Genomic DNA, 57232 nt, shown 5'->3' with positions numbered 1-57232 from the left:
ACATCGCCGCGCACGCGCGTACGCTGGAGCTGGCGCGCGCGTGGCTCGACGCGTGAGCAGACGGCCGCGGCGCGCCGAGGTAGAACCAGTCATCGTGAACAGGGAGAGAAACGTGGCCGCCGCGAAGTCCACCCGGAACGATGTACAGGGCGCCCTGGAGCTCGCGGTGTTCGCCGGGGGCCGCGTGACGCGGCACCCGCTGCCGGCCGAGGGCCGGGTGTCGCTCGGGCGGTCGCCGGAGAACGACGTCCCGATCGACGACAGCTCCGTCTCGCGCCGGCACGCGATCCTCCACCTCGGCCCGCCCATCGCGATCGAGGACCTCGGGAGCGCGAACGGGACCCGCCTCCGCCGCGAGCGCAGCGTCGGGCCGACGACCAAGCTCCTCGAGCTCCAGCCCGAGGAGGGCAAGACGATGGAGCTCTCGGTCGGGGACGCGGTGAACCTCGGCTCGACGCTGATCGTGATCCTGCCGCGCGAGGGCGCCGCGAGCGCGGCGCCGGGCCAGGGGCAGGGCCAGCCCATCGTGCTCGACCCGGCCATGGAGCGGCTCTACGCGCTGGCCGAGCGCGTGGCCGGCGCGCCGATCACCGTGCTCTTGCTCGGCGAGACGGGCGCCGGCAAGGAGGTGCTGGCCGAGCACATCCACCGGCGCTCGCCGCGCGCGCAGGGGCCCTTCGTGCGGCTCAACTGCGCGGCGCTCTCGGAGTCGCTGCTCGAGAGCGAGCTGTTCGGCCACGAGCGGGGCGCGTTCACGAGCGCGGTCCAGGCGAAGCCGGGCCTCCTGGAGACGGCCGAGAAGGGCACGGTGATGCTCGACGAGGTGGGCGAGCTGCCGCCCAGCATCCAGGTGAAGCTCCTGCGCGTGCTCGAGGAGCGGAAGGTGATGCGCGTCGGGGGGCTGAGCCCGCGGCCCATCGACGTGCGCTTCATCTCGGCGACGAACCGCGATCTGGCGGCCGAGGTGAAGCGGGGCGCTTTCCGGGAGGATCTGTTCTTCCGGCTGAACGGCATCGCGCTGACGATCCCGCCGCTCCGGGCGCGGATCGCCGAGATCGCGCCGCTCGCTCGGGCGCTCGCCGATCGGACCGCGGGCGCGCTCGGGCGCCCGGCGCCGGCGTTCGCCCCCGAGACGCTCGCCGCGCTGGAGGCGCACCGCTGGCCCGGCAACATCCGCGAGCTGCGCAACGTCATCGAGCGCGCGGTCGTGCTCTCCGGCGGGGACACGCTGCTCCCGGAGCACCTCCTGCTCGACGCCGCCGCCGCGCTGCCGCCCTCCGAGGCGCGCCCCGCGGCGGCGCCCGTCGAGGCGCGCCCCGCGGCGGCGCCCGTCGAGGCCGCCGCGGCCTCCCTGGCCGACGTCGCGGGCGGCTTGCGGAGCGAGCTCGACGCGATCGAGCGGCGGCGGATCGTCGACGCGCTGGAGCAGTGCGCGGGGAACCAGACGCAGGCCGCCGCGCTCCTCGGCATGCCCCGCCGCACCTTCGTGGCCCGGCTGAGCGCCTACGGCATCCCGCGGCCGCGCAAGGGCAAGCGCTGACGCGCGCCAGAGACGCAAAGCCTCACTTCGTGCCGAGGAGCTTCAGCAGCTCTGCCCGCTCGGAGTCGGTCGGCTCGCGATTGCAGTCCTTGCCGGCGTTCTGCAGGGCCGCGAGCTGGTGGTCGAGATCCTTGGCGTCCACGCTCTGGCAGCCCTCCTCGAAATCGGAGCACTCGGCGACGGACAGCGCGGTCCCCGACACGTAACGGCAATCCGGATCCTCGGGCCGGTATTTGAGGAATGGTGTGGCCTCGGTGAGGAGACACGCCGAGTCCGAGGACGCATTCGCCTTCTTGCAACGCGCGGACGCGACGCGAGCCACCCTGCGCAGCTCCTCCAAGGGATAGCGGCGGCTCCGGGGACCGGCAGGGCCCGCCGCGGCGGTGTCGCCGGCCGGGGCCGCCGGCTGAGCGACGGCCACCCCCGGGGCACCACCCCCCAGGCTCTCCGGCGTCGACGGCGAGGGCGGCGGAGAGGAAGCGCACCCACAGGCGAGAAGCGCAGCAACTGTGATGAGATGAATTCCCCCAACCTTCATAGGCGACACATATCACACCTCGTCTCGCACTTTCAATGCAGAGCTCACCCGCCGAGCGCCGATCCGCGCGTCAAGCATAAACAGAAATTTGCAGTACGAACACCCTGTCGGACGACGAGGTGAGGTCCACACTCGGGACGGCTGTCGAGGACGCGTCGCGCGCAGCGCCGCGCGGCGCTCGCGCAAGCGCCGCTCGCGCAGGTCCTGCTCAAGTCGAGCGAGGGTGACCCGACCTGCTGCGCCGGGGCGCGAGAGCTCCTCGGATCCGGCCCGAATCCTCGTTTCCTCGCGGTGGCACGACGCCTGCTGAAGGCCAATCGCCGCGCGCAGCGCCGCTATCTCGGCAGGAGAGCGCGCAGGCACACCTCGAAGGGAGCTCTCTCATGATGCGTGCACTGTTCGCTTCGTTGTCCTTCTCGTTGCTCGCTGGTTGCGCCGTCGCGCCCGCTGGAGAGTCGGCCGCGGAGGAGCTCGCCCCGCCGGACGCGGTCGAGCAGGCGGCGGCCAGCGACGCTGTCGCCTTCTCCGGCTAACATTCCGAGCTTCCACACACGAGACGAGGAGTTCATCAAGCCATGAGCATTGAATCAACCACGGGCGAGCTGGGTGTCACGCGGGGAGACCTCCTGCCCAAGGGGACGGATGACCCGAGCCGAGCGCAGATCCCCATCGACTCGAAGCTCCGCTTCATCGAGACGAGCACCGGGACCCCGCTCGTCCATGTGGCCGTGTCGGGCTTGACGCCCCCCAGCGGATTCACGGCGAAGACCGAGTACTGGTCGAGGCTGACCCCCTTCAAGTCGAGGGCGATCACCCTGGTCTCGTTCGGGTTCACGAACCGCCCGGGAGCGCCGGATTACCCCAAGGAGTTCCGGGACTGGCTCGTCGGGGGCAGCGTCCTCTCGACGGGCCAGGAGGCGTCGGGGCAGCAGTGGACTCAGGGCGTCTACCAGCCGACCTCCCCGGCCAGCGCGCTCTACTGGGCCGTCGATCCGGACGGGCCGCTCGGTCGCCGGATCGGCCTCCTCGTGGAGCTCGGCAGCGCCGGCGAGCTGCGCAACGCGATCTGGTACAAGATGGATCGGCCCCAGAACGGCCTCATCTTCCAGAGCACCCCGAGCAAGCTGAACTTCACGCAGGTGTTCGTGGGGGATACGCCGTCGATCGATCCGCACCACATCGACCCTCAGAGCGCCTGGTACTACTACCATGGCTTGATGAGGCCCGCGTGAGCGGCCAGCGCGCTTGACGCCTCGCCCGGCGGCGCCGCCCCAGGCGCGCCCGGGCAGGCCTCCAGCGCTGGGCAGCGGAGCGCCGCGAGCCGCTCACCCCGGCGCGGGGCGCGCCAGCCGGAACCCGATCCCCCCGAAGCGATCCCCGGGCTTGCCCGCGAAGCGCCCCGCCGCCCGGCAGAGGTTCGGCGACGTCGACCACGCGCCGCCCCGCGCCGCGCGGAAATCCGCGTCGCCGTCGTCGGCCGGATCGAGCAGCACGACCCCCGCTTCGGTCCGCGTCCCCTCGCGCTTCCACGCGTTGATGCACCAGTCGCGCACGTTGCCCGCCGCGCCCCGCAGGCCATAAGGGCTCTCGTCCTGCGGGAAGTCGTCGACGGGCCGCCGGCCGGCGACGCCCTCGTGGCTGCCCAGCATGCAACCCCAGGTCGGCTCCAGGAAATCACCCCAGGGCATGCACCGGCCGTCGACGCCCCGCGCCGCCTTCTCCCATTCGAGCTCGTTCAGGAGGCGCCACGGCGCGCCCGTCCCGGCGGCGTACCACGCCGCATACCGCATCGCCGCCCGCCAGTGGACGAACGCGACGGGCATCCTCGGCTCCTCCTGGACGTCGGTCTGGATGCACCCGAGCCGGAAGCGGCCGTCGTCTCCCCGCTCGAACCGGAGCGAGTCCGGGCTCGATCCCGAGGCGGCGCGGCCGAGCGAGAGGCGCGGGCAGCACTCGAGGGCCTCGGCTTCCCGCCCGCTCGCGACGAGCGCGTTGAGGAAGGCGAGGTACTCGGCGTTGGTGACCGGGTGCCTCCGGACGATGAAGCCGTCACACCAGAGCCGCGTCCGCGGGAGGCTGTCTCCCGCGTCCGGATCGCCGCCGGCGAGGAACCAGCCGGCCGGCACGTAGAGGTCGTCCTCGCCGAGCTCGCCGAGGCGAAGCAGGCGCACCGGGTGGGCCCCCTCCCCGCCTGGCCGGACGCCGTCCCAGCGCCGCCCGCGCTCGATGAGCACGGGATACGACGCGTCGTGGCACCCCGGCGCGCGCAGCGTGAGGAGGTAGCTGCCGCGCGGGAGCGCCACCTCGAGCAGCGGCGTGGGGCCGAGCTCGCGCGCGAGCTCGGGCACGAGCCTCCGGTCGCGCTCGACGTAGCGGTGGAGGGAGACCTGCGCCCCCGCGGGCATGGTCGCCAGCGTGAGCGCCCCGTCGCCGGCGAGCAGCACCGCGTGGCGCCCGCGGTCGTGCTGCCGGAGGAGCGCCTCGGCGCGCGCCGCGCCCCGCGGATCCCGCGCCTCCTCGGCCTGGGTGAGCTCCTCGGCGTAGTGGTCGGCCAGCGCCTCGTGCGCCTCGCGGAGATCCGGCGCCTCGTTCAGCGCCGAGCGGAGGACCTGCATCCACTCGACCTGGCCGAGCGACGCCTCCCGCTCCAGGCGCTCCGCCTCGTCCTCGAGCCGCCACCCGCGCGCCTTCTGCTCGGCCGGATCGAACGAGCTCAGGCCGTCGAGGATCGCCCGCGCCTCGTCGCGCAGCGCCCGGGCGCGCGCCCGCGTCGCCTCGATCTCCGGCCGGATCGCGCGGGCATGGTCCACGATCGCGAGCGCGCGCTCGCGCCGCCGCGCGCCGTCGAGCCAGCTCCGGACGTCGGCGGCGAGCGCGCCCGCGTCCGGGGTGCGAGCCTCCGGGGCGAGCGCCATCGCGCGGGCGCAGATCGCCGCGAGCTCCGCGGGCACCTCGTGAGGGGCGCTCGCCTCGACCGGACTGAGCCGGCCGGTGAGGAGCGCGCCCCAGACCGCCGCGGGCTGGCCGCCGTAAGGGTGATGCCCGGCGAGGATCTCGTAGAGCACGACGCCGAGCGCGTAGACGTCGCTCGCCGCGCCGAGGCGATCGCCCTCGCCTCGCGCCTGCTCCGGGGCCATGTAGAGCAGCGTGCCCAGCACCTCGCCGGGCTGCGTGAGCGGGGCCGCCTCGATCACGTCCGCCGCGCCCGCGGCCCCGGGCGACCCGCGCAGCGACGCGGAGGGCCGCGCGAGGCCCCAGTCCATCACCAGGACCTCGCCGAACTCGCCGATCATCACGTTGGCGGGCTTGAGGTCGCGGTGCATCACGCCGCGGCTGTGCGCGTACGCCACGGCCTCGCAGACGCGGAGGAACGTGTCGACCGCCCGCCGCAGCGCGACGGGCGAGAGGCTCCCGCCGCCGGCCGCGTACGCCTCGGCGATCACCTCGCCGAGCGTGCGCCCGCGGACCTCCTTCATCGTGAACCACAGCCGCCCGTCCGCGAGCTCGCCGCACTCGTGCACCGGCACGATCCCCGGGTGCTGGAGCGCCGCGGTCAGGCGCGCCTCGGCGAGGAAGCGGGCGCGATCCGGCGTCGCGTCGCGCGTCTCGGACGACTGGATCTTCATCGCGAGCACGCGCCCCAGGATGCGATCGCGCACGCGGCGCACCTCGCCCATGCCCCCGCGCCCGATGCAGCCGAGATCCTCGTAGCGCTCCTCCGCGGACAGGCGCTCGGGGGCCGTGACGGAGATGGGCGGCGGCTCGGGCGCCGTGGCGCCCGGGGTCTCGCGCAGCCTGAACGTGACGTCCGACGCCGCGCCGGCCGGCGGCGCGCTCCCCGCCTCGGTCGGGGCGGACGCGCCGCACGCGGGCTGCGTCAGCGCCATCCGCTCGCGCTCGCTGAGGCTCATGCGTCGTCCACTCCGCGGATCGCGCCGGGGAGCTCCCCAGGGCCGAGGTCCGCGCCGACTCTATCGTCCGGGCGCGCTGGGCTCAACCCGACAGGGGCTGAAAGACCCGATTTTCGCCCCCGTTGAGTCCATCCTCTCGCAAGCGATCGCTCTTCGCAAGACTGGTTCTTCGCGAACGTGGATCCACCTTGTCCGCCCCGCCGCGCCGACCCGGACCCGGGCGCGGCGGCACCCAGGAGGACTCCATGAGCGACGTCACCATCCTCTTCGGAAGACCCCATGTCCCTCAGCTCGCCGAGGATCGCTTCGAGATCGACGTGCTGGCCGCCGAGGAGCTCGGCATCGAGTCGTACGCGATCCCGCTCGATCCCGTCGTGAACGGCGAGCCGGAGCGCGCTTTGCGCCGGCTGCCGAGGCCCCGGCACCGGACGTGGATCTACCGGGGGTGGATGTTGAGCGAAGAAGAATACACGGGCCTGTACGAGGCCATGCAGGACCGCGACGAGGAGCTCGTCGTCGATCCGGAGAGCTTCGCCGAGGCGATGTACATGCCCAACTACGTCCCGCTGCTCGGCGACAAGACGGCGCCCACGCGGTGGACCGAGGGCGAAGACATCCGGGAAGCGTGGGAGGCGGCGCTGGAGCTCGGGCCGCCGCCGTGGGTGGTCAAGGACCACGTGAAATCGGTCAAGGAGCTCTGGCATCGTGCGTGTTTCGTGCCCGAGGGCGCCACGTACGACGACTTCGCCGAGGTGTGCGAGAAGATCCTGGAGCTCCGCGGGGACCGCTTCGAGCGGGGGTTCGTCGTGAGAAAGTACCTTAACCTGGCGACGCTGCCCGGCTGGGCGCCCGGCCAGCGCCGCGTGACCGACGAGCACCGCCTCGTGTTCTGGGAAGGGCGGCTGGCGGCGCACGCGCCGTATTACGACGTGGACTCGACGCTCGAGCATCCGGCGCAGTTCGCCTATCTCGGCCAGGTCATCGGCTCCCCGTTCTTCACGGCGGACGTGGCCCGGCTCGAGCGAGGTGGGTATACGGTGATCGAGATCAACGACGGCGGCTGTTCGGTCTTCCCCGAGCAGATGGATCCGCGCGACTTCTACGGGGCGGTGCTGGGCTGAGGCGCCGGGGGCGGCGGCACGACGAGCCGACGGACGGCTCGCTCAGGAAAGATAGAGCGCAACGACGCTCCCGAAGAACGCAAGCATGCAAATCGCGACCCGCAGCCTGTGCCAATCACCCCAGCGCTCGAGCTCCGCCGGCAGGTCCTTGGGGTCGATGGATGCCTGCGCGAAGGCGGCGTTGGCGCGCTTGAAATAGCCGAAATAGATCGCGACCAGCGAATTCGCCAGCACAGCGGCGACCGTCGACACCCACGCAGCCCGGCTGGCTGCCAGCCAGGCAAAGACGGCCGCGACCAATGCGGCGGCAGGAGTTATCGCCGTGATAGGCGCAAAGAAGCGAAACAGGCGCGGCGCGTACTGGGGATGCAGACGATAGAACTCCTCCGCCTTCAGGGTCTTCCAGTAGGGCACCAGCAAAGCGCCTTCAGCCCAGAGCGCTCCCGCCAGCAAGCCCAGCAGCACCACGCTCACGACCAGACAGATCTCGAACAGAAAGTTCATTCCAGTCTCGCAAGAACCATGTCATTCGCGAACATGAGCCACGCGCAGCGCGCCAGGGACCGCTGAGCAGCCACCGGGAGCGTGCCGGCAAGATAGCTGCCCCGGGGCAGCGGCATGAGGGTGAGGGAGAGACATGGTCGGCCTCGACGATGCCCGAGACGGCGAAGCGTGTCGAGGTTGACGGAGCCGGGCGCGACACGACCGGCGACGTCTCTGTCTTTGCCTGTTTGCGGGGTCGTGGGGCCACACATGCCCCAGGCAGGATCCGGCGCCGGGTCTTCGGCGCTCGCGCGCAGGACGGGCGCCGGCGGCCTAGCTGCGCAGCGCGGCCGTGGCCTGGGGCCGAAGCGCGGCGGGGCGCGGGCGCTTGACCATCTCGGCCTTCTTCGGCACGGACGGCCTCGCGTCGGCTCTCCAGGGCTGGAACCGCTCGTCCTTCCACATCACGAGGCCGCCCGACAGGGGCGCCTCGGGACCCGCATCGTCCTCGGACCGCAACCAGACGAGCGGCCGCGCCTCGAAAACGGGCTGCGTGCACGCGATGTCCTCGAACGCCGCGGACCAGGAGCCGGTGTTCCCGAAGAACACCCCGCCTTCCCAGCTCCCCTCCGGGTTGTGGGTGTGCCCGAAGATCACGGCCTTGGCGCCGTGCGCCCTGGCCACGGACCGCGCCGCCCGGTTCACGCCCTGCCAGACAGCGTCGAGCGTGGGCTTCGGCACGGCGCACTCGTACGCGACGAGGAGCGTCGGCGCGAGCAGCGCCGCCGCGGCGAGCCCCCCCGGCATCCAGCACAGGCACGCGAGCGCCGCGAGGATCCCGACCGCCGCGAGCCCGAGGCGATCCAGCCAGAGCTCGCGCGCCACGCGGCCGAGGCAGTCCTCGGCCGGCCGCGCGAACAGCCGCGCGTGCTTGACCACCGCCGGGAAAGGCGCGCCCGTCTCGCGGGCGGCCGCGGCGAGGTCCGCGCGCCGGAGCGCCCGGCGGCTCGGGTCGCGCCGGCGCACGAGCTCGATCATCGTGCGTAGCGCGCCCACGCCGAAGGCGAGCACGAGGGAGCGGCCAGAGAACAGGTAGTACCGCGTCCAGTGAGAGAGATAGCCGAAGCCGGAGAGCATGAATGACGAGTCGACGTGCGGGTTGAAGTACCCCATGCGCGACACGAGCAGGCGGCTCACGAGCGAGCCCATCGTCGGCTGGATCTCCCCCGGATTCCGGCCGAACGGCGCCATCGGGTAGCGATAACAGCAGTACGAGTCGTACTGATTGCCGTGCTCGACGATGACGCCGTCGTGCGTGCGGTGGAACCAGGCGCGGAAGGCCACCCGCGCCGCGAGCGCCGCGCGGAGCTCCTCGGTCGATCCCGCCGGAAGGCCGCCGTCCCGGGTAGCGAGCTCGTGCATGGCCGCGTCCACGACGCTCCGCTGCACCGCCTCGCGCACCTCGGGCAGCGTGAGCTGGATGTCGTGGTTGCCCGCCACGAAGACCGCGGTGTGCCCGTCCGCGACGATCCGGCCGACGGCCGCGACGAACACCGGGTGATCGCGCAGGATGGCCTCCATCGCCGGCACGGCGTGCTCGGCGGTGCGCGGCAGGTCGTGGACCACGCTCTCGTTGCCGATGACCCGAGGCGCATCCAGGTCGAAGATGTCGCCGTTCAGGACCAGCGTCAGCTCGTCGCGCTCCGCGCCGAGCCCCCCGGAGCCGCCCGCCCCCTTCCGGACCTCTCCCCGGAGCGCGTCGAGCATGGCCGCGATCTCCCCGTCCGGGGAGTACGGCGCCTGCCGATAGCGCATCCAGAGACCGTCGGTCGGCTCGAGCTCACATAGATGGATGTCTGAGATAGCCACCGTGTGATGCATCGGCGGGAAAACTGACATGAGCACGTCTCCACGCCAGCCACAGGACCGTCAAGACTTGGTGTCACCGGGCGTGGAGAGCGCCCTGCTGCAGTGCGCCCGGAGCGTGATCCAACGCGCAAACACGCTCAGCACACCTGTTCGCCACGGTGCATTCCCGTGAATGTCGCGCGCCTGCCACGAGCGGACTCGGAACGATCGAGCGCGAAGGGCATTGAGCTCTCGGCTCCTGGATTCTCACCAAGAGAGCAATCGACGAGCGGCCCCCCTCTGGTTGGGGCTCAGTCGCGCCGGAACACATGATGTTGTGGTCCTCCCGGACGCGGCGAAGCCCTGGCGAGCTCGACGAGCGGCCCCATCTTTCCTGGGCGGTCGCCGGCGCGATGTTCCGTCCGGGGGCGCGCGAGCTCTGGGGGCGCCGGCCTCTGGTACGATGCACACTGGCGGAGCGAGGTGGACGCAAACCATACTCGGTGGACGGACTGTCGAGCCCGTGTGGTGTTCCGCGGGGGAGCTCCGCGACAGAGAGGTGACCATGTCGACCCATTTCATCGACGGCAGCTGGGTGACCGGCGCGGGCGAGCCGTTCGCGAGCCGGAACCCCGTGACGCAGGCGGTCGTCTTCGAGGGGTGCGCCGCGAGCGAGGAGCAGGTCGACGCGGCCGTGACGGCGGCGCGCGGCGCGTTCGCTGCGTGGCGCGATCGCGGCCTGGAGGAGCGGGCGGCGCTGGTGAAGCGGTTCGCCGGTCTCCTGGGGGAGCACAAGGCCCGGCTCGCGGACGTGATCGGGCTGGAGACGGGCAAGCCGCGCTGGGAGGCGCTCACCGAGGTCCAGACGATGATCGGCAAGATCGACGTGTCGCTGATGGCCTGGCGCGAGCGGACGGGCGAGCGTCAGGCCGAGGCGGGCGACGCGACGGCCGTGGTGCGTCACCGGCCGCACGGCGTGGTCGCTGTGCTCGGGCCCTACAACTTCCCGGGCCACCTGCCGAACGGACACATCGTCCCCGCCCTGATCGCGGGCAACTGCGTGGTGTTCAAGCCCTCGGAGCTCACGCCGAAGGTCGCGGAGGAGACCGCGCGGCTCTGGGAGGAGGCGGGGATCCCGGCCGGGGTGCTCAACCTGGTCCAGGGGGGGAGGCGCACCGGCGTCGCGCTCGCCGGTCACCCGGGCATCGACGGCCTCTTCTTTACAGGCAGCTCCGGCACGGGCAACGCGCTGCACCGGCAGCTGGCGGGCCAGCCGGAGAAGATCCTCGCCCTGGAGATGGGCGGCAACAACCCGCTCATCGTGCAGGACGTCGCGAACACCGAGGCGGCGATCCACCATATCCTTCAGTCGTCCTTCATCTCGGCGGGCCAGCGGTGTACGTGCGCGCGGCGGCTGCTCGTGCCGGCGACGGCGGAGGGCGACGCGCTGTTGGCGCGCCTGGTCGACGCGGCGTCCCGGCTCAAGGTGGGCAGGTACGACGACGCGGAGCAGCCCTTCATGGGCGCGGTGATCTCGCTCGCGGCGGCGGATCGGCTGCTCGCGGCGCAGGCACGGCTGGTCGCGCTCGGCGGCGAGGTGCTGCTGGAGATGCGCCGGATCGAGGAGGGAACCGCGCTGCTCTCGCCCGGTATCCTCGATGTGTCGGCGATCAAGGAGCTCCCGGACGAGGAGCATTTCGGGCCGCTCGTGCAGGTGCAGCGCTACGGGAGCTTCGATGAGGCGCTCTCGCTGGCCAACCGCACGCGTTATGGGCTCGCGGCCGGGTTGATCTCGGATCGCAGGGAGCTCTATGAGCGGTTCTGGCGGGAATCGCGGGCGGGGATCGTCAACTGGAACAAACCGCTGACGGGGGCGTCGAGCGCCGCGCCGTTCGGGGGGGTCGGGAGCAGCGGGAACCACCGGCCGAGCGCGTATTACGCGGCGGACTACTGCGCGTATCCGGTCGCGGGGCTGGAGGCGGCGGCGGTGGCGCTGCCTGGGCAGCTGGCGCCGGGGATGCGGCTCAACAGCTAGAACCGGCCGCCGGGGAGAGGGGAGGGGGCGCGCGGGGGCGAGGGGGGCCCTTCCCGCGGACTCGCGCCTTGTGGTGGGCTATGGCCGGCTGCGCGGGAGAGGGAGATCTGGGGGGACTGGCTGCGGAGCGGGCCGGCGCTCGGATCCGCGGGGCCCTTCCCCCTCGCCCCCGCACGCCCCCTCCCCTCTCCCCGGCGGCTCCAGGGTGGAACCAGGCGGGTTGGAGAACGGGGTGACGGGGGTCAGGAGGCGGAGCTCTGCGGGCCTAGCTCTACCGGGAGGGCGGTGAGGCCGCGCATGCCGGGGCTCATGCGCCAGGTCAGCGGCCCAGGGGAGAGCTCGGCGTCGGGGAAACGGCGCAGGAACGTGGAGATGACGGCCTGGGCCTCGACGCGGGCGAGCGCGGAGCCGGCACAGTAATGGACGCCTACGCCGAGCGAGATGTGACGGATGTCCGTGCGGCGGAAGTCGAGCTTGTCGGGGTCGGGGAACTGCGCGGGATCGCGGTTCGCCGCGCCGAGCACCAGGAAGGCACGATCCCCCTTCGGGATCCGCACGCCGTCGAGCTCGATGTCGTCGAGCGCGACGCGGCTCATCCACTGCACCGGAGAGTCGTACCGGAGCAGCTCCTCCACCGCCGGGCCGATCAGCGACGGGGTAGCGCGCAGCGCTTCGCGCTCGGAACGGTGGAGGAGGAGCGCGAGCAGGCCATTGCCGATGAGGTTCTTCGTCGTCTCGTGGCCGCCGAAGAGGAGCATGCAACACGTCGAGAGCAGCTCCTGCTCGCCGAGGATCATGCCCTGCTCCTCCGCGAGGATGAGCTGGCTGAGCAGGTCGTTGCCGGGGCTCTGCCGCCGGGCCGCGATCACGCCGCGGAAATAGTCCTCCAGCTCGGCCACGGCGCTCAGCGCGCCCCCCGCGATCTCCAGCGTCGGCCGGCCCGCGCCAAGGAAGCCGCTGAGCGCGTTGGACCAGCCCTTCAGCCGGTGACGATCCTCGGCGGGTACACCGAGCACCTCGCCGATCACGAGCAGCGGCAAGAGGTCGCCGAGATCGCGGAGGACGTCCATCCGGCCCGTCGGGGCGACCGCGTCGAGCAGCTCGTTGACCAGCGTCTCCACCCGGGAGCGCAACCCCTCGACGAGCCGCGGCACGAACGCCTTGTTGATCAGCGAGCGGATGCGCGTGTGCTCCGGCGGATCGAGCAGCAAGGCCCACGACGCCAGGTTGCGGCGCAACGGCTCCAGCCGCTGCCGCACCTCCTCAGGCAGCTTCGTCACGAAGGCGCTGGAGCGCTTCGCCGACAGGCGCGGGTCACGAAAGCCCGCCGCGACCTGGTCGTAGCGGGTGATGAGCCAGCCGTTGTAAGCCGCGCTGAAGTACACGGGCGCTTCCTGGCGCAACCTGGCGTACACGGGGTACGGGTTCGCGAGGGTCTCCGGCGACTGGAGGCGAAACGGATCGAGATCAGCGTCCGCCGCTGGATTGGCCGCGGGCGGTGCGTCGGGCTTCGGTGCGTCGGGCGAGTTCATCGGGCCAGGGTACGACGGTCACGCCCGCTTGGGAACCGGCGCGACCCACGCCCCCGCAGGCCCGCCCCAGGCCGGCCTCCCCGCCAGCGCACGGGCGCGCGTCCGCCCTTGGCTACAGCGGCTTCCGCCCCCCTCTGCACAGCCGCAGCAGAGCGGCGGTCTCCCGCACAGGAGACGGGCCCAGATCGGCGTTTTCGGCGCGCAAGCGCACTCCGGTGCGCTGAGCACCGAAAACGCCGAGGTGGGCCCGTATCCGAAGCGGGTGACCGTCGCTCTAGGCCCAGAGCTTGATTCCGCCGAGCAGGCCAGCGACGTTGTCCACCACGACGGCGTTCTCGGGCAGCTTCGAGGCGTCGAGCAGGCGCGCGTTGCCGCCGCCGAGGTAGAGCTTGCGGTAATTGAAGATCGGCTCGAGCTGCTCGATCATCTTGCGCACGCGCTTGTTCCAGCGCTTCGGGCCGATGCGCTTGCACTCGGCGTCGAACACGCGGTCCTCGTACTTCAGGTCCCTCTTTCCGTACGGATGGTGCCCGAGCTCGAGGTTCGGCACGTAGCGGCCGTCGATGTACAGCGCGCAGCCGAGCCCCGTGCCGAAGGTGAGCACCATCTCGAGCCCCCTGCCCTCGATGACGGCGAGCCCCTGGATGCCCGCGTCGTTGGCGACGCGGACAGGCTTGCCGAGGCGGCGCTCGACGGCCTCGCCGAGCGGGTAGCCCTTCCACTTCTCGTTGTCGAGGTGCGGCGCCGTCTTGGTCACGTTCTCCATCACCACCCCGGGGAAGCCGATCGAGACGCGATCGAACTCCCCCTGCGCCCTGGCGATCTCCTCGATGAGGTCGAGGATGGGGTCCGGCGAGGCCGGCTGGGGCGTCGGCACGCGCACGGGATCCGTCATCGGAGTCCCCTGCTCGTCGAGGATGGTGGCCTTGATCCCCGTTCCGCCGATATCGATACAAAGCGTGCGCATTGGATCCCTCTGTCTCCCCCCGGAGCTCTTCCTCCGGGGCCGCCGCGGATGCGCCCACGCGCCCGCGTTCGCGGCGGACATAATCTAGAGCTCTGGCTGCGCGTCAACTGGCGCCGCGACGCCGCACGCCTGAGCGGGCGACCACGCCCCCTGCGCCCGCCCTCCCGCGCACACTCCGCCCGGCGCCGACCAGCGCGCACCCCGCCCCTCGGTGCCCGGCCGCCGCGCCGCCCGCCCCCGGGCGACGCTCAAGGCGAGCCGCAAGCGTCGCACGCGACGCTCGGCGGCGGCGCACCGTTTGCGAGCCCGTCGAGCCATTGCACGAAGCGCGATCCGCGCGACTCGAGGGTGTAAAATTCCGGCCGCCAGAGGATGCAGTGCGCGGAGCCGGCGGCAAGGAACGACCTGAAGTTCGGCGTCGACGCCTCGATCTCGGCGATCTCTGCCCTCATGGCGTCTGACCACGCCTGGGCGCCGCCGCCGCCCATCGCGTTGAAGAAGAAGACCTGGTCCTCATCATAGGCGGTGTTGTACTGCGACAGGCGCATGTCCGGGTAATGGGCGCCGATCTTCTCGTAGAGCACCGACAGCCGCGCGAGCTCGGCCGGATCGAGGCCAGGTATCCATGTGGGGTAAGCGCCCTCGGGCTTCCAGGAAGGAAGGCTATCCCTGAAGAACGTCTCCGTGATGATCCCTGCCCCGCTGTCGGCGAACTCGATGACCGACGCGCCCTTGTAGTGCTCTCGCAGGTGCGCGGACCAGAGGATGGCGCCATACGCGCCCGCGCTGCAGCCCGTCACGAAGATCTTCTCTGGCGCGGGGACGTTCTCGTAGATCCAGCCGAGCGCCGCGCGGACGTTGACGGCGCCCTTGTGCTGGATGGTGACGGCCTGGCTCCCCTCCCCATACGTGGCCACGTTGTCGCCCCAGTGCACGTCCCCGGTGCAATAGGGGATGTACACATGGTGCCACTCCTTGAAGGGGTTGTCCGGGTTCTCATGATCGTAGATCCCGGTCGTCAGGGCGTCCTCGCCGACCGTCTCCTGGAAGAGCGATCCCGCGAACGAGCACGTGGTCGCGTCCCAGCACGCGCCGCCGCCGCGGAACTCGACGATGAGGCGATTGACGGTGCCCGGACGGACGAAGTACTTGAACGGATCACCGCGCGAGCACGTCGTCTCGCCGCCCGGCTCGATGGAGCTCCAGCCGGACGGCAGGCTCAGGATCCCGCCCCGCGGCTCGCGGCTCGGATCTTCGTGCTCGGCGGACGTGCCGCCACAGCCGAGGACAGCGAGCGGGCAGAGCAGGAGTTGAACCGGAAGGGGCGGAACGATCGTGAATCGCATGGAGGGTAGAGAATACCACTCCATGACGCACGGGCATCACCCGCCGGTGACGGCCCGCTCGTGCCCTCGCGTCATGGCACAGGGGCGTGCTCTGCCCACAGCTGCGCGGCGGCCTCGCCGACCGCGCGGCGGATCGACCCCTCGTCGAGGCGGGCGCGGTCGCGCGGCGCGAGGGCGGCGCAGATGCCGAGCGCGACGAGGTAGAGGGCGCCGATGAGGCCGATCCAGCGCAGGCCGGACGCACCCAGGCGTGAGATGATCTCGATGGGCACGATCTGCGCGCGGATCTGGACGGCCCCGATCACGAGCACGGCGCGGTCGCCTTCCTGGAGCTCGATGTCGGCCGGGCCCGTCAACAGGCGCGCGAGCCCGTCGGCGCCGTGGAGGCGCGCCCGCGTCCGCCGCGGGACGTGCAGCACGTAGCGAGCGCCGATCACCTCCGCGATGACCGGAGCCGCTCTATCGAGCTCCCCCGACGGCACGCGCACGATGGACGCGGGCGTGTCTCCGATGTGCGCGCGCCCCTCCGCGAGCACGTGGCGGACGCCGAGCACGTCTTTGCCTCGGACGGCGACGAGCTCCAGCGCGCGCCGCGCAGAGGCGCTCGCCGCGGGCGGCCGCGACCTCCGGTCGCTGATGGGTTCGGCCGCCGATGCCTCATTAGGCCCTTTCGCCATACTCTCCAGCCCCCTTCGTCGGCCACCGGCAGGGCTCGACTCGACATGTCACCTGAAGACCCTGCCCCCGCGGCGCCGCCCCGCGCGCTTCCGCATCACGCCCCTTCCCTGGCTCTCTGGCATGGAGCGTTCCGTGGCCGAGCGCGCAGGGACGTGGCGGCCCGACGACCCGCGCCGGCCGGTGAGGCCCCGGAAGACGCGCCCTGCGACCGCGCGCCGAGGCGCGACGGGGGACGCCCTCCCCGGGGCAGCTCCGCCGCTCCAGAGGGGGCGCGCGACGCGGCGCGCCGTGCCCGGCGCTCCGCCCCTATTTCGTGGCGCCCTCCCGGCGCTGGTGTAGATCGCCGCCCGTGAGGAAGCGCCCCCTCGGCAAGACGACCCTTCAGGTCTCGGAGCTCGCCCTAGGCACCTGGGGACTCTCCGGCGACGGCTACGGTCCCGTCGCCGACATCGAGATCGATCGCGTCATCGATCGCGCGCTCGCGGTCGGCATCGACCTCTTCGACACCGCCGACGTCTACGGCCGCGGCGAGATGGAGCGCTGCCTCGGCAGGCGGCTCCAGGGCGCCGGCGCGACGTTCGTCGTCACCAAGATCGGCACCGTTCGCGACGGCGATCCCCCGACGAAGCGCTTCGACCCCGCCCACCTCCGCACCGCGTTCGAGCGGTCGCAGGAGCGCCTCGCCCGCGAGGTGGTCGACGTCGTCCTGCTCCACAACCCCACCGTGGCCGCGATGCAATCGAAGGAGGCCCTCGCCTTCCTGAAGGACCTCAAGCAGGCCGGGAAGATCCGCGCCTACGGCGTGAGCGCCGGCTCCGCGGACGTCGCCCGCTCCGCGCTGCGCGACGAGGTCGACGTCATCGAGATCGCCTACAACGCCTTTTTCCCCGGCGACCTCCACGACGTCGCCGGCGACGTCTCCGAGTCCGGCGCGGGCGTCCTCGCCCGATCGGTGCTCGCGCACGGGCTGCTCGCCGGCCAGTGGAGCTCCGAGCGCGAGTTCTACCTCGACGATCACCGCTACCAGCGGTGGACCCGCGACGAGCTCAAGACCCGCATCCGCCAGCTCGACGCGCTCAGGCCGCTGGTCTCGGGCGCCGTCACGTCGCTCCGCTCGGCGGCCCTGCGCTTCGTCCTCGCGAACCGCGTCGTCTCGTCCGCCGTGCTCGGTCCCCGCTCGGTCGCCCAGCTCGACCAGCTCGTCCGCGAGGCCGGCATGCCGCCCTACCTCCAGGACACGGCGCTCACGGAGCTCTCCGTGCGCCTCAGGCAGGCCGGGATCGAGGTGTGAGCACGATGGACCAGAACGACAGGGAGCTCGACGAGATCGTCCGCATCGCGCGCGCCGCGGCGGCGATCGTGATGGACGTGTACGCGACGCCGTTCGCCGTCGAGATGAAGGGCCCCGGCGACCCGGTGACCCGCGCCGACCGCGAGGCGAACACGCTCATCTGCAGCGCGCTCGAGGCCGCGTTCCCCGGCGAGGCGATCCTCGCCGAGGAGAGCGTCCCGACCGGCGACGAGCTCGCCTCGCGCCTGCGGAAGGAGCGGGTGTTCTTCGTCGACCCGCTCGACGGCACGCGGGAGTTCGCGGACAGGAACGGCGAGTTCGCCGTGATGATCGGGCTCGCGGTCCGCGGCCGCGCGGCGCTGGGCGTCGTGGTGATGCCCACGACGGGCGAGGCTTTGGCCGGCCGCGCCGGCGAGGGCGGCGCCGCCTTCCTCGAGGCGAGGGACGGCAGCCGCAGGCCGCTCCGGGTCTCGGCCGTGAGCGCTCCGGCCGACGCGACGCTCATCATCTCGCGCTCGCACCGGCCGAAGGAGCTCGAGCCCGTCCTCGCGCGGCTCGGCATCTCGAAGGTCGTCCCCTGCGGCTCGGTCGGCGTGAAGATCGCCCGGATCGCGACCGGCGAGGTCGACCTCTATGTGCACGGCGGGGGCGGCGCCAAGCTCTGGGACAGCTGCGCGCCCGAGGCCGTGCTCCTCGGGGCGGGCGGCAGCTTCACCGACCTCTCGGGCGCGCCCATCGACTACAACGGCCCCGGGCTCAAGCTCGGCCGCGGCATCATCGCCTCGAACGGCGCCCTCCAGGCCGCCGTCGTCGCCGCGGCGAGGTCGGAGCTCGGCTGAGGCGCGATGCGGGGGCAGGCCGAGATCGTCATCATCGGCGCGGGGATCATGGGCCTCGCGATCGCGTACAACCTCGCGCGGCACCACGGCGTCACCGACATCGTCGTCGTCGACCGGAGTTACCTCTGCGGCGGCGCCAGCGGGCGCAACGGCGGCGGGGTCCGGGCGCAGTTCTCGAGCGAGGGCAACATCCGGCTCATGCAGGAGAGCATCCGCATCTGCCGGGATTTCGCCCGCGAGATGAAGATCAACATCTGGTTCCGGCAGGGCGGCTACCTCTTCCTCGTGCGCAGCGAGGCGGGCCGCCGGACGCTCGAGAAGAGCGTCGCCGTGCAGAACGCGTGCGGCCTCGGGACGCGGATGCTCACCGCCAACGAGGCGCGCGCGATCGTGCCGCAGCTCTCGACCGACGGCGTCGTGGCGGCCAGCTACAACCCCGACGACGGCGTCGTGTTCCCGTGGCCGTTCGTCTGGGGCTACGCCGAGCGCGCGCAGAAGCTCGGCGTCGACATCGCCACCTTCACGAACGTCCTCGGCTTCCGCACGCAGGGCGCGCGGATCGAGGCCGTGGTCACCGATCGCGGCGAGATCCGGACGAACAAGGTCGTCAACGCGGCCGGCGCGTGGAGCCCCGAGATCGCGCGCATGCTCGGCGTGGAGCTGCCCAACCACCCGCACCGCCACGAGATCTGCTCGACCGAGCCGCTCAAGCCCTGGCTCGGCCCGCTCGTCGCGGATCTCTCGAACGGCCTCTATTTTTCCCAGTCGATGCGCGGCGAGATCGTGGGCGGCATCTCCAACGAGGACGTCCCCGACGGCCTCGACATGGGGTCGAGCCACAAGTTCCTCGCCCTGTACGCGCGGGCCCTCGTCACCGCGTGCCCCCTCCTCGGCAGCGTGAAGGTGCTGCGGCAGTGGGCCGGCTGTTACGACCTCACCCCGGATCAGAACCCGATCGTGGGCGGGGTCGACGAGGTCGAGCACTTCTACCAGGCCTCCGGGTTCATGGGGCACGGCTTCATGATCGCGCCCGTCATGGGCAAGCTCCTCGCGCAGCACATCGCCGAGGGCGCCTCCCTCCCCCTGTTCGACCGCTGGAACCTGCGGCGCTTCAGGGAGGGCCGGCTCCTCAGCGAGGCGATGATCATCGGCTGAGCGCCCGCCCCGGCGGCGGCGGCGGCGGTTCGACGCGGCGCACGCGCCGCACATGCCGCGCCCCGCGCTCCCCCGCCGCGTCGCGCTTCGCCTATACTCGCGCCCCTTCGCCATGGGTCACCTCGTCCTCGTCACCGGCTCCTCGAGCGGCATCGGCCTCGCGACCGCGGTCGCGTGCGCGGCCGCGGGCCACCGGGTCATCGCCACGATGCGCCGCCCCGAGAAGGCGGGCGCGCTCCTCGCCGCCGCCGGCGCGCGGGGCGTCACGCTCGAGATCGAGCAGCTCGACGTCGCCGCGGCGAGCGCGCCCGACAGGGTCCGGGAGATCCTCGAGAAGCACGGCCCCGCCTATGCCCTCGTCAACAACGCCGGCATCGCGGTCGGCGGCGCCTTCGAGGAGCAGGCGGACGGCGACGTCCGGGCGCAGTTCGAGACCAACGTCTTCGGGCTGATGGCCGTGACGCGCGCGGTGCTCCCCGCGATGCGCGGCGCGGGGCGCGGCCGCATCGTCAACGTCTCGAGCCTCTCCGGGCTCGTCGGCCTCCCCGGCGTGAGCGCCTACGCGGCGACGAAGCACGCCGTCGAGGGCTTCAGCGAGGCGCTGCGCTGGGAGGTCGCCCCGTTCGGCGTCCACGTCTGCCTCGTCGAGCCCGGCACCTTCAAGACCGAAATTTTCTATGAAAACCAGCGTCGCGGCGCCCACGTCTCGCTCGACGGCCCTTACGGCGCGATGACCAGGGCGATCGAGCAGATCGTCCTGAAGGACGCCGCCAAGGCGCCGCCGCCCGCCCCGGTCGCGGCCGCGATCCTCCGCCTCATCGACGACGCATCGCCGCCTTTCAGGACCCTCGTCGGCCGGGACGCACGCGCGCTCGTCGCGCTGCGCCGTGTCATCCCCGACCGGCTCTTCGCCACGGGGATCCGCCGGCTCGTCTCGGCGCCGCGCTCGCGTTGACACGTTCTCTGGCGGCGAATAGCGTCGGCTTCGCCGTTTCCATGGCGGAGCGGCGCCACGTCGTGGCCGAAGGGGGGCCGCGCCCCCTGCCGCGCGCTGTTTTTGTCCACTTTCGTCCCCTCAGGCTAACGAAGGCTAGCCGCTGACCGCCTCTCCTGAAGCGCGCCGTGCGACGGCGAGGTCAGGCCGGCAGCATCACCGAGGTCCCGGAGGAAACACCATGTCCCGCTCAGCACGCAGCATCCTGCCGCTCCTTCGCTCGCTCCTCCTGGGGGCCGCCACCGCGTCGTCGATGGCGCTCTCCGCAGGCGTCATCGTCGGATGCGGCGACGAGAACGACCCCGAGACGCACGTCAAGCGGCTCGACGACCCGGCCACGCTCACCGCCTCCGTCAACCGGCTCGTCCAGTTCTTCGAAGACGCGATGACGCGTGACAACAAGGACCGGAACGGCCCGACCGTGAAGCCGCTCCTCGACAAGATCATCGAGCCGATGACGCAGAAGTGCGTGGCCGGCGATCTCGACGAGCGCACGAACTCCAAGCTCATCAAGTTCATCTCCGACACGAGGGACCCGCGCGGCGAGGCCTGCCTCATCAAGGCGCTCAAGGACTACAAGCCCGAGTCCACCGAGGAGGACGTCCGCTGGGCCGTGCGCGGCCTCGGCGCGATGAAGTCGGAGAAGGCCGCCGAGCCGCTCATGGCCGTCTTCTCGAAGCTCCAGCACGGCAAGCCCAAGGGCTCGACGATCTCGCGCGACGTGCACGACGCGATGGTCGACATCAACAGCAAGTCCTGGGAAGACGGGCTCATCACGATGATCGGGCGCCCGATCAACGACCCGAAGGACGTCGGCACGATGCGGAACGAGCTGTTCTGGCAGATCACCGCCGCGGAGCTGCTCGGGTGGCAGCGCAGCGAGAAGGCGGTCGTGCCGCTGCTCAAGGTGGTGCTGTCGCCGTTCAAGGCCGACGCGGCCACGACGGCCATCCTGGCGCTCACGAAGATCGGCAAGCCCGCGATCCAGCCGACGATCGCGCTGCTCCAGGGCGATCAGAAGGAGCTCGTCGAGTACTCGAAGGTCGAGAACCTGAAGGGCGCCGGCGGCGACAAGGCGAACGCGGAGCAGAAGAAGGCCGCGGAGACCGCCCACGTCGCTGCGGCCGCGCTCGTCCTGGCGACGATCGGCCGGCAGGAGTCGTCGCAGCCGCTGCTCGCCGCGCTCGGGAAGGCCGAGGACGTGCCGCGCGCCATCATCGCGCGCGAGCTGACCAAGGTGCCGAGGACGCCGGAGACCCTCGCGGCCTTCCAGGCGGCCTACGAGAAGACGCCCGCGGGGCTCGAGATGCCGCCGGCCGGCATCAACGCGCGGGTGATGCTCGCCGAGGCGGCGAGCAACTTCTTCGACGCGAGCCTCGTGCCGTGGCTCGTGAAGACCGGCCTCGAGGCGCGCGGCGAGGAGGACGACGTCGCGCAGATCCGCGACGTCTCGCTGCAGACGGCGCTCAAGCTGATGAAGCCCGACCAGATCGCCGACGTCGACCGGCTCGCGGGCACCCGCACGAGCGGCGGCGGCACGGTCGGCAAGTCGATGGAGAAGGAGATCAAGATCGCGAAGGAGCTGCTCGGGGCCTGCGGCACCAAGCTCGAGTGTTACGTCGGCAAGCTCGGCGAGCCGGCGTCGCAGGCGAAGGAGACGCAGTTCCAGGGGATCAAGTCCGCCTACATGGCGGGCGTGCTCGGCACCCCCGAGGTCCGGCAGCAGATCATCGACGCGATGCCGAAGGTCTCGAACGCGGCCGTCCGCTTCGTCTCGGTCTCGGTCATCGACGCCCTCTCGCCGAAGGGCGACGCCGAGGTCGCGACCAAGCTGCAGAAGATCGTCGACGAGGGCGAGGCCTCGAAGGATCCCGAGAAGATCGCCGGCAACGCGCCCTTCAAGACGGTCATCTACCGCCTCACCGCCCGCGCGCAGTGACCGCCGCAGCGCAGTGCGCCCCGTCCGCGGTCGGGGCGCCTGGAGCGCCTGGAGCGCGCATGCGGGCACATCACCTGGATCCAGATTTTCCTTGATTGGCGCCGCCTGGGCGCGATGCTTGCGCGAGCTTCACGCGAAGCTCGCGCGAAGCTTGCGCGAGCTTCACTGACGCGCCTGGCTCCTGATTTTTCCTGGCGTCTCCGCCGTCTTGACGGTTTACTCCGGCCCTTGTCACGGGGTCTTTCCGGCTGAAGAACGAACCATGATCGTGCTCGAGGTAACCCAGGGTCTCGCTGCCGGGCGCACCTTCGAGCTCCAGGGCGAGCTGATCACGCTCGGGCGCTCGTCGGACAACCGCGTCGTCCTCGACGATCGCCACGTCTCCGGGGCGCACGCGCGCATCGTGAGCGGCGCCGACGGGGTGATCCTCGAGGATCTGCGCTCGACGAACGGCACGAGCGTGACGCGGCGAGGCGAGCGGCTGGAGCTCGGCGCGGGGCGCAGCGCGCTCGCCCTCCAGACGGGGGACGTCATCGAGCTCGGCTCCGGGGACGCGGTCACCCGGATGGTGGTGAAGATCCCGGAGGAGGCCGACGACGCGCGGGTCGTCTCGATCCGCCGCCTCGACGAGATCGAGCCTGCCGAGGCGAAGATCGAGCGCGACCCGAGCGCGCTGTCGGCGATGTACGCGGCGCAGAAGCGCATCGGCGCGGCGACCGATCTCGACGAGGTGCTCGCCGAGATCGCCGACGCGGTGCTCGCGCTCGTGCCGAGCTCGACCCACGTCACGGTGGTGCTGCGCGACGACGATCAGGAGCCGGGCGCGGCGCCGGCGGCGTTCGTGCCGGTGCTGACGCGGGTCCGGTCCGCGTCGGGCAAAGGGGGGCCGCCTGCAGGGCCGGTCCCGATCACGCGCAGCGTGTACCGGAAGGTGATCAAGGAGCGGGCGGCCGTTCTCGCCGCCGACGCGCCGATCGAGGTCGGGCAGTCCGAGTCGCTGATGGGCGCCTCGATCCGCAGCACGCTCGCCGTCCCGCTCTGGAAGGGCGAGGAGATCATCGGCGTGCTCCAGGCCGACAACCGGAGCGTGCCCGGGATGCTGAACGCCGGCGACCTGGAGACGCTCCTCGTGCTGGCCGCCAACGCCTCGCTCGCCGTGGCGAACGCCCGGCTCATCAAGCGGCTCGTGCTCGCCGAGGAGCGGCTCCAGAAGGAGAACAGCTTCCTCAAGGGGCGCGAGGAGCGCCGCCGGGGCGGCAGCGGGGGCGCGGTCGACATCATCGGCAACAGCGACGCGATGCGCAAGGTCATCGGGCAGCTCGACAAGGTCGTCGACACGCGCGTGACGGTGCTGATCGAGGGCGAGACGGGCACGGGCAAGGAGCTCATCGCCGCCGCCGTCCACTACCGCTCCCGCCGCCGCGACAAGCTGTTCGTCGCGCAGAACTGCGCGGCGCTGGCCGAGAGCCTCCTGGAGAGCGAGCTGTTCGGGCACAAGAAGGGGTCCTTCACGGGCGCCACCGAGGAGAAGAAGGGGCTGTTCGAGATCGCCGACGGGGGCACGCTCTTCCTCGACGAGATCACCGAGACGCCGCTGTCGCTGCAATCGAAGCTCCTCCGGGCGCTCCAGGAGGGCGAGATCCGGCCCGTGGGCGCGACGAGCCCGAAGCACGTCAACGTGCGCATCGTCGCCGCGACGAACCGGAACCTCGAGGACGAGGTGGCCAAGGGGCGGTTCCGCGAGGACCTCTACTACCGCCTCAAGGTCTTCCCGATCCGCCTGCCGCCGCTGCGAGAGCGGCGCGACGACATCTCGCTGCTCGCTACGCACTTCCTGGAGCGCTACGCGGACGAGATCGGCAAGCCGTGCGGCGGGTTCAGCCAGCAGGCGATGGAGCTCATGGTCGCGTACGACTGGCCGGGCAACGTCCGGGAGCTCCAGAACGAGGTGCAGCGGATCGTCATCCAGCTGGAGCCGGGGGCGTTCGGGACGCCGGAGCTGCTCTCGCCGAGGATCCGGCAGGTCGAGGGGCTCATCGCGCGGGCGGGGACGCCGAAAGGGTCGCTCAAGGAGATGATGGACGCGGTCGAGAAGTTCTTCCTCCTGGAAGCGCTGCGCGGGCACAACAACAACAAGACCAACGCGGCCAAGTCGCTCGGGATCACGCGCGAGGGGCTCCACAAGAAGCTCCGGCAATACGGGATCTGACGGGACACGGGACACGGGACAGAGAGGGCTTCCCGGGACGCGGGGGAGCCCTCGGGAGGGGGTGTCGCGCGCGGGGCCGACGGGGGGCCCTTCCCACGAACTCGCGCCTTGTGGTGGCTATGGCCGGCTGAACGGGGGAGGGAGAACCAAGGGCGAGTGGCTTCGATGCGGGCCGGCGCTCGGGTTCGTGGGGCCCTTCCCCCGCCGGCCCCGCGCGCGACACCCCCTCCCGAGGGCTCTTTCCGAGGGATGGGAAGAGCGGTTTCGAGGGGGCGCGCAGGCGGGCGGGGGCGGGGGGAGGATGCGGGGGATTTACTGGGGGTGTCTACGCGGCGTGGCGGGGACGCTGGGGTCTGGCCGCGGGGGCGGGAGGGCGGCTCCGCTTATCGCTTCGGATTGGCGCGCATCTGCTTCGAGATCTGCTTCCAGCGCCGCTTCTCCTCGATTTTCGCGCGCACGTCCTGCTGGCCGGCGAGGTAGCGGCGCTCCGCACCCAGCTTGAGGTAGGCGCCGAGACGCTCGGGATCGAGGTCGCCGTCCTTGATGGCACGGAGCACCGCGCAACCGGGCTCGCCGTCGTGCGCGCAGTCCCGGAAACGGCAGGCCGCGGCGTGGGCCTCGACGTCGTCGAAGCCGGCCGGGGCGCTGCCGCCCGCGGACCAGACGCCGAGCTCCCGTATGCCCGGCGTGTCGATGAGGAGGCCACCTCCAGGGATCAGGAACAGCTCCCGGTGAGCCGTCGTGTGGCGGCCACGCTCATCCGACGCCCGGATCGCGCCCTCGAGCTGGACCTCCGCGCCGAGCAGGCGATTGCTGAGCGCGGACTTCCCCACGCCGGACGAGCCGACGAGGGCGATGGTCTCCCCTGCCCCGATCTCGGCGCGAAGCGCGTCGAGGCCGGCACCGGAGAGCGCGCTGACGAGCGCGATCGGCGCGGCAGGGGCGACATCCCGCGCCGCGTCGATGTACCGCTCCGGATCCGGGCAGACATCGGCCTTGTTGAGCACGAGGACCGGGCGAGCGCCGCTGTCGAGGACGGCGTCGATGTAACGCTCGATGCGGCGCAGGTTGAAGTCGGCGTTCAGCGACGTGACGATGAACACCTTGTCGATGTTGGCCGCGAGCACCTGGGCCTCCACCGTGGGCCCCGCGGCCTTGCGGCGCAGGCACGTGCTCCGCGCGAACGTGTGCACGATGTACGAAGGCCCAGCGCCGTCGCCCGGCCTGAGGCCCACCCAGTCACCGACGGTGGGGAGCGCCGCGCGGTCGGCTGCCTCGTGCGCGAGGCGACCGCTGACCACCGCGATGCGCGGGCCATCCGCCGTCTGAACGTGGTGCCTGGACGCGGAGGCGAGGACGACGCGCGCAGGCTGCACGGCATCCTTGAGACAGGCGAGCTGGCTCGCGAAGAAGGGAGTCCATCCAAGCCCGACCAGATCGGGCTGCATTTCGTGCTGCGAAGACGGATCAACGAGAGAATCGAGGCGAGTTTGCATGACGGACGAGCGCTCCATGGCGTTCGGCCGCGCCCGAGCTTCGGCGCGCGGCGATCGACGGACAGGGCGCGGCGGCGCACAAGCGCGCACGCGCCGGCCATTCCACGCGCGGGGCCGCCGCGGAGCGGAGCTCGTCGATCGATCAGGACGTCACGCCAGAAGGCACACCCGGCCAGGGCAGATCCCTGGGAGGGGCACGCGCTCAGGGCACACACGCGCCCCTCAGGGCACGCGGGCGACGTCGCGGAGACGTGGAGACGAGCTCAGCCGGCCGCGGCGGAAACGACGGCGGCGGCGCAATGGGTGTGCGATGTGTTGGCACTCATGACCTGACCTCCGCGTTCGGCTCACGTCACCACGACGCGACAGCACCTAGAATCCTATGGCCCCGCGCCGACGTCAAGCGCTCTCGGCTCGGCCCGGCCGCATGGGCAGCGAGCACAGCGCGCGCGTACGGAGCGCGCGTCATGCAACGAGCGCGCGGAGCCCGCTCTGGGGTGCAACGAGCGCGCGGAGCCCGCTCTGGGGTGCAACGAGCGCGCGGCGAGGTGCGGCGCATGCGGCGAAGCGGGGACGAGCGTGCGCCGGACGGAGGCGCGCGGGACGACGTGGGGCGCCCTCGTTCCAGGTGAACGACAGTGGGTCGACAATTTCCGCTCGGCCGATGGTTGCCAATGGTTGCCGATAGTTGGAAGACCGACGAAGCCGGACGAAGCCGGACGAGACCACGCCTTGCCGGCGAGGCCGCCCCGCCCTCCGGCCCTGACGGCCGCGGAGGTTGCGAGGAGCGCCTCGCCGCACTAGGGTCCTCCGCTCCATGCCCACACACTTCGAGCTCGTCTCCGAATTCAAGCCGTGCGGTGACCAGCCTCGCGCGCTCCAGGAGATCTGCTCCGCTTTCGAGCAGGGCGAGGCCTTCCAGGTCCTCCTCGGCGTCACGGGCAGCGGCAAGACGTTCACCGCCGCCAAGGTGATCGAAAAGCTGCAAAAGCCGACCCTCATCATGGCGCCGAACAAGACGCTGGCGGCCCAGCTCTACGGCGAGATGCGGGAGCTCTTCCCCAACAACGCCGTCCACTACTTCGTCAGCTACTACGACTACTACCAGCCCGAAGCCTACGTCCCGACGAGCGACACCTTCATCGAGAAGGACGCGATCATCAACGACGCGATCGACCGCATGCGCCACGCGGCGACGCACGCGCTGCTCTCGCGGCCGGACGTGATCATCGTCGCCTCCGTGAGCTGCATCTACGGCATCGGCTCGGCCGAGAGCTACCACGGGCTCCTGATCAAGCTCGAGCGCGGCACCGAGATCCGCCGCGACGAGCTCCTGCGGCGGCTCGTCGACATCCAGTACACGCGGAACGACGTCGATTTCCACCGCGGGACGTTCCGCGTCCGCGGCGATGTCGTCGAGATTTTCCCGGCCTACGAGGAGGCGCTCGCGATCCGGGTCGAGTTCTTCGGCGACGAGATCGAGGCCATCAAGGAGGTCGACCCGGTCCGCGGCAAGGTGGTGGGCCAGCTCGAGCGCTACGCGGTCTTCCCCGGCTCCCACTACGTCACCGAGCAACAGCAGCTCAGGCTCGCGATCCAGGCGATCCGCGAGGAGCTGCGCGAGCGCATCGACTTCTACGACAGGGCCGTGCGCTTCCTCGAGAAGCAGCGTATCGAGCAGCGCACGATGTACGATCTCGAGATGCTGGAGCAGATGGGGTTCTGCAACGGCATCGAGAACTACTCGCGCCACCTCTCGGGCCGGAAGGCCGGCGAGCCCCCGCCGACGCTGATCGACTATTTCCCGAAGGACTTCCTGCTCATCATCGACGAGTCGCACCAGACCGTCCCGCAGGTCGGGGCGATGTACCGGGGCGACCGGGCGCGGAAAGAGACGCTCGTCGAGTACGGGTTCCGGCTCCCCAGCGCGCTCGACAACCGGCCGCTCAAGTTCGAGGAGTTCGAGCAACACTACGCGCAGGTCCTCTTCGTGAGCGCGACGCCCGGCGACTACGAGCTGCAGAAGTCGGCCGGCTCTGTCGTGGAGCAGATCATCCGGCCAACCGGGCTCATCGATCCGCAGATCCAGATCCGCCCGGTGTCCGGTCAGGTCGACGACCTGCTCGCGCGCATCCGGGAGCGGGTCGGCCGCGGCGATCGCGTGCTCGTCACCACGTTGACCAAGCGGATGGCCGAGGATCTGACCGAGTACTACACGGAGCTGGGCATCCGGGTCCGCTACCTCCACTCGGACGTCGACACGCTCCAGCGCGTGGAGATCCTCCGCGATCTCCGGCGCGGCGAGTTCGACGTGCTGGTCGGCATCAACCTGCTGCGCGAGGGGCTCGATCTGCCCGAGGTGTCGCTGGTCGCCATCCTCGACGCCGACAAGGAGGGCTTCCTCCGGAGCCCGCGCTCGCTCATCCAGACGATCGGCCGCGCCGCACGCAACGTGAACGGCGAGGTCGTGATGTACGCCGATCGCATCACCGAGGCGATGAAGCGCGCGATGGACGAGACGAACCGGCGGCGCGCGATCCAGGAGGCGTACAACAAGGAGCACGGCATCACGCCGGCCACGGTGAAGAAGGCGATCCTCGACCTGTCGCCCACCTCGGGCACGCGCGACTACTACGCCGTCCCGAAGGGCCCGGCGAAGCCCGCGGCCGATGCGGCGCGCGCCGCGGTGGACCTGGTCGACCAGATCGACGCGCTCCGGCAGGAGATGTTCGCTGCGGCGGAGAACCTCGAGTTCGAGAAGGCGGCGCGGCTGCGCGATCAGCTCCGGCAGCTCAAGGCACAGCAGGGGGACGGGGACGCCGGCGCGGCGCGCGAGGCGGCCGAGGAGAAGCCGGCGCGGGCGGGGCGGCCGGCGAGCCGGCGCGGGCCGGGCGGCAAGGGGGGCGGGCGGCCGGCGGCGGGCGGCAAAGGGGGCGGACGGGCGGCGGCGGGGCGAGGGGGCGGGCGCTACCGATAGCGACGGAGCCCGCGGGGGAGGAGGCTGCGCGCGCGGGGGGGCGGTGGGCCCTCCCACGAACTCGGGCCTTTTGGGGGGGCTGTTGCCGGCTGGACGGGGGAGGGAGGACCGCGCGGATGGGGCTGCGGGGCGGGCCGGCCCTCGGATTCGTGGGGCCCGCCCACCGCCCCCCCGCGCGCGCAGCCTCCTCCCCCGCGGGCTCTTTGTGGGGGGTGGGGGGGGTGGGGGGGATGGGGGGGATGGGGGGGATGGGGGGGATGGGGGGGATGGGAAGGCTGCAGGCGCGCAGGCGGGGCGGGCCATGCGGAGCAGGAGGGCGTGGAGCACGGAGGGGGAGCGGTGGTTTGGCAAACGCTCTTTCGGTGAAGCATCGTTTTGCTTCGTGCAGCGAGCTATCGGCGTCGACCCTGCCGCGCGGCGCTGTTAAGGGGGCTCCGGCATGGCAGTCTCGTCCGATCCGATACTCGTCACCGTCACCGGCAGGGACCACCCCGGCATCACCGCTCGGCTCACGGGCATCCTCAGCGATATCGGCGCCACGCTGCTCGACATCGAACAGGTGGTGGTGCACGGAAACCTGAACCTCGCGCTCCTCGCGCTCTTCCCCGAGACACGCAGCGGACTCAAGGAGCTGCTGTTCGCCGCGAAAGAGCTCGGCGTGACGCTCGACTTCAAGCCGCTCGACGGGGGCGCGCCACGGCGCGCGCCAGGGAGCCGGTACGTGGTGACAGCCATCGGCCGCGAGCTCGGCGCAAAACCGCTGCACGACGTGGCCTCCACACTCGCTGCCCACGGCGCGAACATCGAGAAGATCGCGCGGCTGTCGGTCGAACGCCTCTCGTCGGTGGAGATCCAGGTGCTGCTCCAGCGCGAAGAGGAGGCCGACACCCTCAAGCAGGCCCTCCTCGCCCTCGCGACGCAGAACAGCTTCGATCTCGCGCTGCAACGCGAGGGCCTCTTCCGCCGGAGCAAGCGGCTCGTCGTGATGGACATGGACTCGACACTCATCCGGATCGAGGTGATCGACGAGCTGGCGCGCGCGAAGGGCGTGGCGGAGGAGGTGGCGAAGATCACCGAGCGCGCAATGCAAGGGGAGATGGATTATGACGAGTCGCTCCGCCAGCGGCTCTCGCTGCTCCGCGGCCTCGACGTCGGCGTGCTGCGGAAGCTCGCCGCAGAGCTCCCCATCACCGAGGGCGCAGAGACGCTCATCCGGGTGCTGAAACGGCTCGGCTACCGGACGGCGGTGATCTCGGGCGGCTTCTCGATCGCAGCGGAGGCGCTGAAGGCACGGCTCGGGATCGACTACGCCTACTCGAACGCGCTCGAGGTCGCGAACGGACAGCTGACCGGCCGGGTCACAGGGCCGATCGTCAACGCGCAACGCAAGGCCGAGCTGCTCGAGACCATCGCCCAGGCAGAAGGCGTGTTGCTCGATCAGACCATCGCCGTGGGCGACGGCGCCAACGATCTCCTGATGCTGCAAAGGGCCGGCCTCGGCGTCGCGTTCCGCGCAAAGCCCAAGCTGCGAGAGGCCGCCGACACGTCCCTCTCCGCAAGCGGCCTCGACGCCATCCTCTTCCTGCTCGGCATCACCGAACGCGAGCTCCTCGAGGTGGCGTGAACAGCGCGACACGGCCCGTCCACTCAGCAGCGGAGTCCCACGGGACACAGCGCCCCGCTTGACAGCGGCGCGCTGACCGGGCCCCCGCGGCCGTCCAGCACGGCGCCTCGCCTGGCCAGGCGACGGTGTGGGAGGGGCTGCGCTGGGCTCGTCGCTCGCTCGCGGCGCTCGGCCCTGCGCGGCGTTCGGCTCGCCAGCGGGCCGTCGTGCTATCCACCGGGGCCATGCGGCGGAGCGGGTTCACACGGCAGGCACGCTCCGTCGCCTGGAGCGGAGGTGATGCGTGAAGCGTCCGACGATCACGGACATCGCGTGGCGGGCGGGGGTATCCAAAGGAGCGGTGTCGTATGCGCTGAACGGCAGGCCCGGCGTGTCGGAGCCGACGCGCGAGCGGATCCTGGCCATCGCGGCGGAGCTGGGCTGGCAGCCGAGCAACGCGGCGCGGGCGCTCTCCGACGGCCGCGCCGGCGCCGTCGGCCTGGTCATCGACCGGCCCGCGCACATGCTCGGCATCGAGCCGTTCTTCATGCAGCTCATCTCCGGCATCGAGGCGGAGCTGTCCGAGAAGGCCGAGGCGCTGCTGCTCAAGGTCACGGAGGATCGCGTGGCCGAGGTGGAGACCTACCGCCGCTGGTGGGCCGAGCGGCGGGTCGACGGGGTGATCCTCGTCGACCTCTGCGACGACGATCCGCGCGTGAAACTGATCGAGGAGCTGAAGCTCCCGGCGGTGGTGATCGGCGGCCCGGCGGGCAAGGGGCAGCTGCCCGCGGTGTGGAGCGACGACGCGAGCGCCATGCGGGCCGTCGTCGACTACCTGGCCGCGCTGGGCCACCGGTCGATCGCGCGGGTCGCCGGCCCGGCCGAGTTCGTGCACACCGCGGTCCGCACCAAGGCGTTCACCGCAGCCGCGCGCCAGCGGCGCCTGGATCGGGTGCAGACGGTCCACGCCGACTACACGGGCGAGGCAGGCGGCCAGGCCACACGGCGGCTCCTGGCCGAGGCCTCGCCGCCCACAGCCATCGTCTTCGACAACGACGTGATGGCCGTGGCCGCGCTCGCGGTCGCCCACGAGATGCGCGTCCCCGTGCCGGAGCGCCTGTCGATCGTGGCCTGGGACGACTCGGCGCTGTGCCAGCTCGTCCACCCCGCCCTCACCGCGGTGCGCCGCAACATCGCCGAGCACGGCTCCCGCGCCGCCGCGCTGCTCCTCCGCCTCGTCGCCGGAGAGCCGGTCACCGACGACGAGTGCAGCGCGCCGACGCTCGCGACGCGGGGCAGCACCGCCCCGCCCCCCCGCGCATGAGCCGGCCTGGCCCGAGCGAGGGCCCGGCCCCCCGCACGGGCGCGTAGACTGAACCGATTAAGTTGCGTAGACTGAACCGATTAAGTCACCTGCCCGTCGCTCGCGCAGCGAGCGCGCGGCCCGCGCCGCGAGCAGGGGGACGGACGGTGTTCGAGAGCGCCGCTCTGCATGACCAGGACGTGAGGACTATGCACCGCAATTTCGCCAAAGTCGCAGTTCGTCAACAGGCGGTCGCCTGGCTGGGGGCCAATTTCTGGTCGAGGCGCGGCGGCCCGCTCATGTGGCAGAGCTACGATCCGTTCGTGGTCCGCGAGGAGCTCCGGGTGCTCGCCGATCACGGACTGACCATGACCCGGTCGTTCTTCTACTGGCCGCACTTCATGCCGGAGCCGGACCGGATCGACGAGGACTGCGTCGCGCGTTATGCCGATTTCCTTGCGGCGCACGTCGAGGCGGGCCTCGCGACGATCCCGACCCTCCTCGTCGGCCACATGTCCGGCGAGAACTGGGACCCGGCCTGGCGGCGCGGGCGCGACCTCTACGGCGACGTGTGGATGGTGGCCCGGCAGGCCTGGTTCGCCGAGCAGATGGCGCGGCGCTTCGCGGGGCACCGGGCGGTGACGGGCTGGCTCGTCTCCAACGAGATGCCGATCTATGGCGAGCGCGAGCGCTCGATCCGCGAGAACGTCACGAGCTGGGCGAGCCTTGTCGTGCAGGCGCTGCGGGCCGGCGGGGCGAGCCAGCCGATCTCGATCGGCGACGGCGCGTGGGGCATCGAGGTCACGGGGAACGACAATGGGTTCTCCGTCCGCGATCTCGGCGCGCTCGTCGACTTCCTCGGCCCGCACGTGTACCGGATGGAGAACGACCTGGCGCGCCAGCACTACGGCGCGGCGTTCGTCTGCGAGCTCACGGGCTTCCTCGGCAAGCCCGTGGTGCTGGAGGAGTTCGGCGTGTCGTCGGCCTTCGCGTCCGACGAGAACGCCGCGCATTACTACCGGCAAGTCCTCCACAACACGCTGCTGGCCGGCGCCACCGGGTGGATCGGCTGGAACAACACCGATTTCGACCTCATCCACCAGGATCCCTACAGGCACCACCCCTTCGAGCTCCACTTCGGGCTGACGACCGTCGAGGGCCGCCCCAAGCCGCAGCTCGAGGAGATGGCCCGCTTCGCCAAGGTGCTCTCCGACATCGACGTCCTCGGCTGTGAGCGCGAGCCGGCCGACGCGGCGCTGATCGTCCCGTCGTACCTGGAAGGCGCGTTCCCGTTCACGGAGGCCGAGGACCGCAGCTACCTGTTCACGATGCTGCGGCAGGCCTACATCGCGGCGAAGGAGGCGGACCTGCCGGTCGGGCTGACGCGCGAGCGGGACGGGATCGCGGAGGACTGCCGGCTTTACCTGCTGCCGTCGGCCAAGCAGCTGACCGCGCCCACATGGCACCTCCTGGAGCGGCTCGCGTCCGCCGGCGCGGTCGTCTACGCGTCGTACTGCCACGGCACGCACGGGTCGCAGCGCGGGCCGTGGTACGCGCACCTCAACGCGATGTTCGGCGTCGAGCACCAGCTGCGCTACGGGATGATCGATCCGATCGAGGACGATCGCGCAAAGCTCACCTTCGAATGCCAGTTCGGCACGATCGCGGCGGGCACGACGCTCACGTTCCCGGTCTCCGGCACCGAGCACAGCCGCGCTTACCTGCCCGTGCGCCCGAGGGGCGCGGAGGTCGTCGCGGTCGACCAGCGCGGCCGGCCGGCGCTGCTGCGGCGCAAGATCGGGAGCGGCAGCGTCGTGCTCTGCACGTATCCGATCGAGCACTTCGCCGCGGCGACCCCGCGGATCAACCCGGAGCCGACCTACAGGATCTACGACGCGCTCGCCGAGCTCGCCGGCGTGAAGCGACCGGTGACGGTGGACGACCCGCGCGTCGCGGCCGACACGCTGCGCCACCGGGATGGCCGCCGCTTCGTGTTCCTTGTCAGCCAGGCGGATCAGCCGCTCACCGTGAAGCCCGCCGCGGCCTCAGGGCACCTGACGGAGCTGGGCGGCAAGTCCCCGGTCCACGCCGTGGAGCTCGCGCCGTACGACGTGCGGATCCTCGAGCTGCGGCCAGAGCCGCGGTAAGCGCGGGCGTGGCTCCCCAGGGTGCTGGTGCGCGATTCCCCTCCACGCGCGCTCGCACACCACCACCGCGTTCGCCAGCTTCAGTCGTGTCCCCCGCCGTTTCCGGAAGCGCCGGCCCCGCGGCGATCGCGCGCTTCCATCTTCGCCTTCCCTTCCGGTTCCGGTTCCGGCGCGCTCGGCGCCGAGAACCGGAGCAGGAGCAGCCCGGCCAGCGAGACGACCATCCCCGCGAATGTGATGCTCCACGGCAGGACCTCTCCTTCGAGGAGGCCTTGCGCCCATGACGGCTTGAAATAGAGGAGCGACACCGCGAGCCCGTTGTTCAGGGCGTGAAGCAGCGCTCCGGGCAGCACGGAGCCGGTGCGGTGGCGCGCGTAGCCGAGCGCCAGCCCGAGCGAGAACGTCGGCAAGAGCCGGTACACCGACCCGTGCGCGAGCCCGAAGAGGAGCGCCGATACGCCGATCGCCACCGCGGGCCCGGCGCGGCGCAGGCCTGCGTAGACGAGGCCGCGGAACAGGAGCTCCTCGCAGACGGCCGGCGTGACGGCGACGAGCAGCAGGACGACCGGGTACGGCTGCCCGCCGAGCAGCACGAGCTCGCCCAGCTCTCGGGCGAAGGGCTCCGGCGCGGGGAACCACCGGAGGACGGTGCCGCCGATCGCGGCCCACGCGGCGACCCCGAGGAGCAGCGCCCCGGCGAGGCCCCGGACCGAGGCCGGCCTGAGGCCGAGCGTCGCCCGCGGCGAGTAGCCGAAGCCGGCGACCAGCGCGAGGGTCGGGACCAGGAAGAAGCCGACCTGCGAGACCGCGAGCTGGACCGCCACGCTGGTGCGGGCGATGAGCAGGCTGCCATAGAAGAAGAGCACCTGGACGCCCGCGAACGCCGCCAGCGAGAAGCCCGCCGAGGGCGCCCCGCCGGCCCGGCGCCCCAGGCCGAGCACGGCGCGCGCCGGCTCGTGCCCCCCGAGGAGCACGCTCTCGCGCTCGAAGACGCGCGCGGCGAAGAGGAGCGCGAGGCAGGCATAGAGCGCCGAGGAGACGAGCGCCGTGAAGAGGAGATCGGCCGGCGCCTCTCCGACGAACAGCGCCTTGATCAGCACCGCGATGTTGAGGACCGGGGCGTAGGCCGTCCACGGGTTGAGCTCGACCACCGGCAGGGCCGTGATGCCGGCGAGCAGCGAGAGCGGCAGGTACGCCGGCATGAGCGCGTTCTGACCGTCCTTGAAGTCCTTCGCGAACACGGCGAGCGCGAGGAACAGCGCCGAGAACAGGAGCGTGACCGGCACGAGCAGCACGAACGTCAGCGCGAAGGTGCCGGGGCCGACGACCATCGCGTCGGGCAGCAACCGGCTCACCGTGAGCGACATGCTCACCACGTTGCCGAGCGCCGTGAGCAGCGAGATGACCCACACGGCCAGGAACTTGCCCGAGATGATCTCGATGGGCCGCACGGGCGCGCACAGCAGCGTCTGCATCGTGCCGCGCTCCTTCTCGCCCGCCGTCAGATCGATCGCCGGGAGGAAGCTGCCGAGGAGCGACATCAGGATCAGCAGCATCGGCATCATCGCGCCGAGGATCTGGCCGACCTTGCGGCTGTCCGCCGCGACGTCGCGCGGCACGACGTCGAACGCGCGCGAGAACCCCTCGGGCAGGCCGCGCTCCGCCTCTCGATCCGCCACGATGGCCCTGCGGGCGCGCTGCAGCGCGCCCGCGAGGCGCGCCTCCGCCGTGGCCGAGTCGGCGCGGACCGAGTCGAAGTAGATCGCGACGGCGCCCTTCCCGCCGCGCCCGAGCTCGGCCCCCATCGAGGGCCACGGCACGAGCACCGCGTCGACCTTGCGCTCGCTCACGGCGGCGCGCGCCGCGGCGAGCACGGGGTTCTCCGGCTCGATCCACCTCGGCGGCTCGGCTTCGGCCTCGGGGGGCGCCGCCTCGCCGTCGTCCGGCGCGGGCTCTGGCCCCGCTGGCGGCGCGAGCGCCCCGGAGAGGAGCCCCTCGCGCACGTCGGGGGGCGCGCCGGCCCACGGCGCGAGCTCGATCTTGCCCGCCGCGGAGAGCCTCGCCTGCAGGCCCTCGGCGAGCTCCCCCCAGACCGCGATCCTGGACGGGCGCGCCTCGCGCGCGGCCGCCTCGACGCCGACGAGCTTGCTCATCGCGAGCGCGAAGAGCGGATAGAGGAGGAGCGGGACCACGACGAGGCGCACGAGCGTGCGCCGATCCCGGAGCGACTCGACGAGCTCCTTGCGGAGGATCGTCCAGACGATGGCGAGCCTCACGGCGCCTCAGCCCCCTGGCGCGGGCGCGCCGGCGCGCTCGGGCGTGTCGCGCGCCGCGCCCGGGCGGCTCCGCTCCACGTGGTGGAGGAAGGCGTCGGTCAGGTTCGTGGTGCCGGAGCGCCCGAGGAGCTCGGGCAGGGTGCCGGCGTCGACGACGCGCCCCTCGTGCATGAGGGCGATGCGGTCGCAGAGGTACTCGGCCTCGCTCATGATGTGCGTCGAGAAGAGGATCGCCCTGCCCGCGGCGCGCTCGCGCCGGATCGACGCGACGATGAAGCGGCCGCTGAGGATGTCGAGCGCGGTCGTCGGCTCGTCGAGGATCAGCACCTCCGGCTCGTGGAGGAACGCGCGCGCGATGTTGGCGCGCTGCTTCTGTCCCGTGGAGAGCGTGCCGCACGGCCGCGAGGCGAACGCGTCCATCTCCAGGTCGGCCACGAGCGCGTCGATCCGGCGCGAGAGCGCCGCCTCCTCCATGCCGTACAGCCGACCGAAGTAGCGGAGCACCTCGCGGGGCGTGAGCCGCTGGTAGAGCTGCGTGTCCCCGGAGAGAAAGCCGAGGCGCTGCTTCGCCTCGAGCGGCCTCGCGGCCAGGTCGACGCCGCCGACCAGGATCTGCCCCTGGTCGGGCGACAGGATGCCGGCGAGCATCCGCAAGGTCGTCGTCTTGCCCGCGCCGTTCGGCCCGAGCAGCCCGACGACCTCCCCGGCGTACACGGCGAGATCGACCCCGTCCACGGCCGTGACGCCGCCGTACCGCTTCACCAGACGCTCGGCGTACAGGGCGGGGCGCATGGAAGCGTCTCCTAGTTCGGCCCGCGGCGCGGCGCAAAGCGCCCGTCGGACGGACCCGCACGCAGCGCGTGCCGCGGCGCGCCGCCCCCCTGCTCGTGCCGCCCGGTCGCCTCCGTCCTGGCGGCGTGACGGCGCCGCCCCCTCGACGTCCGCCGCGGGCCCCCTAGAGTACGCTGACGTCCATGCCAACGAGCCCGTCGATGCCCTATCGCGACCGTACGACGCCCGAGCCGGTCCAGTGCCCCTGCGGCCACGGTCGCGATCATTACATGGTGAGCGCCGAGGCGGAGTACCGCGTCCTCGGGTACATCCAGCTCGCGTTCGGGATCTCGGCCCGGCCGACGAAGGTGAAGTACAGGTGCCGGCGCTGCGACACGGTCTTCGCGACGACGAAGGATCCCGCGGTCCTCGACAAGCATTACTGACGCAGAGGCCTCCAGCGCGGTCAGGCACCTCCCCCTGCCGTGGTCGCCTCGCTCGGCACGCCCTGTGGCATACTCGTCGCCGATGCAGCAACGGCTCTTCACGATATCGCTCGTGATGCTCGGCGCGGCGGCCCTCCCGACCGGCTTCCTGGCAGTCGCCTGCTCACCGGCGGAGCGCTCGTTCGGCGACAGCGGCGGCGGCGGGAGCGGCGGCGCGTCGCCGACCGGCAGCGGCGGTGCATCGCCGACCGGCAGCGGCGGCGCGTCGCCGACCGGCAGCGGGACTGGGGGCGGCGTGAGCGCCGGCGAAGGCGGGGGAGGAGGAACGGGCGCAGCTGGCGGAGGGGACACGCAACCATTGCCCCCGGAGGTCGTCGCCACCGGCCTTGACGACCCGTACTCGATCGCGGTCGACGACCAGAGCGTCTTCATCCTCTCCACTTCCACGCTGCTGCGTTGCCCCCTGGCAGGCTGCCCGGCTCCGGTGGTCCTCGCCGAGGGGCTCGGGCCTCCCACGACCGCCGTCATCGCCACTCCGTACCTCATCGGGGTGGATCCGAATTTTGTTCACTGGCTGAGCTCCCCCAACGATGGCGGGTCGCGCCGCTACTATCGGTGCCCGGCGGCCGGCTGCGTCTTCAAATCGCCGGTGGAAGTGTTGGAGTCCATCGTGAGCAACCTGAATCAAATCCAGGTGAGCGACGACGGCGTGGCGCGCATCTCGGACAAGTTCGATGTCCTCGAGTGCGATAACGGCCAATGCGAGCGGATCCGCTGCGTGAGCGCGGATGGGATCCGTTCGTTCGTCATGGATGGGACGACCGTCTACTGGGCCCACGCCACCGATCCAGGAGGCGTCTATTTCTGCGATCCCGGCACTACGGACGGCGCGATCCAGCTCCACGCCGAGCACGGCGTCGTCATGGCAATCCACGACGGGATTCATTACGTGATGAACGCGGCCAAGAGCACCATTTTCGCGTGCAAGAAGACCGGGTGTGGCGGCAGCCCGACGACCTTCGTCGAGGGCGAGCCGTCGTTGACCAGCATGGCTGTCGGCCCCACAGGCGTGTACTGGACCGCTCTCGGCACGGGCATGAGCGCAGACGGCGTCGTCAAGATGTGCCCGCTGGACGGCTGCGGCGGCGGCCCCCGGGTCATCGCCTCGAACCAGGCGCGGCCGACGAGCGTCCGCCTCCGGAACGGCTTCGTCTACTGGTCCAACCGCGGCTTGGCCGGGAGCCCGATGTCGGGTGAGATCGTGCGCGCTGGCCTCTGACGCGCGGCCGGGATCGCGGCGCGGGCGCCTGCGCTCGCGGCGGCGAGCAGAGCGCTCGACCTGCCGCCGGCCCGACCTCCCTGGCCGGCGGCCCGCGGCCCTCTCGCGCCGCCAGCAAGAACCCCTCGCCACTCGCTGCGTTTCAGGACACCCTGCGCGCACGCCATGCGCGCCTCTCGCAGCTCGCTCCCCGCTCTCCCAGCGCACCTGCCGCGCGGGGGCCGACCGGCCTCCGCGACCGCCCGCCGCCGGAGCGCGCCATGAAAGGACGCGTCCTCATCGTCGCCGGCTCCGACTCGGGCGGCGGCGCAGGAATCCAGGCCGATCTCAAGGCGGTCACCGCGCTAGACGCGTTCGGCGCGACGGCGATCACCGCGCTCACCGCCCAGAACACCCGCGGCGTCGACGCCGTGTTCCCGGTGCCGCCCGACTTCATCGCTCGCCAGATGGAGGTCGTGCTCGACGACATCGGCGCGGACGCCATCAAGACCGGGATGCTCCACTCGGCCGAGGTCATCGACGAGGTCGCGCGCGTCTACGAGCGCCTCGGCCGCGGCGCGCCGCTCGTGGTGGACCCGGTGATGGTCGCCAAGGGCGGCGCCCGGCTGCTGAAGCCCGACGCCGAGGGCGCCCTGCGCGCCCGGCTCCTGCCGCTCGCGGCGCTGCTCACGCCGAACATCCCCGAGGCCGAGGCGCTGACCGGCGTGGTCATCGACAGCGTGGACGCCATGCGCAGCGCCGCAGCGCGGCTGCTCGCCATGGGTCCGCGCGCCGTGCTGCTGAAGGGGGGCCACCTCCCGGGCGCGACGGTCGTCGACGTCCTCCGGGTCGCGCCGGGGCCCGGCGGCGCCGGGCTGCCGGAGGGCGAGCAGCTGTTCGAGGACGCGCGCATCGAGACGCGCGCGACCCACGGCACGGGCTGCACGCTCGCCTCGGCCATCGCCGCGGGTCTCGCCCAGGGTCTCGCCCTCGTCCCGGCGATCGGGCGCGCGAGGCGCTACCTCCGCGAGGCGATGCGCTCCGCGCCGGGGCTCGGCCAGGGCCACGGGCCGCTGAACCACGCCCACACGGCGCGGCCGTTCCCCTGAACAGCGCGGCGCGCCGCGCGCGTCTGTGGACGGGCGCGACGGCCGCGACGGCCGCGACGACCACGGCGGCCCCGCGCCGCGGGCCCCGCACGGCGGCCCGGCGGCTCTGCGAAGGAGCGGCGGGGCGGCCCGGTGCGGCGCCGGACGGGCCGCGTGCAGCGCTTGTGCAACGACTCGTTGCGCCCGGCGCTCGAATGGACGACCCTGCGCGCAGTCCGTATCGGCGTCCCGGCGCGTCTCCTTCGGCGCCGTCGCGGAGCTCTTCCTCACCCTTCGTGCGCCCGTGGCCGTGACCAAAGATCCCCTCCCTCCCATCGACGTCGGAACGGTCATCAACGACCGCTACGAGGTCCTGAAGAGCATCGGCAAAGGCGGCATGGGGGAGGTGTTCTTGGCCTTCGACCGCCTGACCCAGCAACAGGTGGCGCTCAAAGTGGTGCCCGAGGCCTCCGCCATGCCCGGCGACGACGAGGCGCTGCGGCAGGAGGTGATCCTCGCGCAGAAGGCCCGCCACCCGAACGTCTGCCGCGTGCACGACCTGGCCCCGAGCCCGTGGGGCCCCATCCTCGTGATGGAGTACATCCCCGGGCAGACGCTCCACAACCACATCCGCAAGCGCAAGACGTCGGGCGGGTTCAGCGCCGACGAGTTCCGAAAGATCTCGACCGACGTCTGCGCGGGGCTCGCCGCGATCCACCAGCAGGGGCTCGTGCACGGCGATCTGAAGCCCGGGAACGTGATGGTCGCCGACGATCGGGCGGTCATCCTCGACTTCGGCTTCGCGAAGGAGCGCGCCCGCGCCGCCGTGCGCAAGCCGGGGGCGCCTCCGGACGGCGGGACGCCTCACTACATGTCGCCGGAGCGGCTGCGCAGCGGCGGCGCGAGCCCGGAGGACGACGTTTACGCGGCGGCGCTGACGCTCTGGGAGATGTGGACCTGCCGCGTCCCCGAGCCCGGCTACAAGCCGCGGCTCAAGACGATGAAGCAGCAGATCACGTTCGACGTGCCCGCCGCGCTGACGAACGACGAGATCAGGCAGATCTTCCGCGCGCTGAACCCGGATCCGCAGATGCGCCCGCAGGCGCGGCACATGCGGTTCTTCAACCCGACGCAGACCACGACCGCGCCGATCCAGCTGCCGCGCGAGCGCATCGATCCCGGCCCCGCGCCTGGGCGGGCCATCAAGACGCAGTTCACGCCCGGCGCGCAGTCGCTGCTCATCACGTACGCCACGAACGCGCCCGACAGCGTCACCACCCTGTTCCCGCTGCAGAAGCCGGTGCTCTCCATCGGCCGCCGCAGCGATCAGGACCTCGTCCTGGCCGAGGCGACCGTCTCCGGTTCACACGCGCTCCTCCGCTGGCAGACGGGCTCCTGGCTGGTCGAGGATCTCAACAGCACGAACGGCACGTACGCGGACTTCCCCTTCGAGCGCAAAGCGCAGGTCTCGCTGCTCCATGGGGCCGAGGTGCAGCTCGGCGAGTGCCGTCTCATGGTGGTCACGTTCGGGCCCGACTCGCCGCACCACGACAAGGCGAAGCGTTACCTCGCCCGGCGCGACGGCCTCACGGGGCTGCTCGTGCGCGAGTACCTGATGAAGGCCATCGACGAGGACGGCTTCTTCGCCGAGTGGGCCGAGGTGCCGATGCAGATCGCGCGCTTCGAGCTCCGCGGCCAGAACGGCCTCGTGAGCTTGCGCCCGACGATCCTCGAGATGCTCGCGCTGCGCAAGGCCGCGCTTCAGGTCGTCGATTTGACCCAGACGCTGCTGCTCAGCCTGACGCCGGCCGCGGCCGGGCGCACCGGCCCGCTCACGTTCGTCGTCTCCATCGTGGGTCCCAACCTGGACGAGGCCCAGCACGTGGTCGAGCAGGTCGTCGCGCAGGTGCAGGGCACGCTCCCCGAGACGCTCGAGCTGACCGCCACGCTCGTCAAGTGCGAGCCTGGCCGCCCCGCGCGCACGCTGATCGACTGAGGCAGACCGCCGGGTCGTCGCTCGACCGTCGCTCGACCACCGGGCGGTTGCTCGCGCGCGCGCTCCGTCACGAAGGCACGGAGCCCATCACCAGGCGCACCGCGCCGGCAGCACGCCACGCAGCACTGCACCCAGCGAGCGCTCTTGCGCAACGGGGCCGCTCCCAGGCCGGAGCAGCAAGCGGCTACTGGACGGCGAGCGGATGCTGGGCGGTGAGCGGCTGCTGGGACGGCCCGCTGCAGGCCTCGCCCGGAGCGGCGACGCGATCGAGCACCACCTCGCCGGCCGACTTCCGGACGTCGATCTCGCCCTGCCAGACGAGCTCTGCGCTGCCCTGAGCGTCGACGACGTCGCGCAGCAGCCGCACGTAGACCTTGCGCTGGGCGACCTCGGGGATCGCCACCGCGAAGTCGAACGCGCAGACCGAATCACACCTCGGGTTCGCCGCGTCGGGCTCGTCCCGCTCGGTGATCTCGTAGATGCTGTCGATCCTGTCGACGTGCATCGCGCGCTGGCCGCAACAGTTGAGCAAGAGCCGGCTGTTCGCGATCTTCAGAGCGCCGCTCGACGGGTCGTAGCGCCAGCGCAGGACCTCGGCCCCGCAGTAGCTCTCCTCCCCCTCGGAGGCGAGCCGCCGCTCCGGCTCCACGAACCCGCCGGCCTCGCTCACGAGCCCCACCTGCGCGGGCTCTGCCTCCAGGCACGCGCTCAGAGCAAGCAGCGACCCCACCGTTGCAAGCGCTCCACAGACCCCCAGGTACTTCATGCCCCGATTTCCTTGGCTGTCCCGCGACACTGTCAAAATACGCCCAAAAGGCAAAGAACCAGGGCCTCTAGAAACGCGCTTCACGTATCCGCTACTTGCGCCTAGGGATTCAGCTGCAAGCCAACGTACATAAGGTGCGCACATGCGCCGCACCCCGGAGCAGCTGCACGCACATTCGAGTATGATCTACGGGTTTCTGGAAACCTTGTCCAGGCGAAAGTGGCAGAGTTAGCCCGATTCTCTGACCATGAACGTCATGGTCGACCAAGCTCCTCCATCATCCTCCACCATCCCACCCCATGACGCGCTGCCATGCGCTGCCATGCGCGGCGGCACATTCGCGAGGTCCCCCCTGTCGACCGCGGATGCGAGGTGCTGCGGAGCGATCCGAGGGCGTGTGTTCAGCGCCTCATCGCGCGGCGACCGTCTTGCTGCGCTGGCGCGGGGAGCCCTTCGCCTGGCAGCCGGCTTCCGCGGGGGTTTCGTCGAGGACGACCGCACCGGCGGAGACACCCAGATCGAGGGAGCCGCTCCAGATCACGGCCGGGCCGCCCTGCTGATCGACGACGTCGCGCAGCAGCTTCACGTAGACCTCGCCCCGCGGGACGTCGCGCACGCCGACGGACAGATCGAAGGCGCACTGCTCGCTGCAGCGACCTCCGGCGCCGTCCGGCGCGTCCCGCTCGGTGATCTCGAAGAGGCTGTCGATCCTCTCGACGTGGATCGCGCGCTTCCCGCAGCAGTCGAGCATCAAACGGGCATCGGCAAGGCGGAGCGTCGCCGCCGGCTCATCGTACTGCCAGCGCAGCACCTCGGCGCTGCAGTAACCCCCGTCCTCTGCCGCGGCGAGCCGGTGCTCCGGGTTCCTGAACCCCCCCTGCTCGCTGATCCTCGCCTCCTGAACCGCCGCCACCTGGCTGCAGCCACCGGCGCAGAAGGCCCAGACGATCGCGATGGCGGTCCAGATACGGCTCGACACCATGCACTTCTCCATTTCCTCTTGGCTGGCTGGCCAGGGCGGTTCGTCCCAGTTTCGGTGCAATTTTCCAGCCAACTCTCCCCCTGAGCAGTCCGGAGGCTAACCGCGACCGACGCGGCGGGCCAAGGAAGCGGGGCTGCGAGCGGTCTCCCTTCACCTTCGCTCGCAGCAGGGGTGTGGGAGGGCGCGCAGGAACTACCCACGTTAGACGTGCCCGGACGTAAAAAGTTGTCGGGGAGAGAACGCCTGGCTCAGCCACGATGCGGGCGGCCCTCGTTCGGACACACGCCGGATGTCCGGGCCGTGCCCCGAGGCTCGCCCGCGTCAGTTCTTCGCTTCGACGGCCTTGCCGGGCGGAAGGGGATCCCAGCGCAGCGAGTCCCCGAGGAGGTTCGAGATGCGCTTCGGGCGCTGCCCGTCGACGCGCATGACGTAGAGCCCTGGCCCCTCGCCGGAGGTGCGCGTGGAGAAGAACGCCACGAGCCGCCCGTCGGGGCTGCAGGCCGGGTACCCGTTCCTGCCCTGATTCTGGGTCAACCGCACGAGGCCGCCGCCCGTCTCCCCCGAGGCGACGAGGTCGGTGTTCTTTCCCACGCCGACGGCGTAGACGGCCTTCACGCCGTCGGGGTGGTTGCAGAACGTGGGCGCCGAGGCGAAGAGCCCGTCCGGAGAGATCGCCTTGCCGCCGACGTAGATGCGCTGTCCGTACCTGCCCTCGCCGGAGAAGGCGAGCTTGCCGGTCGGCGTGAACACCGGGTGGAGCGCCATCCCCACCTCGGACGCCGGCTTGATGCTCTGGAGATCGGGCCCGGAGAACAGCTTGATCGTCGACCCCACCCCGATGCTGAGGGCGACCTGGGCGCGATCCTTCGAGAACGCGATCCCGTAGACAGAGCCCTTCACGGGCAGCGCGAGCGGGCCGCCGGCGGGCGTGAAGACCTTGTACTCGTCGCCCTTCACGCTCGCCGCGTAGTGGAGCTGCTCGTTCTTCCCGAACGCAGGGGCGATGGCGGTCTGGTCGGGCGGCGAGACGGCCCTGGCGTCATGGCCGTCGGCGTCGATCGTGAAGACACGCCGCAGCGCGCCCGAGCCCGAGGCGAACGTCATGTGGCTGGCGAAACCGCCGTTCTGGCCGGTGAGGGCGCCGATCAGCTGGTCGGCCACCCGGTGCGACTCGAAGCGCACGTCGCGGAGGGGCACGATGAACTTCTTGTCGAACACCGGGGCCTGCCCGCGGTTCACCAGGAACGCCTGGCCGACGAGCTCGACCTTGTCAGCGGCGACCTTCTTGCCGCTCACGCTCACGACCGCCTCGACCCCCTTCGCGGACCACGCCTTCACGTCCACTGGGCTGTCGGAGAGGTACAGGCCGTCGGGCGCGGCGCTGTCGGGCAGCACCTCGAACTCGCCGCACAGCTCGAGGTCGCGCCGGACCACGCTGTGGATCGTCACGTCCTCGGGGTCCGAGACGAGCGACGGCAGGACGCCGATCTTCGGGAGCGGACGCGTCGCGCCGGCCACGACCGTGATGTGGCCGAGCAGCTCGTCCGGGTTGGGCGGCGCCGCCGAGGAGGCCGGCGCCTGCGCAGGAGCAGGGGGAGCAGCGAGCGCGGCGGCGGCGAGCGCCAGGGCGCCGAGGGCGTATCGAGCTAGTCGCATGTGGTCTCTCTACAGACGAACGTGACGCTGACCTGCTTCTGCCCGAGGTTGGGATAATTCTCGGGCGGCGGCGGCAGCGCCTGCCCCTTCGCCGCCTCGAGGGTCGCCTGCGCGGCCGCGTCGAAGGCGGGATTCCCGCTCGGCGTCAGCGTGTAGCTCACCATCTGCCCGTCGGACAGCACGATGACCGCGCGCGGCTTGTGCTTCGTGAGCTCCTCCGGCGGGAGCCCCGAGCCGTTCACGCGGAACCTGCTCGAGAACCAGCCCGCGATACGGGCCAGGTACAGATCCACAGCGCGCGCCTTGAGGGGATCGGTCTCGGTCCCCTCCTTCACGCCGTCCTCGTGGCCCTCCTGGTCCACGTTGGCGGCCGGGGCGGCGTCGGTCTTCGGATCGAGCTCGGTGTCGACCTGCTTCGCGATCTCGGCGTCGGGCGGCGGCGGCGCGGTGCCCGCGTCCGCGATCTTGACCTCCGGGGGCGGGATGTCCGCCTCGGTCTTGCCCGCGCTCGGCGACACGAAGGCCTTCTGCTCGACGCGCGGCTTGGGCGTCTGGCGCACCCACCGGTCGGGCAGCTTCATCTTGTCGCGCGTGCCGCCCAGCTTGAGCAGCGGCGTGTCCATGTCGAGCACCGGCACGACCTTCACCGGGACGCTCGGCCCCTTCTCGATCTCGGGCGCCGCCGCGGGCACCGTGAGGTCGGCCAGGCTGACCGCGACGGCGGCCCCCGCCTGCACGGCCATCGCCACCGCGACGGCGAGCGCGATGTCCCGCGGGCGGAAGTCGCTCGCAGGCCGGCGCTGCCCTGACGGCGTCCTCGGTCCGGGCGCGCGCGCCGCAGCCGTGCTCACGGCGCCGATCCCCCGGGCCGCGGCGCGGCTCCCCCGGGTCGCGGCGCCGTTCCCCCGGGCGGCGGCGGCGCGCCCTCCGGCTCGATCTCCGGCTGGACGAGGAGGTTCAGGCCCTCGACCCCCGCGGCCCGGGCGGCGGCGACGACGCGCGCCACGGCGCCGTAGCGGGCGTCCTTGTCGGCGCGGATGTAGAGCTCCTTCTCCTTCTGCACGCGCCCGTTCGAGGCGAGCACGCCCTCGATGTCGGCGGTCGCGTCGTCCTCGCCGAAGAGGATCTTCTCTTCCTTCGTGACGGTCACGACGAGCTTCGTGTCCTTCGTCGGCGCCTCCTCGGCGGAGACGTTGGGCAGCTCGACCCGGAGCCCGGCCGTGAGCAGCGGGGCCGTGACCATGAAGACCACGAGGAGCACGAGCATCACGTCCACGAGCGGCGTGACGTTGATGTCGCTGAAACCGCCGCCGCCGCGCCGCCTGCGCCCTCCACCGACCGACATGCCCATGATCCGCCCCGCCCCTCAGCCCTTCGGCATCACCGGCGTGGGCCGGTCGCTCGACCGCTGGAGCGCCAGCGGGATGGACTCCTGCATCCCCCGCGCGGAGAGCGACGCGATCTCCACCCAGCCCTCGCTCGCGGCCTCGAGCGCGGCGAGCAGGTCGTCGACGCGCTTGTTGATCCCGTTGTACGCGATGACCGCCGGGATCGCGGCGAACAGCCCGATCGCGGTCGCGATGAGCGCCTCGCCGATGGCCGGGGCGACCACGGGCAGCGACGCGCTCTTCTGCTGACCGATGCGGAGGAACGCGTCCATGATCCCGTAGACCGTGCCGAACAGGCCGATGAACGGCGACGCCGCCGCGATCGACGAGAGCGTCGGCATGAGCGCGCTCGCCCGCTGCGTCTCGGTCACGATCGCCCGCTTCGCGATCGAGTCGAGGAGCCGGCTCGTCCCGACGCGGCGGCTAAGCTCCATCACGACGCGGGCGCCGGGCGCGTCCGCGTGCCGCTGCGCGAGCGCGAACAGCTGATCCGGCGAGTGGGCGTGCGCCGACTCCTGCTCGAACCGCGCCTGCAGAGAGGCGAGCCGCGCGAGCTGGAGGACCTTGAGGACGGCGATCACCCAGACGAGGATGGCCGCGAAGATCAGCAGCCACACGACCAGGAAGACGGGACCGGAGGCGTGGAGGACCAGGGAGACGGGATCGAGCTTGATCGGGACCGTCGTCGCCGGGTCAGGGGCGCTCTGCAGGAAGGCCATTTCGATCTCTTCGGGTCAGGGAGTCGGCTCGTCAGGGTTCCGCGCGCGCGGCCCCGTTCAGTGGAGTTTGCGGCCGCGGCGCCCTCTCTCGCCTGGAAGCGCGGCCGTGGCCCTCTTCAAGTTCGCCCGGCGCCGCACGCGGCGCGCGGCGCTCAATCCGCGAGCAGGATGTCGACCTTCCGGTCGCGCGCCCAGCCCTCTTCGTCCGTGCCGGTCGCCTCGAACTCGCCCTTCGACGAGGTCGCGATGCGGCCCTGCTCGAGGCCCTTCTTGCCGAGGTACTCCGCGACGCTGCCGGCGCGCTTCTGGCCGAGGCCCAGGTTGTACTCCGTCTCCCCGCGGGGGTCGGCGTGGCCGATGAGCTTCATCCCCTTGCCCTTGAGGGGACCCGAGACGAAGCAGCGCGCGAGCGCGTCGAGCGCGCCCGCCGCCTCGCCCTCGATGGACGTCGAGTCGAACGCGAAGCGGGCGGTCGGTAGATCGCCGCAGGCCTTGAGGATCTTGTCGTCGATGCGGATCGAGCCGCTCGTCGGCTTCTCGGTGTCCTGCTTCGGGGCAGGCGGGGCGGCGGTCTTCGCCACCGGAGGGGGCGCGACGTCGCTGGCGACATTGGCCGGCGGCTGCGGATCGGAGCCGCAGCCGGCCGCGAAGGCGGCAAGGGGCGCCGAGACCACGAGGATCAACGCAGGCAGTTTTGTCATGGGCATGCCGTTACCACGCCGGGAGGCGCGTTGCAGCATTTTGAGCGCCCGCCGGCGAGCCGGCGCGCCCGGAGGACAGGCATTCCGTTAAAGTGCCGCGATGCATCGCGCGATCCAGGCGCGGGAATATTTTGGGCACCAACGGGTTGGCCCGCCGCGCGCCTCGACGAGCCGCAGGCCGTACGCGCGCGCCCTCGGCGCGGGCTTATTCCTCGCTGGTGTCGGCCTGGCGCTGCGTCTCCGCAGCGGCGGGCGCCGGAGGATCGGCGACGGCTGCAGCCATCGCGTCGGTGAGCGACATCGGCGCCTGAGGCCGCGACACCTCCTCGGACGCGAGCGAAGGCGACGGCTGACGCTCAGGCCGGGCGCGGGCCCCCGAAGCGGCGGGCGGGCGCACACCCGCCCCGGAGGCCTCGCGCGCGCCCGCCTCCGCTGCGGCGCGCGGCTGCGGCGCCGTGGCGGGCTCGGCGGCGCTGGCCTCGTCCTCGTCGGCCGCTCGCGCGCGCGCGTCGAGCCCGCGCAGCGCCGTCCTCCGGGGGCCGGGCGCCTCGACCGGCACGCGCACCTCGCGCGCGATCTCCCCGGCCCGGGATACGCCGCGCTGCGCTGCAGGCGGCACGTCATCCCTCGGCGCACGCGACATCCGGCCGACGATCAGCGTGAGCCCGACAGCGATCACCAGGGCGGCGGCCACGGTCGCCGCCGCGAGGATGCGCACGCGGGCCCGTGATCGCGCCAGCGAGGGCACCGCGACGGGCGCGAGCGCGTCGTGGACGCGCATCACGTCGCTCACGCTCGGCGCATCGAGCCCGACCGGCGCCGTGCCCGCGAACGCGCTCGAGGCGGTCGCCGCGGTCGACTCCGCGCCCCGGATCGCCTGTGGCGTCGTCAGGCCCACCGCCGCCGGAGCGACCGGGCCGCTGCCCGGCGCGACCGAGCCTGCCGCCGGCGCGCTCGTCGGCGGCGCGGCGGGAAGCGTCGCGATGAACGACTTCAGCGCGAGCGACCGGAGATCCATGATCGTCGGGTCATCGTCGCTCCGTGGCACCGAGGGCGCGATCGATCGCCGGAGCGGCGGAGGAGGCCGGCTCGATCGCCGGCCGGCGCCTCCCGCCGGGGGCGCTGCCGCACCCCTCCCGTGCGCACGGAGCATCGCACCGCCGCAGACGCTGCACTCGAGCGCAGCCCCGCCGCGCGCGTCGCTCGACACCGTGGTGACGATTCCGCAGATTTCGCAGGTAACGTCCATGAGCCCCCCGCAGGCCTCGCGACACGACAGCGCCGAGCGCCCGCCACGCCAAATTGTGATTCAAATTACATCTTGAGTATGGCGCGCGAGGGGCGGCCATGCATGCGGTCTCCGCGCTGCATTTCCGAGAATCGAGCGCGTGACGGCGTTGCAGTGCCATCCCGGACGGTCGACACCGGCCGAGAGCCGTCCTGGACCGAAGGTTTCCCGGCTGGGCGCTTGCGATGCCGGCCTTCGGGCCGCTGTGGTAAGAGCCGCGCTTCGATGTGGTCGGGAGCGGACCACCGGTCCGCTCGACGTGGTCGCCGCTCCCTGCCGGGGGTCACGCTGACATGGGTCTGGGGGCCGCGACCGGCCTCCGAGTCGCCCGGAGGAGTTCGAGAATGGGTCTCAGCGAAACGCTGCTCGATGCGAACAAGAAATCCAAGGTCGTCGCCGACTGTTGCACGCTGGTCGACGAGGAGGTGGCTTCGAAGAGCGGACTCTCCGGCCTGGCGGTCAAGGCCGGCTACGCGGCCGTGAAGGGCATCAAGCCCGGCTTCATCCAGCAGGTGGTCGAGAAGCTCCTGCCCGAGTTCGCCAAGAAGCTCGATCCCATCTGGACCGAGGCCACGAGCAGCGGCAACCCGAGCTCCTTCTTCACGTCGAACCGCTCGCGGATCGCCGACGCGCTCCTCAGCATCACCGACGAGAAGGCGAAGTCGTCGTCGAGCGGCGTGGTGCGCGGCACCTACGAGAAGCTGCGCGGCTCAGCGAAGAAGAACGTCGAGGAGGCGGTTCCGCGCCTCGCCCAGCTGATCCAGAAGCACTCAGCCTGAGCGGCTCGGCGCAGCGGGCCCGCTTCGCGCCGGCCTGCTGCGCGCCGCACCGAGGCGCCCCCGCGGCCGCGTGCGCGGCGGAGGGCGCCCCTGCGATCGGCTCTCAGCCAGGCTCGCCGAAGCTGCGCGCGAAGAGGTCGCGGATCGCGTCGCGGCCGGCGTCGTTGAGATCCTGCGTGCCGATGCCGGCGAAGTTCTCGCAGGTGATGCTCGGCTGCCGCGCCATCTCCCAGGCCGAGCCGCTCCAGCGGAACCAGCCGCGCTTCTCCTGATCGTAGACGAACAGCTGCTTCTTCCAGAGGCGCGCGAGCTCCGCGCCCCAGCCCGTGCCGCCGCGCACGGTGCCGTCCTCCTGGAGCGTGCCCACGACGAAGACCTGGCTGGCCGCGTTGATCTGGTGCCAGATCGTCTGGAGGATGTTGCGCACCAGCGGGATCTCGCTCAGCACGCGGCCGAGGCGCCGCGACACGTAGACGAGGCTGAAGTCGCCCTTGCGCAGCTCGTCGTCCCCCAGCACGACCACGCCGCGCTGGCGCTCGAGGAGCCGGTGGCCCTCGAAGCTGTAGTTCAGCTCCTGCACCCCGTACCGCTCGGCGCACGCCCCGAACTCGGCCTCGGCCCCCTTGGCGCCGCCCGAGTGCACGCGGAAGGTCCGCGGGTCCTTCGGCCGCTCCGAGGGGGGCCGCACGTCCTCGTCGATGACGCGCATCGAGTGGGGATCGAGCCGCAGGTGGAGATCGGCGAGATCCTTGTTGCCGTGGTCCTTCAGCAGCCGCAGGCGAACCACGTCGCGCTCCGGCTGCAGGTAGACGACCACGTTGAGGTGCCGCTCGACCTTCTGGAGCGCGGCAGGCAGCTTGCCGGGAGGGCCCGCCTCGTCGACCTGGGCCGCGACCCAGACCTCGGCGGAGCGCTCCTTCGCGAGCCGCCCGAGCGCCTCCATCGCCTGGTCCGACGCGACCGCCACGTCGAAGCCGTCGACGATGATCACGTCGGGCTCGAAGTGGGCGACGCCGCGCGCGAACGCCACCGTCTCGAGCATCTTCTCGACCCACAGGCGCGCCGCCTCTTCCGGCGCGTCGGCCGACGCCTTCACGTGGCCGAGGTGCGAGTAGATCTGCCGGTGCCGCTCGACCTCGAGCCGGACGGCCTCCGGCTCCTCGAGCCGCATCGACTGCGCGAGATCGTGGAAGATCTCGTCGTAGTACGCGCGGACGTGATCGACCGCGTTCTCGTGCGAGATGTGGAGCACCCGGCGATCCCGCAGCAGATCGTCGAGCGCGATCTGCACGAGCAACGCCGTCTTGCCCACGCCGGGCCGGGAGACGATGACGCCGACGTTGCCGCGACCCAGCCCGCCGTGCATCGACCCCTCGAAGACCCGCATGGGGCTCCGCTCGTTTACCTCTTTGCGGTACATGCCGACCCCCTCACTTGGCCTTCTTCGCCTGCTCTTCCCGGTATTTCTTGATGAGCTCCTCACCAAGCGCCGCCGGAAGAGGAGCATAGCGCGAGAACTCCATCGTGAACTCGGCTTTGCCCTGGGTGGCGGAGCGAAGGACCGTCGAGAAGCCGAACATGTCGGAGAGCGGCACCTCGGCCTCGACGCGGCAGAAGCCGTCTGCCTCGGTCGAACCGACGATGATGCCGCGCCGCTGCATGAGGATGCCGACGATGCCGCCCTGGTACTCGCTCGGCCCCTCGCAGGCGACCTTCATCAGCGGCTCCAGGATCTGCGGGCCCGCCTTCGGGTAGGTCTCGCGCCAGGCGCCGCGCGCGGCCTCCTGGAAGGCGATGTCGGACGAGTCGACCGCGTGGGCCGCGCCGTCGTTCAGCGTGACCGACACGCCCGTGACGGGCGCGCCGATGAGCTGCCCCTTGGCGAGCATCGACACGAAGCCCTTCTCGACCGCCGGGATGAACTCGCGCGGGATCGCGCCGCCGACGACCTGATCGTCGAACCGGAACGGCGCCTCCGTCCACGGCTCGATGAAGCCGCCGACCTTGCCGTACTGACCGGAGCCGCCGGTCTGCTTCTTGTGCGTGTAGTTGAAGTCGACGCGGCGCGTGATCGTCTCGCGGTACGCGACGCGCGGCGGGCTCGTGACCACCTCGGCCGCGTACTCGCGCTTCATGCGCTCGATGTAGACGTCCAGGTGGAGCTCGCCCATGCCCTGGATGATCGTCTCGCCGCTCTCCGGATCCGCCCCGACGCGGAAGGTCGGGTCCTCCTTGGTGAAGCGGCGCAGCGCCTTCGACATGTTCGCCTGGGCCTTGTTGTCCTTGGGCGTCACGGTGAGCGAGATGACGGGGTCGGGCACGTGCATCGACGTCATCGCGACGCTCAGGGTCCCGTCCGTGAAGGTGTCGCCGGAGTTGCAGTCGATGCCGAACATCGCGACGATGTCGCCCGCGCCCGCGGAGTCGATGTCCTCCATCTCGTCCGCGTGCATGCGGACGAGCCGGCCGACCTTGTGGCGCTTGCCCGTGCGGGTGTTCGTGATCTCGCCGCCGCGGGCCAGGTTGCCCTGGTAGACCCGCAGGTACGTGAGCTGGCCGAACCGCCCGTCCTCGAGCTTGAACGCGAGCATCACGAGCGGCTTCTCCGAGTCGCTCGACAGGACGACCTCGGCCTCGTCCTTGTCGAGATCCACGGCCTTGTTCGTGATGTCGGCGGGCGTCGGCAGGTAGCGGGTCACGCCGTCGAGCAGGACCTGCACCGCCTTGTTCTTGTAGGCCGACCCCATCATCACCGGGACGATCTGGAGCTTCACGGTCGCCTCGCGGATCGCCTTCTGGAGGAGCTCCTCGGTGACGCGCTCCTCGAGGATCGCCTCCGTGAGCTCGTCGGAGTACATCGAGAGCGCGTCGAGCATCTCCTCGCGCGCCGTCTTCACCTCGTCGGCCATGTCGGCCGGGATGTCGCCGACGACGATCTTCTCGCCGTTCGCCCCCTCGAACCGGTAGGACTTCATCGCGATGAGGTCGACGACCCCCTCGAACTTGTCCTCGAGCCCGATGGGCAGCTGCAGCAGCACCGGGTTCAGGTTGAGCTTCTCGCGCAGCTGCGCGCGGACCCGCAGCGGGTTCGCGCCGGCGCGGTCGCACTTGTTCACGAACGCGATGCGCGGGACGCCGTAGCGGCGCATCTGGCGGTCGACGGTCAGCGACTGGCTCTGCACGCCGGCGACGGCGCAGAGGACCAGGATCGCGCCGTCGAGCACGCGCATCGCGCGCTCGACCTCGATCGTGAAGTCCACGTGGCCGGGCGTGTCGATCACGTTGATCTGGTGCCCGTTCCAGAAGCAGTGCGTGGCCGCGGACTGGATGGTGATCCCGCGCTCGCGCTCGAGATCCATCGAGTCCATCTTCGCGCCGACGCCGTCCTTGCCCTTGACGTCGTGGATGGCGTGGATCCGCTTGGTGTAAAAGAGGATGCGCTCGGTCAGCGTTGTCTTGCCCGAATCAATGTGGGCGCTGATCCCGATGTTGCGCAGCTTGGACAGTTCGCTGATCACAGAAGGCTCCCCGCCGCGCACCCGTGAGGGCGTGCCCGTGGAGGGCGTGCGGCACGCATCGAACGTCAGCCAGGCGGCGCACTCTTGCGATCGCCCAGTCAGAAATTCGGCGCGGCTCTTAATTCGGCCCCATGGCCAGCGCCAGGGGGAAAATGATCGCGCGTGAACATTTCACGCTACTTGGCTTGAATCCTGGAAAGCCCGACCGTCTCGTCCCACTCGGATCCGTAGCCGTCGTAGTGGATGCGGTAGCGCTCCTGCCCCACGATGCCGGTGACGACCGCCGGGTACATCTGCCCGTGCCACTCGACGCGGACCCTGTCGCCGATCTTGTAGACGTTGGTCTGCGACGCCTGCAGCCCCTTGCTCCGGACCTTCGGCGGCGGCGGCGGGTGGACGACGTTGCCCTCGACGAGACCGCGGATCCGTTCACGAGGTACAACTTCGTCCCAGATGTCGTCGTACCCCTGGTAGTGGATCTTGAACTTCGTCGGACCCAGGACCTCGATGACCTCGGCCGGGTAGACGTTCCCTTCCCACGTCACGAGGACGTGATCGCCGATGGCGTATTGGCGCTTGCAGCCCCCCAGAACCAGGGCGAGGGCCAGCAGGAGGGCCGCGGCGTGAGCGCGCGCTGCGGGCATACTTCCCGCTCGCCTTACCGTCCTCGCCGGCGCCCCGCAAGAGGCTTCGCTCAGGGACGCGCCCGGGTCGGCCTTGGACGACGCGACGGCGCGACGGCGCCGGGCCACGCCATGCCGTGCCGGGCCATCCTGCCGCAGGCCGCGCCATGCCGTGGTGCGCCGTCCTGCCGCACGCCCGCCGCGCCCCGTCTCGACGCCCCCCAGGGCGCTGCAACGGGGCACGAACCCGTGTAGAGAACGCCCATGACCCGAGATGTTCGTCCTGGTACGGGGACCCTCTCCCGCCCGTGCCCGTGCGGCTCGGGGCGCTCGTACCGCGAGTGTTGCGCCCCCTGCCATCTGGGCGATCGCGAGGCGCCCGACGCCGTGACGCTCATGCGCTCGCGGTACGCCGCCTTCGCCGTCGGAGATACCGCCTACCTCTGGCGGACGCTGCACATGGGCCACATCGACCGCGGGCGCGACAGGGACCAGGTGCTCCGCGAGCTGAAGGTGACGATCCACCACCACCGGTACCGGGGCCTCCAGATCCTCGACAGCCTGCAGAGCGGCGACTCCGCGTCGGTGCTGTTCCTCGCCAAGATCTTCGAGGCAGGCGTCGATCGCTCGTTCGTCGAGCTGTCGGATTTCCTCCACGACGGCGAGGGCTGGCGCTACCTCCACGGCGTCGCCATCCCGCGCGCCCGCATCAGCGTCCCGCCCGACGAGCTGACGATCGCCCGGTTCTCATCCCTCGCCAGCTGACCGGCCTCGCCGGCCGAGCGGGCGCTCGGGCGGCCGATGCGCCCTGGGCCCGCTGACCAGGCCCTCGGGTGGGCGCTGCGCCTCAGCCAGCCGACAGGCCCGACGCGCGGGCCTCGTGCCACCCCATCGCCTCGACCACGGCGCGGTTCTTGTCCATCCACACCGCGATGCGCTCGCGCGTCGTCCGGTAGGCGTACTCCAGGATGGCGCGCCGCGCGCGCAGGTTGGCGGGGTTGTGGAGGAACAGCAGCGCGTCGTTCTGCGCGGGCTCGAGCACGAGGACCTGCATCTTGCCCTCGGCGTGCGCGCGCCCCACCGCCTGGTGGAGCCGCGCGTGCGCGCCGATCCGCATCGCCTGGTTGAAGATCCAGAGCATGCCCTTGTCGCGCACGCTCTCGCGCACCCCGTGCCCCGTCGGGACGGGGCGGTGCGCGGTGGAGACGGGCACGAGCGGGCTCACGACGATCGTGAGCTCCACGCCGGCGGCCTGCGCGAGATCGAGGTGCGCCACGTGGCCCAGCCCGCCGTCGAGGTAGTGGCGGTGCTCGACGCGCACCGGCGAGAAGAACAGCGGGAGCGCGAGCGACGCCGCGCAGGCGAGCGACACCGGGACGTGGTCGAACCCCTCGGCGCCGAAGACGACGCGCTCGCCCGAGTCGAGGTCGTGCGCCGGGATGCGCAGCGTCCGCGGCATCGCGCGGAACGAGTTCGGGATGCCGCGCCTCAGGAAGAACTCGCCGAGGAACCGCTCGTAACGATCGAGCTGGAAGAGCCCCGCGGGGAGCGAGTCGTTGAAGCGATCGAGCTGCTCGAACAGGTACTGCTGCGCCGGCGCGTTCGGGGTCGCGTCGCCCCGGGTCGTGAGCCGGACGATCGCGTGGCGGAGCGCGACCAGGCTGGTGCTGAGCGCGCGCCGCCACTCGCCGACGTCGAGGTGGAGGAGGTGGCTGCGCTCCAGCGGGAAGAAGTTGTCGACCGGATCGAGCAGGGCGCGGTAGAGCCGCTCGATCGGGATGCCGCCCGCCAGGGCCGCGGCGACCGCGGCGCCGCTGCCGTGCCCGAGGTAGAGCGAGAAGCTCTGGTTGTCGATCCCCTCGACGCCATCCTCGAGCGCCGCGAGCGCGCCGATCTGGTAGAGCGCGCCCGTCAGGCCGCCCCCTGGCAAGCAGAGGCTGACCCGCGCTCGCTTCGCCCCGGCGCGCGGGGCGGCGCGGCCCTCGCCGCTCGCGTCCACGGTTCCGGACGAGCGGCCCTCGCCGTCCCCCGCTGCGATCTGCGCGGCGCGGCTCTCGCCGCCGCCTTGGCTCCCGAACGCCGGCATCATGAGAGGTCCTTTTCCCTCGCGCGGGCCGCCCCCTCGGCGCGACGGCCGAGGACGCAGGCGAGCGCGGTCAACACGAGCGCAGAGGCGGAGCTCACCGCCACGAGCCACACCGGGCTCGCCGCGGCGTCGGGCAGCGCGGCGCCGGCGGCCGAGGGCGCGCCGTCGACGGCCCCAGCGCCCGCCGCGGAGAGGAGCGAGAAGCACTGGATGGCGTTGTAGGTGCCGTGGAGGAGGATGGACGGCAAGAGCGAGCCGCTCGCGACGCGGAGGACGCCGAGGGCCGCGCCGAAGATCCCGATCGGCAGGAACTTCTGCCACCCGACGTGGGCCACCGCGAAGAGCGCGGCCGTGATCGCGATCACGAGCGGCGCGCGGTGCGTCCAGCGCAGCGGGCGGGCGAGCGCTCCCCGGAAGAAGACCTCCTCCAGCGCGGGGCCGAGCACGATGAAGATGAGGCCGAGCGCGGCCCGCTCGGGCGCGCTCGCGTCGATGAAGACCCGGACGAGCTCGGCGTCGTCGATCCCCGACGGCCAGCGCGCCTCGATCGCCGTGTAGAGCGCGGCGATCGGCCCCTCGAGCGCGAAGCCGAGCGCGATCGCGAGCGGATAGAACGCCACGTGCGTCCCGCGCAGCCCGAGGAACTGCCGGATCGACGCGCGGGGCGCGTGCACCTGGAGCACGCCGAAGAGCCCGAGCAGGTACGCCGCGGCCTGGCACGCGAAGCTGCCGATGACGTCGAGCTTCGGCGCCGCCCGGAACGAGCCCGCGCCGTCGAGCGCCGGCTCCATCCGGAAGGAGGAGATCAGGCCGAGCAGGAACAGGAACAGCGCGGTGACGCCCACGGTCCAGCCGATGGCCCCGGGGATCGACATCGGTCGCTCCTCGCCGCCTTGCCGGACGAGCGGACCGGGCCCTCCGCCGCTCGGCGGAGGGTCG

46 protein-coding genes (2 of these 46 cut by a window edge) are annotated in these 57232 nt (G+C 71.5%); 22 read left to right on the top strand and 24 right to left on the bottom strand.

Annotation, left to right across the window (positions count from 1 at the left end; translation table 11 throughout):
• A protein-coding gene (locus WME95_RS03620) for a hypothetical protein (protein WP_437907011.1) crosses the window boundary here: on the top strand, positions 1-56 show its end. It extends 1504 nt beyond the left edge of the window; the window shows 56 of its 1560 coding nt (coding positions 1505-1560); its start codon lies off the left edge, out of view; its stop codon occupies positions 54-56.
• 38 nt (positions 57-94) lie between these two features.
• Positions 95-1540: a sigma 54-interacting transcriptional regulator gene (locus WME95_RS03615; protein ID WP_437907010.1), complete on the top strand. Its 1446-nt coding sequence runs from the start codon at positions 95-97 to the stop codon at positions 1538-1540.
• 22 nt (positions 1541-1562) lie between these two features.
• Here the strand turns inward: WME95_RS03615 and WME95_RS03610 are convergent, their stop codons facing one another.
• Entirely contained in the window at positions 1563-1862 is a 300-nt protein-coding gene (locus tag WME95_RS03610; RefSeq protein ID WP_437715603.1) for a hypothetical protein, read from the bottom strand.
• Between the two features lie 599 nt (positions 1863-2461).
• Here WME95_RS03610 and WME95_RS03605 point away from each other — a divergent pair.
• Together WME95_RS03605 and WME95_RS03600 are read left to right on the top strand one after the other, a co-directional pair.
• Entirely contained in the window at positions 2462-2611 is a 150-nt protein-coding gene (locus tag WME95_RS03605) for a hypothetical protein (protein WP_437907009.1), read from the top strand.
• Between the two features lie 42 nt (positions 2612-2653).
• Entirely contained in the window at positions 2654-3310 is a 657-nt protein-coding gene (locus WME95_RS03600; protein ID WP_437907008.1) for a hypothetical protein, read from the top strand.
• Positions 3311-3403: 93 nt separating this feature from the next.
• On the opposite strand, the gene WME95_RS03595 is transcribed toward WME95_RS03600, so the two are convergent.
• Positions 3404-5989, bottom strand: coding sequence for an SUMF1/EgtB/PvdO family nonheme iron enzyme (locus tag WME95_RS03595; RefSeq protein WP_437907007.1), 2586 nt, complete (start codon positions 5987-5989; stop codon positions 3404-3406).
• 245 nt (positions 5990-6234) lie between these two features.
• Between WME95_RS03595 and WME95_RS03590 the strand changes: the two genes are divergently transcribed.
• Positions 6235-7110, top strand: coding sequence for an ATP-grasp domain-containing protein (locus WME95_RS03590; RefSeq protein ID WP_437907006.1), 876 nt, complete (start codon positions 6235-6237; stop codon positions 7108-7110).
• A gap of 42 nt (positions 7111-7152) precedes the next feature.
• Here the strand turns inward: WME95_RS03590 and WME95_RS03585 are convergent, their stop codons facing one another.
• The gene (locus tag WME95_RS03585; RefSeq protein WP_437907005.1) at positions 7153-7614 is read right to left on the bottom strand and encodes a hypothetical protein; all 462 of its coding nucleotides are present in this window, start codon (positions 7612-7614) and stop codon (positions 7153-7155) included.
• Between the two features lie 312 nt (positions 7615-7926).
• A complete protein-coding gene (locus WME95_RS03580; protein WP_437907004.1) occupies positions 7927-9462 on the bottom strand; it encodes a hypothetical protein in 1536 nt (511 codons plus the stop codon).
• A 544-nt stretch (positions 9463-10006) separates the two neighbouring features.
• Here WME95_RS03580 and astD point away from each other — a divergent pair.
• A complete protein-coding gene (astD, locus tag WME95_RS03575; RefSeq protein ID WP_437907003.1) occupies positions 10007-11476 on the top strand; it encodes a succinylglutamate-semialdehyde dehydrogenase in 1470 nt (489 codons plus the stop codon).
• Positions 11477-11718: 242 nt separating this feature from the next.
• On the opposite strand, the gene WME95_RS03570 is transcribed toward astD, so the two are convergent.
• From WME95_RS03570 to WME95_RS03555, 4 genes are all read right to left on the bottom strand, one after another.
• Complete coding sequence (locus WME95_RS03570) at positions 11719-13008, bottom strand: cytochrome P450 (protein WP_437549516.1); 1290 nt, start codon at positions 13006-13008, stop codon at positions 11719-11721.
• A 274-nt stretch (positions 13009-13282) separates the two neighbouring features.
• Positions 13283-13975, bottom strand: coding sequence for an ROK family protein (locus WME95_RS03565; RefSeq protein WP_437907002.1), 693 nt, complete (start codon positions 13973-13975; stop codon positions 13283-13285).
• 248 nt (positions 13976-14223) lie between these two features.
• The gene (locus WME95_RS03560) at positions 14224-15321 is read right to left on the bottom strand and encodes a pectin acetylesterase-family hydrolase (RefSeq protein WP_437907001.1); all 1098 of its coding nucleotides are present in this window, start codon (positions 15319-15321) and stop codon (positions 14224-14226) included.
• A 71-nt stretch (positions 15322-15392) separates the two neighbouring features.
• Positions 15393-15998 (bottom strand): hypothetical protein, encoded by a 606-nt coding sequence (locus tag WME95_RS03555; RefSeq protein ID WP_437549510.1) that lies wholly within the window; start codon positions 15996-15998, stop codon positions 15393-15395.
• 350 nt (positions 15999-16348) lie between these two features.
• Here WME95_RS03555 and WME95_RS03550 point away from each other — a divergent pair, with 350 nt between their 5' ends.
• From WME95_RS03550 to WME95_RS03525, 6 genes are all read left to right on the top strand, one after another.
• Positions 16349-17290 carry an aldo/keto reductase gene (locus tag WME95_RS03550; RefSeq protein WP_437907000.1) on the top strand — a complete coding sequence of 314 codons (942 nt, stop codon included), beginning with the start codon at positions 16349-16351 and terminating at the stop codon, positions 17288-17290.
• Positions 17291-17295: 5 nt separating this feature from the next.
• Complete coding sequence (locus WME95_RS03545; RefSeq protein WP_437906999.1) at positions 17296-18129, top strand: 3'(2'),5'-bisphosphate nucleotidase CysQ family protein; 834 nt, start codon at positions 17296-17298, stop codon at positions 18127-18129.
• Positions 18130-18135: 6 nt separating this feature from the next.
• Positions 18136-19284 (top strand): NAD(P)/FAD-dependent oxidoreductase, encoded by a 1149-nt coding sequence (locus WME95_RS03540; RefSeq protein WP_437906998.1) that lies wholly within the window; start codon positions 18136-18138, stop codon positions 19282-19284.
• Positions 19285-19396: 112 nt separating this feature from the next.
• Complete coding sequence (locus tag WME95_RS03535) at positions 19397-20239, top strand: SDR family oxidoreductase (RefSeq protein WP_437906997.1); 843 nt, start codon at positions 19397-19399, stop codon at positions 20237-20239.
• 220 nt (positions 20240-20459) lie between these two features.
• Positions 20460-22217: a hypothetical protein gene (locus tag WME95_RS03530; protein ID WP_437906996.1), complete on the top strand. Its 1758-nt coding sequence runs from the start codon at positions 20460-20462 to the stop codon at positions 22215-22217.
• 262 nt (positions 22218-22479) lie between these two features.
• Positions 22480-24426 carry a sigma 54-interacting transcriptional regulator gene (locus WME95_RS03525; RefSeq protein WP_437549501.1) on the top strand — a complete coding sequence of 649 codons (1947 nt, stop codon included), beginning with the start codon at positions 22480-22482 and terminating at the stop codon, positions 24424-24426.
• Positions 24427-24809: 383 nt separating this feature from the next.
• Here WME95_RS03525 and rsgA read toward each other — a convergent pair whose 3' ends face one another.
• Entirely contained in the window at positions 24810-25874 is a 1065-nt protein-coding gene (gene rsgA / locus WME95_RS03520) for a ribosome small subunit-dependent GTPase A (RefSeq protein WP_437906995.1), read from the bottom strand.
• A gap of 865 nt (positions 25875-26739) precedes the next feature.
• Between rsgA and uvrB the strand changes: the two genes are divergently transcribed.
• The 4 genes from uvrB (at position 26740) to WME95_RS03500 (ending at position 33952) form a co-directional block, all read left to right on the top strand.
• Positions 26740-28899: an excinuclease ABC subunit UvrB gene (uvrB, locus tag WME95_RS03515; protein WP_437906994.1), complete on the top strand. Its 2160-nt coding sequence runs from the start codon at positions 26740-26742 to the stop codon at positions 28897-28899.
• A 439-nt stretch (positions 28900-29338) separates the two neighbouring features.
• Positions 29339-30523, top strand: a complete 1185-nt coding sequence (serB, locus tag WME95_RS03510) for a phosphoserine phosphatase SerB (RefSeq protein ID WP_437549495.1) — start codon at positions 29339-29341, stop codon at positions 30521-30523.
• Positions 30524-30806: 283 nt separating this feature from the next.
• Positions 30807-31826, top strand: a complete 1020-nt coding sequence (locus WME95_RS03505) for a LacI family DNA-binding transcriptional regulator (RefSeq protein WP_012233297.1) — start codon at positions 30807-30809, stop codon at positions 31824-31826.
• 188 nt (positions 31827-32014) lie between these two features.
• Positions 32015-33952: a glycoside hydrolase 5 family protein gene (locus WME95_RS03500; RefSeq protein WP_437906993.1), complete on the top strand. Its 1938-nt coding sequence runs from the start codon at positions 32015-32017 to the stop codon at positions 33950-33952.
• An 80-nt stretch (positions 33953-34032) separates the two neighbouring features.
• Here the strand turns inward: WME95_RS03500 and WME95_RS03495 are convergent, their stop codons facing one another.
• Together WME95_RS03495 and WME95_RS03490 are read right to left on the bottom strand one after the other, a co-directional pair.
• Complete coding sequence (locus WME95_RS03495; RefSeq protein ID WP_437906992.1) at positions 34033-36228, bottom strand: ABC transporter permease subunit/CPBP intramembrane protease; 2196 nt, start codon at positions 36226-36228, stop codon at positions 34033-34035.
• 6 nt (positions 36229-36234) lie between these two features.
• Positions 36235-37020, bottom strand: a complete 786-nt coding sequence (locus WME95_RS03490) for an ABC transporter ATP-binding protein (RefSeq protein ID WP_437906991.1) — start codon at positions 37018-37020, stop codon at positions 36235-36237.
• Positions 37021-37220: 200 nt separating this feature from the next.
• Between WME95_RS03490 and WME95_RS03485 the strand changes: the two genes are divergently transcribed.
• The 4 genes from WME95_RS03485 (at position 37221) to WME95_RS03470 (ending at position 41787) form a co-directional block, all read left to right on the top strand.
• The gene (locus tag WME95_RS03485; protein ID WP_157907469.1) at positions 37221-37445 is read left to right on the top strand and encodes a hypothetical protein; all 225 of its coding nucleotides are present in this window, start codon (positions 37221-37223) and stop codon (positions 37443-37445) included.
• An 82-nt stretch (positions 37446-37527) separates the two neighbouring features.
• Complete coding sequence (locus tag WME95_RS03480; RefSeq protein ID WP_437906990.1) at positions 37528-38724, top strand: hypothetical protein; 1197 nt, start codon at positions 37528-37530, stop codon at positions 38722-38724.
• A gap of 260 nt (positions 38725-38984) precedes the next feature.
• The gene (thiD, locus tag WME95_RS03475) at positions 38985-39812 is read left to right on the top strand and encodes a bifunctional hydroxymethylpyrimidine kinase/phosphomethylpyrimidine kinase (RefSeq protein ID WP_437906989.1); all 828 of its coding nucleotides are present in this window, start codon (positions 38985-38987) and stop codon (positions 39810-39812) included.
• A gap of 289 nt (positions 39813-40101) precedes the next feature.
• Positions 40102-41787, top strand: a complete 1686-nt coding sequence (locus WME95_RS03470; protein ID WP_437549480.1) for a protein kinase domain-containing protein — start codon at positions 40102-40104, stop codon at positions 41785-41787.
• A 184-nt stretch (positions 41788-41971) separates the two neighbouring features.
• Here the strand turns inward: WME95_RS03470 and WME95_RS03465 are convergent, their stop codons facing one another.
• The 8 genes from WME95_RS03465 to WME95_RS03430 all read right to left on the bottom strand — a co-directional run bounded on the left by WME95_RS03465 (position 41972) and on the right by WME95_RS03430 (position 49017).
• A complete protein-coding gene (locus tag WME95_RS03465; RefSeq protein WP_437906988.1) occupies positions 41972-42553 on the bottom strand; it encodes a hypothetical protein in 582 nt (193 codons plus the stop codon).
• A gap of 409 nt (positions 42554-42962) precedes the next feature.
• On the bottom strand, positions 42963-43535 hold the full coding sequence (locus WME95_RS03460) for a hypothetical protein (RefSeq protein ID WP_437906987.1): 573 nt from the start codon (positions 43533-43535) through the stop codon (positions 42963-42965).
• A gap of 321 nt (positions 43536-43856) precedes the next feature.
• Positions 43857-45191, bottom strand: a complete 1335-nt coding sequence (locus WME95_RS03455; RefSeq protein WP_437906986.1) for a tolB protein — start codon at positions 45189-45191, stop codon at positions 43857-43859.
• Positions 45182-46042, bottom strand: coding sequence for a TonB C-terminal domain-containing protein (locus WME95_RS03450; protein ID WP_437549473.1), 861 nt, complete (start codon positions 46040-46042; stop codon positions 45182-45184). Before WME95_RS03450 ends, WME95_RS03455 begins: the two co-directional genes overlap by 10 nt.
• Entirely contained in the window at positions 46039-46536 is a 498-nt protein-coding gene (locus WME95_RS03445; RefSeq protein WP_437906985.1) for a biopolymer transporter ExbD, read from the bottom strand. Before WME95_RS03445 ends, WME95_RS03450 begins: the two co-directional genes overlap by 4 nt.
• A 21-nt stretch (positions 46537-46557) precedes the next feature.
• Complete coding sequence (locus WME95_RS03440; RefSeq protein ID WP_437549469.1) at positions 46558-47298, bottom strand: MotA/TolQ/ExbB proton channel family protein; 741 nt, start codon at positions 47296-47298, stop codon at positions 46558-46560.
• A 152-nt stretch (positions 47299-47450) separates the two neighbouring features.
• Positions 47451-48005 carry an OmpA family protein gene (locus tag WME95_RS03435; protein ID WP_437906984.1) on the bottom strand — a complete coding sequence of 185 codons (555 nt, stop codon included), beginning with the start codon at positions 48003-48005 and terminating at the stop codon, positions 47451-47453.
• Between the two features lie 199 nt (positions 48006-48204).
• Positions 48205-49017: a hypothetical protein gene (locus WME95_RS03430; protein ID WP_437906983.1), complete on the bottom strand. Its 813-nt coding sequence runs from the start codon at positions 49015-49017 to the stop codon at positions 48205-48207.
• A gap of 614 nt (positions 49018-49631) precedes the next feature.
• On the opposite strand from WME95_RS03430, the gene WME95_RS03425 reads away from it, so the two are divergent.
• A complete protein-coding gene (locus tag WME95_RS03425; RefSeq protein ID WP_437906982.1) occupies positions 49632-50066 on the top strand; it encodes a DUF6918 family protein in 435 nt (144 codons plus the stop codon).
• Positions 50067-50169: 103 nt separating this feature from the next.
• On the opposite strand, the gene WME95_RS03420 is transcribed toward WME95_RS03425, so the two are convergent.
• The 3 genes from WME95_RS03420 to WME95_RS03410 all read right to left on the bottom strand — a co-directional run bounded on the left by WME95_RS03420 (position 50170) and on the right by WME95_RS03410 (position 54228).
• A complete protein-coding gene (locus WME95_RS03420) occupies positions 50170-51486 on the bottom strand; it encodes a hypothetical protein (RefSeq protein ID WP_437906981.1) in 1317 nt (438 codons plus the stop codon).
• A 10-nt stretch (positions 51487-51496) separates the two neighbouring features.
• Positions 51497-53584: an elongation factor G gene (gene fusA / locus WME95_RS03415; protein ID WP_437906980.1), complete on the bottom strand. Its 2088-nt coding sequence runs from the start codon at positions 53582-53584 to the stop codon at positions 51497-51499.
• 176 nt (positions 53585-53760) lie between these two features.
• A complete protein-coding gene (locus tag WME95_RS03410) occupies positions 53761-54228 on the bottom strand; it encodes a Tudor-knot domain-containing protein (RefSeq protein ID WP_437549458.1) in 468 nt (155 codons plus the stop codon).
• A gap of 243 nt (positions 54229-54471) precedes the next feature.
• On the opposite strand from WME95_RS03410, the gene WME95_RS03405 reads away from it, so the two are divergent.
• Entirely contained in the window at positions 54472-54972 is a 501-nt protein-coding gene (locus tag WME95_RS03405; RefSeq protein WP_437549456.1) for a YchJ family protein, read from the top strand.
• An 82-nt stretch (positions 54973-55054) separates the two neighbouring features.
• Here the strand turns inward: WME95_RS03405 and WME95_RS03400 are convergent, their stop codons facing one another.
• Together WME95_RS03400 and WME95_RS03395 are read right to left on the bottom strand one after the other, a co-directional pair.
• Positions 55055-56296 (bottom strand): patatin-like phospholipase family protein, encoded by a 1242-nt coding sequence (locus WME95_RS03400; RefSeq protein WP_437549454.1) that lies wholly within the window; start codon positions 56294-56296, stop codon positions 55055-55057.
• Positions 56293-57232: the 3' portion of a CPBP family intramembrane glutamic endopeptidase gene (locus tag WME95_RS03395; protein WP_437906979.1), read on the bottom strand. Its footprint extends 23 nt past the window's final position; the window shows 940 of its 963 coding nt (coding positions 24-963); its start codon lies beyond the right edge, outside the window — the gene reads right to left on this strand; its stop codon occupies positions 56293-56295. The genes WME95_RS03400 and WME95_RS03395 overlap by 4 nt, the downstream gene beginning before the upstream one ends.

The sequence above is a fragment of the Sorangium sp. So ce327 genome, from assembly GCF_051530205.1.
In the GTDB taxonomy this organism is placed as follows: Bacteria; Myxococcota_A; Polyangia; order Polyangiales; family Polyangiaceae; genus Sorangium; species Sorangium cellulosum_B.
Note: the sequence above shows the minus strand (reverse complement) of the source record. Positions and strands in the feature narration are given on the sequence as shown.

What these genes read in the sequence shown, in the direction of transcription:
- WME95_RS03605 (WP_437907009.1), top strand. Translation starts at nt 2,462, where the DNA reads ATGATGCGTGCACTGTTCGCTTCGTTGTCCTTCTCGTTGCTCGCTGGT.
- WME95_RS03600 (WP_437907008.1), top strand. Translation starts at nt 2,654, where the DNA reads ATGAGCATTGAATCAACCACGGGCGAGCTGGGTGTCACGCGGGGAGAC.
- WME95_RS03595 (WP_437907007.1), bottom strand. Translation starts at nt 5,989, where the DNA reads ATGAGCCTCAGCGAGCGCGAGCGGATGGCGCTGACGCAGCCCGCGTGC.
- WME95_RS03590 (WP_437907006.1), top strand. Translation starts at nt 6,235, where the DNA reads ATGAGCGACGTCACCATCCTCTTCGGAAGACCCCATGTCCCTCAGCTC.
- WME95_RS03585 (WP_437907005.1), bottom strand. Translation starts at nt 7,614, where the DNA reads ATGAACTTTCTGTTCGAGATCTGTCTGGTCGTGAGCGTGGTGCTGCTG.
- astD (WP_437907003.1), top strand. Translation starts at nt 10,007, where the DNA reads ATGTCGACCCATTTCATCGACGGCAGCTGGGTGACCGGCGCGGGCGAG.
- WME95_RS03570 (WP_437549516.1), bottom strand. Translation starts at nt 13,008, where the DNA reads ATGAACTCGCCCGACGCACCGAAGCCCGACGCACCGCCCGCGGCCAAT.
- WME95_RS03565 (WP_437907002.1), bottom strand. Translation starts at nt 13,975, where the DNA reads ATGCGCACGCTTTGTATCGATATCGGCGGAACGGGGATCAAGGCCACC.
- WME95_RS03560 (WP_437907001.1), bottom strand. Translation starts at nt 15,321, where the DNA reads ATGCGATTCACGATCGTTCCGCCCCTTCCGGTTCAACTCCTGCTCTGC.
- WME95_RS03555 (WP_437549510.1), bottom strand. Translation starts at nt 15,998, where the DNA reads ATGGCGAAAGGGCCTAATGAGGCATCGGCGGCCGAACCCATCAGCGAC.
- WME95_RS03545 (WP_437906999.1), top strand. Translation starts at nt 17,296, where the DNA reads ATGGACCAGAACGACAGGGAGCTCGACGAGATCGTCCGCATCGCGCGC.
- WME95_RS03540 (WP_437906998.1), top strand. Translation starts at nt 18,136, where the DNA reads ATGCGGGGGCAGGCCGAGATCGTCATCATCGGCGCGGGGATCATGGGC.
- WME95_RS03535 (WP_437906997.1), top strand. Translation starts at nt 19,397, where the DNA reads ATGGGTCACCTCGTCCTCGTCACCGGCTCCTCGAGCGGCATCGGCCTC.
- WME95_RS03530 (WP_437906996.1), top strand. Translation starts at nt 20,460, where the DNA reads ATGTCCCGCTCAGCACGCAGCATCCTGCCGCTCCTTCGCTCGCTCCTC.
- WME95_RS03525 (WP_437549501.1), top strand. Translation starts at nt 22,480, where the DNA reads ATGATCGTGCTCGAGGTAACCCAGGGTCTCGCTGCCGGGCGCACCTTC.
- rsgA (WP_437906995.1), bottom strand. Translation starts at nt 25,874, where the DNA reads ATGCAGCCCGATCTGGTCGGGCTTGGATGGACTCCCTTCTTCGCGAGC.
- uvrB (WP_437906994.1), top strand. Translation starts at nt 26,740, where the DNA reads ATGCCCACACACTTCGAGCTCGTCTCCGAATTCAAGCCGTGCGGTGAC.
- serB (WP_437549495.1), top strand. Translation starts at nt 29,339, where the DNA reads ATGGCAGTCTCGTCCGATCCGATACTCGTCACCGTCACCGGCAGGGAC.
- WME95_RS03500 (WP_437906993.1), top strand. Translation starts at nt 32,015, where the DNA reads ATGCACCGCAATTTCGCCAAAGTCGCAGTTCGTCAACAGGCGGTCGCC.
- WME95_RS03490 (WP_437906991.1), bottom strand. Translation starts at nt 37,020, where the DNA reads ATGCGCCCCGCCCTGTACGCCGAGCGTCTGGTGAAGCGGTACGGCGGC.
- WME95_RS03485 (WP_157907469.1), top strand. Translation starts at nt 37,221, where the DNA reads ATGCCCTATCGCGACCGTACGACGCCCGAGCCGGTCCAGTGCCCCTGC.
- WME95_RS03480 (WP_437906990.1), top strand. Translation starts at nt 37,528, where the DNA reads ATGCAGCAACGGCTCTTCACGATATCGCTCGTGATGCTCGGCGCGGCG.
- thiD (WP_437906989.1), top strand. Translation starts at nt 38,985, where the DNA reads ATGAAAGGACGCGTCCTCATCGTCGCCGGCTCCGACTCGGGCGGCGGC.
- WME95_RS03465 (WP_437906988.1), bottom strand. Translation starts at nt 42,553, where the DNA reads ATGAAGTACCTGGGGGTCTGTGGAGCGCTTGCAACGGTGGGGTCGCTG.
- WME95_RS03460 (WP_437906987.1), bottom strand. Translation starts at nt 43,535, where the DNA reads ATGGTGTCGAGCCGTATCTGGACCGCCATCGCGATCGTCTGGGCCTTC.
- WME95_RS03455 (WP_437906986.1), bottom strand. Translation starts at nt 45,191, where the DNA reads ATGCGACTAGCTCGATACGCCCTCGGCGCCCTGGCGCTCGCCGCCGCC.
- WME95_RS03445 (WP_437906985.1), bottom strand. Translation starts at nt 46,536, where the DNA reads ATGTCGGTCGGTGGAGGGCGCAGGCGGCGCGGCGGCGGCGGTTTCAGC.
- WME95_RS03440 (WP_437549469.1), bottom strand. Translation starts at nt 47,298, where the DNA reads ATGGCCTTCCTGCAGAGCGCCCCTGACCCGGCGACGACGGTCCCGATC.
- WME95_RS03435 (WP_437906984.1), bottom strand. Translation starts at nt 48,005, where the DNA reads ATGCCCATGACAAAACTGCCTGCGTTGATCCTCGTGGTCTCGGCGCCC.
- WME95_RS03430 (WP_437906983.1), bottom strand. Translation starts at nt 49,017, where the DNA reads ATGGATCTCCGGTCGCTCGCGCTGAAGTCGTTCATCGCGACGCTTCCC.
- WME95_RS03425 (WP_437906982.1), top strand. Translation starts at nt 49,632, where the DNA reads ATGGGTCTCAGCGAAACGCTGCTCGATGCGAACAAGAAATCCAAGGTC.
- WME95_RS03420 (WP_437906981.1), bottom strand. Translation starts at nt 51,486, where the DNA reads ATGTACCGCAAAGAGGTAAACGAGCGGAGCCCCATGCGGGTCTTCGAG.
- WME95_RS03410 (WP_437549458.1), bottom strand. Translation starts at nt 54,228, where the DNA reads ATGCCCGCAGCGCGCGCTCACGCCGCGGCCCTCCTGCTGGCCCTCGCC.
- WME95_RS03405 (WP_437549456.1), top strand. Translation starts at nt 54,472, where the DNA reads ATGACCCGAGATGTTCGTCCTGGTACGGGGACCCTCTCCCGCCCGTGC.
- WME95_RS03400 (WP_437549454.1), bottom strand. Translation starts at nt 56,296, where the DNA reads ATGATGCCGGCGTTCGGGAGCCAAGGCGGCGGCGAGAGCCGCGCCGCG.